Source organism: Mediterraneibacter catenae (assembly GCF_008691045.1).
Taxonomy (GTDB): Bacteria; Bacillota; Clostridia; order Lachnospirales; family Lachnospiraceae; genus Mediterraneibacter; species Mediterraneibacter ornithocaccae.
Map to the genome: position 1 here is coordinate 1 of NZ_VMSO01000020.1, position 45,689 is coordinate 45,689.

A 45,689-nucleotide genomic window follows, 5' to 3' on the forward strand; every position below is an offset into this window, starting at 1 on the left:
TGTACTATCAGCCAGTACGATAAACCGAATTTAGTCAAGCGTTGCACTTCTGCAGATTTCATCCTCTGCTTTTTCTACGCTGTTCAGCTCCGTTTTAGACTGATCCCTGAACTGGATTTCTCCGGTCTCTGCATTCATTCCGTCTACAATAGCCAGTGACTCAAGCTGGAAACCAAGATTACGTATGATCCGTCCGCCGGACTGGAATCCTTTTTCAATCGCAATCCCGATTCCCTCCACTGTAGCTCCGGAGGACTGTACGATCTGGATCAGCCCCTGAAGCGCACATCCGTTTGCAAGAAAATCATCTATGATCAGCACATGATCTTCCGGTGTCAGAAACTTCTGTGCTACAATCACATGATTAATACATTTGTGCGTAAAGGACTCAACTTCAGCCACATACATATCTCCGTCCAGATTGATACTCTGAGATTTTTTAGCAAACACTACCGGCACATTAAAATGCTGTGCCACGACACATGCAATTCCGATTCCCGAAGCTTCAATGGTAAGGATCTTATTGATCGGCTTGTCCGCAAACCTTCTCTTGAACTCCGCTCCCATCTGATCCAGTAGTTTGATATCCATCTGATGATTCAGAAAACTGTCTACCTTAAGTACATTTCCCTCTTTTACTACGCCGTCTTTTACAATTCGTTCTTCCAGAAAATTCATCTTTTACCCCTCTTCTCCTGTACTGTTATCATCTGTTCCGTTGTCATTCTTTTCAAACACTAAGAACACTCTTCTTAATATATAGGAATTGATCCATGCGATCAACGATCCCCCGATAAGGAACCAGAGCGGAAGCGTAAACATCAAAGTCGCTGTATTCCACAGCGAACCTATCACCGCCAGTACCATAACCGCTACCATCAGAAGCGTATACGGAAGCTTTCCTACTGTAAGGATCAGCGCATTGCGGAATGTAGCGCGTATGCTGTTTTCATAGCGGGCTGTCAGCGGAAAGATATAAATCGTAACTGACAGCAGGATGAATCCCAGCAAAAAAAAGATTGTTCTCATTACAAGTCCGACTGTTCCGGGCATCACGGCAGCTACTCTGTAATCGATCGTACATACAATACCCAGTAAGAGTACAATGATCCATATGATCGTGCTCTGCTTGAAATTAGATTTGAATGCCTTAAAAAATCCCCGGAAAATATATCCCTCTTCATTTTTTACCATTTTCAGCATAATCGTGTATAAAGCCGTCGTAGCGGCGCCGATCGTAACAATCGGAATACAGCAGATCAGCCACAGGACATTAAGACAGACCATATCGCATATCTTTGTCAGTGCACGGACAACAACATTGTCTGTAAGGTTAAATCTCATATTTATCTCCTAGCCTTCCTGATTGATTTCTTACAGTATAGCACAGGGGGAAAAATGATACAATCTGAAGATTTCTTGATATTGCCTCAGTCCTGACCTATAATCAAAATACAGATTCCTTTGAAATACAGATCAATCCATATGAGGTGACTTTCCATATGAAATTTTTATTTGCATCAGATTCTTTTAAAGGCACGCTTTCTTCGCACAGGACCGCAGAACTCCTCACCCGGGCAGCCGCAGAAGTCTTTCCCGGTTGTGAATGTGTCTGTGTGGAAGTCGCCGACGGCGGAGAAGGAACGACAGATGCCGTCCTGGCAGCTCTTGACGGAAAGAAGGTCACATTGCCTGTGCACGGGCCTCTGGGCGAAATAACAGAAGGTTACTACGGAGTGCTGGATGACCGGAGAGTGATTATGGAAATGGCTTCTGCCTCGGGGCTCCCCCTTGTTCCTGAATCACTGCGGGATCCGCGGCGGACTTCATCATACGGCACAGGTGAGATGATAGCAGATGCACTGGCGGGCGGCAGCCGGGAGATTACTATCGCTATCGGAGGATCAGCCACCAACGACGGGGGTATGGGCTGCATGCGCGCCCTTGGAGTCCGGTTTCTCGATGAAAATGAACAGGAACTGGACGGATGCGGGCAGGATCTTATAAAGCTGCGGAAGATCGACATTACCGGGTTGAATCCTCTGGCAAGACAGGCTTCTTTTACTGTGATGTGTGACGTGACTAATCCTCTGTGCGGGGAAAACGGCGCCACATACACATTCGGAAAGCAGAAGGGCGGCACTCCGGAAATTCTTTCGGAATTAGAAGCAGGCATGCAGAATTACAGAGATATCATCCTCAGACAGTTTGGAGTCAACATGGATGAAGTCTCCGGCGCAGGGGCTGCCGGCGGGCTGGGAGCAGCGCTTATGGTATTTTTAAACGGGAAACTTAAATCCGGTATCGAAACTGTTCTGGATCTCGTAGAATTTGACCGGAAACTGGACGGAGTCTCACTCGTGGTAACCGGTGAAGGAACGGCGGACTGGCAGTCTGCATACGGAAAAGTCATGCAGGGTGTGGGTACACGCTGCAGACGCCGCAATATCCCTGTTACAGCAATCGTCGGAAGCATGGGAAAAGGGGCAGAACATATTTATGATCATGGGATCAATTCGATCATTACTACCGTAAACGGTATTATGCCTTTGCGGGAAGCACTGGACCGTGCAGACGAATTATATCTTGGGGCGGCAAGGCGGATGTTCCGGATGCTGAAAACCGGAATGCAGTTATAAACATCGCGATGCCTCGCTCATCTCACGGCATTGCCGCTCGATGACCGTTGCCCGTCGGATGCCCGCTCGTGCAAGCACAGCGGTCGCCCTCCGGGCGTATCGCGTAAAATACCGGGAGCTCATCGAAGAGCATCCCGGTACTTATAGGTAAATCTGCAAAAAAATAGAGCGGGTGATGAGAATCGAACTCACGTATCCAGCTTGGAAGGCTGGTGTTCTACCATTGAACTACACCCGCGTCATCTCTGACACAAGCAGTATCTTATCATACCTTCCGGACAAATGCAAGCTTTTTTTAGAAAAAATTTTGTGTAACGTAACAGTTCAGCCATCTGATGTCAGGGGACGGATTTATGCCTGCATAAGGATCACGATCACCGGCTCATGGTCAAAAGCAGGTATCACTTTTTCTACGAGATCTGCGGTCCGGAACCTCAGACTCGATGTGTTGATGCACGGATGGCAGGCAAAGTATTCCTGTTGCAGTACATCCTCATCGATCAAAAGCTGCACCTTGTTATCCTTATCATTCATCAGTCCCATAACACTTACCGATCCCGGCGTGATATCCAGATATCGTTCCATATATTCCGGTTTTGCGAATGACAGACGGGATGAGCCGATCTGTGCGGACAGGTATTTTGTTTTAAACGGTTTGTCGCCCGGCATAAGCAGCAGGTAAAAGTCTGTTTCCTGCCGGTTGCACAGGAACAGATTCTTGCAGATCGCCACACCGCTATCCACTCCCTCACTTAAGGTTCGGTCAATCTCCTCACATGCCTCCATCGTCATCGCTGCTTCGTGATCAACTCTCTGATATTTCACCCCCAGTGAATCGAGGAAATCATATACACGGATCTCCTTATCCAGTCTCCCTTCTGTGCTCTCTGGTCTACCGTCAACTAACTTCATTGTACTTCTCTCCTGTCTGTCATTCTTTCACTGTACATGCAAAGATATTTTCCTGCGCTGTCCTTATCGTATCGTTATTCCCGGTTCTGCCGCTACATCTTCAGGCTCCGGTACCGGTCAAAGCAGGCAAAGATCTCCTGCCTTCTCGGCATAGCCATGCAGGAAATACTTGAGCTGTTCTCGCACAGAGCCGCAAGTGAGCCTTTCCGTATCGTCTGTTCCAGCTCGTCCACGATCCGCCGCAAGTCTTTCTTACCATCGAGCAGGTGCTTCTGTGCATACCTCATGCAGTACCCCAGCGCGGTCACCTGCTCGCTGTCCGTGATCTGCTCTACATAGCGCAGGTCGATCGTCTCTTTATTGATCATGACCGCCTCTCGGCCCATAGTCTTCATCTTGATCCGGTCATTCCCTCTGAATTCTCTTCCTGCTGCAGGACATCTTCTGAAATCCGGTCTTGCCGCAGGGTTCTCCGGCGCGCTTATCATCGGGAAGCTCTCCGCCTCTTTTTTCGCATAATCCGTAATGTCCTTCGGCACATACCGGTCCATCTGGATGATTGTATCTGCGATGTGGAAATATGATCCGGAGCTGCCTGCCACGATCACGGTGGAGATTCCGTAATCATCATACAGTTCCCGTATTCTCTCGATAAACGGCGTGATCGGCTCCATATCCCTGTGGATCACTCTCTGCATCAGTTCGTCACGGATCATAAAATTGGTCGCACTTGTGTCCTCATCGATCAGCAGAAGCGACGTGCCAGCCTCGATGCTTTCTACCACGTTCGCCGCCTGGGATGTACTTCCGCTGGCATCCTCTGTGCAGAATCCCACCGTGTCTTTTCCATTCGGCAGATCATTTATAAACATAGATATATCCGTTTTCTTAATGCTGCGCCCATCCTCGGCACGGATCTTCACAGCGGTGTTATCCGTAATGACATATTCCCGGCCATCTCCGGCAATGTGATCGTATACTCCGAGTTCAAGCGCTTTTAACAACGTAGATTTCCCGTGATATCCGCCGCCCACGATAAGTGTGATCCCTCTGCGGATTCCCATGCCGGTGATCTTACCTTTGTGCGGGAGTTCCATAGTCACTTCCAGTTCTTCCGGCGACCGGAATTGCACCCCGCCTTTCATCGGACGCGGTGAGATACCGGACTCTCTGGGAAGTATACTTCCGTTCGCCACAAAAGCACACAATCCCATCTCCGGCAGTCTCTCCCGGATATAATGCTGGTCCTCTGCCAGATCGACGATCGCTCTCAGACGCTTTGCGTCCATATTTTTATAGAAGAGCGCATGCTTCACACACTCCGGCACAAAATCAAACAGGATCTTTTCGAGCTCCCTCGCATTGATCGTCCTGCCATTCGCCGGAAAGCCGATCTCCATTCGGAGCACTGTGTCACCGCTCTTCGGATCGATACTGCACGCCGTGCGCTCCAGTACCTCCTGGGAGCAACGGCTCACAGAGATCAGCCCGCTCTTTCCCGATCCTTTTGCTTTAAATGCAAACTGTTCCGCACGCCTTCCAAACTGCCTCGTCAGCTCATCCTGCAGGGCAATGCGCTGATAGTCTTCCTTATATAATTCCTGCGGAAATCCCGCTGTACGGCCAGATACATGAACGCTCACCTTCGACGGCGATGCAAAGGGATCTCCCTGCACATGGTCAATGGACAGCACATATCCCGGAAACTGATAAGCGCCCCTTGTATCTTTGTAAGCAGGATAACCTCTGTGGTCGATCCTCTTTAATAAGCTTCTCAAATCATTAGACGGCTGCATGATGAAGTCTCCTTTCTTCCGACTTAATGTCTGAATCACATCTTAGTACATCATGCGTGTTAAATCAATATTCTTTTTCTACTTTTACTATCTTACTTCTGATATTTCGCCGTCTCCGCATAGACCGGCTTTCCTCCGGAATACAGTCCCGGCCGTCGCATCTGCCCCAACCCGGTCACTGCTTCGCGGGTTCCGTCTACAGCAATATCTGCATACTCCGCATACCACTTCTGGAGCCGGTCGAACAGTTCGCAGCGGATCTCTTCATATTCCGGACAGCCGATCAGGTTCTCCTTCTCCCCGGGATCTTCCGACAGATGGTAGAGCTCATTCGGTCCATAAGGATAACGGTGGATATACTTCCACTCCCGGTTGCGGATCATCCTGCTCGAGCCGTACTCGTCCAGGATCACAACATGGTTATCTGTATCCGCAGCTCCGGTCAGCACCGGGGCAAAACTCTTCCCCGGCAGCCCCTCCGGCAGTTCACCTTCAAGATCAAGCAGTTCCTTCAGTGTCTGGATAATATCGTAATGACTGCACATGCTCTCAGTCACCCTGCCTGCAGGGATTTTTCCCTGCCAGCGGGCAATAAACGGAACTTTTACCGCCGTGTCAAACAGGTTGAAAGGAAACGTTCCGTTGCCCTTTCCCCAGATGCCGTGATGCCCCATATTCATGCCGTTGTCCGCAGTGAAAATCACCAGGGTGTCCTCAGCGATCCCCAGCTCCTCCAGACGGTCCAGAAGCTGTCCCACTCCCGCGTCCATAGCACTGACCGCCGCGTAATACCCTCTCAGGAGACGTTTTCTCTCCTCACCGGTCCCTCCCGGCGCCGTAGGTATCCGGTTCGGATGAAGCGGCTCATCCGGCGTAGCCGTACACTGGCAGTCCCGGTACATCTCCGTAAACTCCTTCGGATGCTGATCTGCATCCCAGGGATCATGGGGCGCCGTATAGTGGACACTGACATAGAACGGCTCTTCTGACGCCGCATATTTCTCAAGATCCTCCAGCGCATGTTCCGTGATCAGATCCGTAATATAGCGGTCTTCTATCTTTAATTTTCCGTCTTCGATCACATCCGGCTGCATGTAGAGACAGCCGCCCCTTCCGATCGTGAACCAGTCCGTAAAACCGTGCTGGGGATTCATACTGTCTCCCAGATGCCACTTGCCGGAAAGCGCACAGCGGTAGCCGTTTTGTGCCAGCAGATCCGTATAGGCTGTCATGCCGTCCAGATAACGCACAGGCTTATCCTCGTTTGCAAAATACGGATGGTCTTTGAGATCCCCAAGAGCGTCCCTGTCGAGGCTTCCGCACCGGATCCAGTCATGGACTCCGTGCTGGGACGGAATACGTCCTGTCAGTATGGAAGCCCTTGCCGGACTGCATACCGGAGATGCACAGAAGAAATTATCAAATCTGGTACCCTGCTTTGCCAGCCGGTCCAGATTCGGCGTATAGATGTCGGTATTGCCTGCGCAGCGCATCGCCCAGGCGCCCTGATCATCCGTCAGGATAAATAATATATTCGGTCTTTTCATCACCAGACTCCTCTCTGATAAACTATTTTCAATATTGCTCTGCTGAAAAACCGGCATGCCGCAGGGCGGTGCCGGTTTTCATTTTTTTATGAATAATTTCCGTATTTACTTGAACTCTGAAACTATTTATTTTGATGACTGATATTCCTCAACCTGAGTTGTCACTTCATCGATCAGATCCTGTGCTCCGTTTGCTTCCAGATCTTTAAGGAATGAAGGAATGTATTCCTCAGGATCTACGGATCCGGTCTCAAGAGACGGTCCGTACTCTGCGATCACGTTAGTCAGAGCTGCAACCTGTGTCTCTACCGGTGTCATATCAAATGAGAAGCCGTTGTTCTGTGAAATAACAGCTGCATCATTATACTCCTGGAACAGTTCTTCGATGTTGTCCGGATAACTGATATCCCATTTCTGGTTGAACGGCGTACCAAACTGCCATCCATATGTATAGTCGTATCCGTTGTCAGCCGGATCAAGTGTTCCGCCCATTGTTCTGTCAACCTGGTTGTCGCCTACTTCTGTGTAGTGTTCACCTTCGATACCATGACGGATCAGTGTTCCGACATACTCGTCTGTGTTCAGAAGGTTAATGAACTCAAGAGCTTTCTCCGGATGCTCGCTTGCGGAGGAGATTGCAAGGATACCGCCGCTGAGTACGCTCGTTGTCTCAAATAACGGATCCATCAGTGATACGAAGCCTACTCCGTGTCCGCTTGAATTTGACATCATTTCAACGTTACCCGGTGCATTCTTAATGAAGTAGGAGAACAGCTTGCCATTGTTGAAGTCATTGTCGCGGTTTGCTGTATCGCTGTCATAGTTGACCGGATCGCCGCCAAGGTATCCTGCTTTGTTCCATGAATAAGCAGTCTTACAGTAGTTCATGTACTCTTCACTTGCGTACTGGTTAAATACAGTCTCTCCTGCCATATCTTTGAAATTGTCATACTCCGGTACTGCCGCAACTGCCGGGAGAGTGGAGTTTCCTGTAAGAGACTCGTACGGAGCCGCCATCGGCCATGCGTTCACAAGACCCGATACACCGATCACATCCTGTCCTGCCGCCTTTGACTTCTCGGCAACTGTCTCAAGGACTTTTGTATAATCCTCAAGTGTAGCAACCTGGCTCATATCGATTCCGTATTCCTCGGCAAGATCGCTGTTATATACGATTCCGCCCTGCCATCCCATTTCTTTATAGGAAGGAACTCCGTAAATCTGTCCGTCCACTTTCACTGTATCCCACACTTCCTGCGGAATAAAATCATAAGTTTCTTTTGCATATTCCGGAAGAAGATCCGTAATATCCATATACGCGTCCTTGCCTACGAACTGAAGATAATCGGTCGTCCAGTTTGCTGTAAAACAGATATCAAAATACTCGCCCGCATTGATCAGGTTCGGCATTTTCTCTTTGTAGTCCGGGTTGGCGATTACATTGTAATCGATCTCTACGCCAATCTTGTCACGTGTATACTCGTTGAGTTTTTCAATCACCTTATCCGTATCTGCTGCCACCGGGTTGATGGACATGTACCATTTCAGTGTAGTGATGCCGTCCTCATCGCTGCCGCCGTTGTCTGATCCGCCTTTCTTTCCGCATCCTGCCAGCAGGCCCACTGTCATAGCTGCCGCAAGTCCGATGCTGAGCAATCTTTTTGTTCTCAGTTTCATAATCTTTCCTCCTCTTAGAAATTATTTACCAAAACGCTTCTGCGTTCTGAATACGTGTTATATCAGCCTTTCACTCCGCCTACTGTAAGTCCTTTGACGAAATATTTCTGGAAGTACGGATACGCCAGAAGAATCGGAAGTACTACCAGCACGGTAAGAGCCATACGGCCGCTGTCTGTCGGTGCATTTGCTGCCATCTCTGCATATTCCAGAGCATTTGCCGAAGACTGTTTCATAAATTCCAGACTGTTCTGCATACTCCACAGCAGTGTCTGTACAGGATATTTTTCCTGATCTACGATGTAGAGCATTCCGAGGAACCAGTCGTTCCAGTATGCGATCATCGTAAACATACCGATCGTTGCGATACCCGGTTTTGAAAGCGGAAGCACGATCCTGAAAAATGTCTTAAACTCACTGGCTCCGTCCACTCTCGCAGCTTCTATCAGCTCAACCGGTATACTCTTGTAGAACGTCCTGAGCACCACAATGTAGAATGCGTTGAACGACATCGGGAAGATCAGCGCCCACACGCTGTTGCCCAGACCGAGCAGCTGTGTGTTTACCATATATGTAGCAACGATACCTCCGTTAAACAGCATGGTAAAGAGCATCAGGAGTGTAAACAGTCTGTTGTATGCATAGTCGCTGCGGCTGAGTACATATGCGAAGCTTGCGCTGATCGCCAGACTGAATACTGTTCCGACTACAGTTACAAAAATTGTGATTCCGTAAGAACGGATAAGCTGATCTCCTAGTTTAAAGAAGAACTCATATGCCGCGAGACTCCACTCGGACGGAAAAAAGCTGTACCCGTTTTCAAAGATGCTCTGCTCACTGCTGAAAGATACGATCACTACGAGCAGAAGCGGAAGCACACAGACAAGAGTCCATATGGCAAACCAGATATTCAGAGCAATATCGGCTTTTTTAGATATCCGGTTTATTGTCAGATCAGGTACTCCCTCATCCTTGTTCTTTTTCTTCTTAAATAAACTTTTCATCCATAACCCCTCCTGTCAGAATAATGCGCTGTCCGGATCCATTTTACGTACGACGAGGTTGGTTCCTACTACAAGGACAAATCCCACAACCGACTGGTAAAGGCTGGCTGCAGATGCCATGCCGACATTGCCGGTTTCTTTGAGCGCCCTGTATACATATGTATCAATAACCTGTGTCACGTCATACAGCGGTCCCGAATCTCTCGGAAGCTGGAAGAACAGACCGAAATCAGCGTAGAAAATTCTTCCGATTGCCAGGATTGTCAGGACGATCATCATCGGTTTCAGACATGGCAGCGTAATATTTTTGATCTGCTGCCATTTTGTTGCTCCGTCGATTACCGCTGCTTCGTAGTAATCGTTCGGAATACCGGTAAGAGAACTCAGGTACATGACCGTTGAATATCCTATCGTCTTCCACAATTGGAAAAATGTCAGAATAAACGGCCATTTTCCAGGATCAGAATACCAGTCTACCCCGGCGAATCCGAAGTAGTCAAGCAGATGATTGAACAGGCCGTCGTCCACGCTGAACATTGAAAACGCCATAAACGAAACAACAACCCATGACAGGAAGTAAGGCGCCATAAAGATCGTCTGGTAGATCTTCGCCCTGCGTTTCTTCAGGAGTTCGTTCAGGCCGATCGCCATAGCCACTGCCATCACAAGATCCAGCAGGATAAACAGACCATTATAAAGCAGTGTGTTTCTCGTAATGATCCAGGCGTCTGTTGTCTTGAACAGGAATTCAAAGTTTTTGAAGCCGATCCACTGACTCCCGAAAATGCCGTCCCTTACGCTGAAGCGCTTAAATGCGAGAAGCAGTCCCGACATGGGAAGGTAGCGGAACAGAATCATTACGATCAGCCCCGGCGCCGCCATAACAGTCAGTGGAAGATTTTTTTTGAATACATACCAGAAACTTTTTTTCTTTTTTTTCACGACAGCCGGGTTAGCAGTTGAAGTTTTCATAACATCCCCCTTTTCTTTCCGTGTTTTTTTCTAGATAAAGTGTATCATTCGCGCAGACATTTCAACAACGGCACAATTTTTATATGAGGTGCATCTTTTTTATGTGATGTTATCCACTAAAATCCGCGCAAAAAATATTATTTATAGGAAATAATTCACAAATCCGGCAGTCATGTGCTATAATAGCCGATGATTATTTCAGACAGTTATTAGGGAATGAGCCGCAAAAGAGGAGGAACAGACTTATGATAAAAGTACTGCTTGTAGATGACGATTATCTTGCCCTGGAAGGGTTGCGTCAGATGCTGCATTGGGACAGCTTCAACGGAGAACTGGCAGGCTGTGCTACAGACGGGCTCGAAGCAGTCTCTATGATCGAGGACAATCCTCCGGATGTAGTTGTGGCAGATATCAAGATGCCGCGCATGAACGGAATTGACCTTGCGCGTTATCTGTATCAGAATCATCGCGGTACCCATATCATACTCCTAAGCGGGCACAGCGAATTCGAATACGCCCAGAAGGCGCTGCAGTACCGCGTTACTGATTATATCTTAAAACCTGTCACAAGGCAGAAAATCAAAGAACTGGAAAACCTTCTGGTAAAGATCAGTCAGGAGCTGACGGCCAGAAAAGAGATCCGCCGTCTGACCGGAAGCGACTCATTAAGAGACCATCTGCTTTCGCTTCTCCGGCAGGGAGACGCTGACGCAGTCCGTGATCTTCTGCTGTCCGGGAGCCTCTCTGATTCCCTGCTCCACGACACAGCCGGAACTCTCGGCGCTACAATTTTGAACCATCTTTTTACCTATCAGAAGGAAATCAGGAAAAACAATCCGCAGCTTGCAGATATTAAAAAGCAGGAAATGGAGACATACTGGCACCTGCCTTCACCTGCAGCCCGCGTAGACTATCTGCTCTCACTCTGCCAGGAACTCATGGCGTATACGCAGAGCAGGAAAAATGAATATGAACAGCCGATCGTAGCTCACTGCGTCCAGATGATCCAAGAGTGTTTTTCTGATCCGGGCTTTAACATTTCACAGCTTGCAGACCGCGCAAACCTCTCCCTGCCTTATCTGAGCACAGTCTTTAAACAGGCAATGGGACAGACCATCAGCAGCTACCTCTCACAGCAGCGGCTGCTGCACGCGCAGGAACTGCTGCAGGATATTTCCATCCCGATCAAGGATGTATGCGCCAGATCCGGTTACGAAGATCCGCATTATTTTGCCAGATCTTTTAAGAAGCAGACCGGCATGACTCCGAGCGAGTACCGCAATCTCTACAGTTCCAGGGATCTGCACCCGAACCGTTCCGCGAAGGAGGAGAATATATGAGTATCACAAAACGGAGCTTTATGATTATCTGCCTGATTATCTCAGGTATTCTGCTCACACTGAATCTCGTCACCTATGGACTCTTCCGCTATTCCATTACCGACCAGATACTGACGTCCTATGATACTCTCGTCGACGCCAACAATTCTCTGTGCCGTCTTTTTACACAGGAGCTGGATCAGCTTACTTATCTGTATACAACGGACGAGGAACTCGGGAATCTGCTGTCCATGCCGGTGGGCGAGGACTCTCTTGAAGATCTTCAGACAAAATCAGCCCTTAACAGCCGCATGGCCTATGTCCTGAATTCCCAGACCGCGCTGTCTAACAAAGGGTTTTCTTCTGTCCTCTATATCAATCCGGCTCTCCCGGTAAGTACCTTATTCCAGTCCGACACCACGATCAGGCGTGTCAGCCGCCTCTTCAGCGCGGAGACTGTCCTTCATGAGGAGTGGTATCAAAACGCACACGAGCAGGTGACCAGACAATATATCTTCGTAGATGGGGAAGAGGGAAGGCTCTGTTTCGCCAAAAAACTCCAGAACAGCCACTATTCCGGTCCCCGGCTGCAGGACGGAGTCGGAGTGCTCCTGTGCAGCGTGCCCGCAAACCGCATCCCGCAGATTTTTTCATTTCACCCGCTCACTGCCAACAGCGGATTCGCCATTTTCAGCCGTGACGGCGCCCTGCTGTATCAGTCAGACACACTTCCCGATCTGTCTGACGCCGCTTCACAGTTTTTGGGCGACACTGCCCATCAGGAGCTTTCCCTGAACGGCAGTTCCTATATATACAGTTCGGCGGAGCTGGACTGGGGTCTTCATCTGCTCTTTCTCACCCCGTACAGCGATATCACCGGACAGCTTCACAGAGTGATGCTGCCTTATCTGATCTGCTCGCTCATCTTCCTGATCATCGGCGCTCTGTCCTCTCTTCTGCTCTCAAGAGGCATTACACGCCCGGTCGTACACCTCACCAGGAAGATCGAGAGCATAGAAGATACCCGCACCGTGGATCTGGCTGCATTTTCAGGACTGACGGGGCCTCCGGAAATCCGGCGTCTGAATACCAGCTTCGGAGATCTGATCCGGCGTGTCAACCGCCTCACCGGTCAGATCCAGAAGGCAGCAGAGCAGCGCCGTATAAGCGAACTTCGCGCACTGCAGGCCCAGATGAATCCGCATTTCGTGCTCAACGCCATGAATACAGTCAACTACATGGCCCTGATGCGCGGGCAGGACGACATCGCCGCCACGGTTGACTCGATTGCCAGTCTGATGCGGTACAGCATCACGGATCCGGACAAACTTGTAAGTATCCATACAGAGGTAGAAAACATACGGGAATATATCTCGATCTATACTCTGCGTTTCCGCCAGGAAATCCGCCTTGAGATCTCGGCAGACCGTCCGGATACGGAGATCTTTATCCCCAAATTCACCCTGCAGCCTCTCGTAGAGAATTCGATCCGGCATGGGATCACACGGCAGGACGCCGGCATTACCGTGTTCCTGCGGGCATGGGAAGATGAGGACAGGCTCTATGTGCAGGTGACCGATACAGGCCGGGGCGCCGATCCGGACAAGTTGAACGCCTATCTCCGCTACGAAGATGTAGATCTGAAAGTATCCCACGGGTTCGGCATACGCAATGTAAACGAGAGGATACAGCTCCATTTCGGCGGAGACAGCGGTCTGACCTTTTCCATAGACCCGGACGGCCGGCTCGCCGCCACGCTCACGATCTGCACAGATAAAAAAAGTGCACCTGATAATAAGATTTAACTCTTTCAAACATTACAGCCGGGCGGTATATTAGAATCAACCCCCGGCTGTTTTTGCCGGATACGAGAAAAGGAGCACAAAAATATGGCGAAAACACTTGTTGTCAATGGTATTCACAATTATACTGCACCGGAGGAATATATCCCCCCGAAATCAGCGGCGGTCAGAGAGCATCTGGAATGGTTCATGGACCAGAAGCTGGGACTGATGATGCACTGGGCACCCGGCTGCCAGCTCGGCACTTACGAGAGCTGGCCGTTAAGCGACGGAGACGGCTCATGGAGCCAGGAAGATATGACATGGGCCGACATCGAGACCTGCAAGCAGCAGTACTGGGATGCAAACCGGACTTTCAATCCCATAAAATTCGATCCCGCCAGATGGGCAGCGCTCGCCGCGGACTGCGGGTTTAAATACCTGCTTTTTACAACAAAGCATCATGACGGATTCTGTATGTATGACACGGATACAACAGACTATAAGATCACAGCAGAGAGCTGTCCCTTCCATACACATAAGGACGCTGACATCGTCGGCGCTCTCTTCCGGGAATTCCGCAGACAGGGCCTGGGTATCTCCGTCTACTTTTCCAAGCCGGACTGGCACAGCGAGTATTACTGGGCTCCGCAGTTCGGCGCCGCACCTGACAGAAACGTAAATTATGATGTCAGCGAACATCCGGAACTGTGGGAGAAATATGTACAGTTCGCCCATCAGCAGATCCGGGAACTGTGCACAAACTACGGCAAAGTCGATGTCCTCTGGCTGGACGGCGGCTGGGTCCGCCCCGACAATCTGGGGCAGGATATCCGCCTCGGAGAGATCGTAGAAGAGATCCGTTCCACCTCCCAGCCTCACCTGATCGTCTCCGAGCGCACCTGCGGCGGAGAGTACGAGAACTTCATCACGCCGGAGAAGACCGTGCCTGAAGACGCTCTCTCTGTACCCTGGGAGACATGTACGACTGTAGGGAAGAAATTCTCGTTCCACTATACGGATACATTTAAGAGCGGACACCAGCTCGTACTGCTCCTCCTCGATGTGGTAAGCAAGGGCGGCAATCTTGCGCTCAACATCGCACCTCAGCCTGACGGTGAGCTTCCGGCTCCCGCAGTACGTTCCCTGCGCGATCTGGGTGCATGGCTTAAAATCTTCGGAGACGGTATCTACGGCACCCGCATCTGCGCCCCGTATTTTGGGAAAAATCTGTTCTATACATGCAAGGGAGACAACACATACGCTTTCTTCGCATACGGGGATATCCCCGCCCTCCCGGAGCAGATCAGTCTCTCCTCAGAGAAGACAGTCAGAAAAGTGACAAGTATGCGTACCGGCGCTTCAGTACGTTTCCGCCAGGAAGGCAGCACAGTAACTATCTTTCCGGAGAATGTTCCTATGGGCGGTGCGTTTTATGCAGAAGGATTCTGCATCACGGCAGGCTGAACCGCCGCCTCTCAGGGACAGCGTATTATTAGATAAAAATTGCTGACTATCCTATTTTCTAAGATAGTCAGCGATTTCTTTCATCCGCGGCGCACATTTCTCAAAGAATATCCGGTATCCCTCACAGAAATAATTCCTGTAACCTCCTGTCCGGGGATCCTGTATCCGGTGTCTCCGGCAGCCGTTCCGACAGAGGGAATACCAGGGGCATGTCCTGCATTCCTCATCATTTTTCAACGATTCCCTGACAAAGTGCTTTGCCGTCTCATTTTCAAAAAAATCCTCAATACGATCCTCATTATAATTGCCGAGACAGTATCCGTCCATAACATAGAAATCACACGGGTATGCGCTGCCGTCCGCCTCTGCCACACACTGTATGCTGCATGTTCCCCGCTGCTCACAGGACTCGGGCGGGATTCCCATAAGGATACCGATATAGTTCTCGAACTGCCGGATGTACGGTGCTTTGCCCTTTCTCCAGTCCTTCTCCCACAGCCGGAAGAGCTCTGCCAGAAATGTCCCGTAAGCCACGGGAGTCAGGGAGTAATCTTTCTGCCCCGGCTCCTCTCCCACCGGATCGAGACAGGCGATATACTGCTGGTAATTCCAACCGTTTTTCTTGTACTCCCGGTAGATCTCCCCTGCCCGCTCCGCAATCTGCCGCGTCACTACAGTAAGGATATTGTACTCCACACCGTACCGGTCGAACATCTCCGTTGTCTTCTTAATGCGGGCATAAGTCGCTCCTCCCGCGGCATCATGCCGGTATCTGTCATGGACCTCTTCCGTACCGTCCACCGATACGCCGATCAGGAAGTCGTGATCTTTGAAAAAACGGCACCATTCATCGTCAATGGCAAAGCCGTTGGTCTGCAGCGTATTTATCACACGGACATTATTTCGGTTGAAACGCTGTTCAAACTCGATCACTTTTCTGAAAAAACCGATTCCCCGAAGCGTGGGCTCCCCGCCCTGAAATGCGAAGCAGATCTCCCGGTCGGCCTGGCGCATGGCCTTCCTGATCAGATTCTTCACCGTATCCTCGGACATCATCCCGCGAAACGCCTGCTCCCGTTTATCCATTTCATCACAGTAAAAGCAGTAGTCGCATCGCATATTGCACAGCCCGGAAGCGGGCTTAATCAATATAGTATGTAACGGCATCTTCCTTCCTCCCAGCATTCTTTCGATTTCTATCACAGTATAATACAAATTCGTGCAGTTTAGTGTATTTTTTACACAAAACTGCACGAATATTTTTTCACCTTATACTATATGACCGTAAATCTATACTCCTGAATATGCAGCATATCCTCCGTCGATCGGGATACATACTCCGGTGATGAATCCGGCCGCATCGTTGTTCACAAGGAACAGTACAGCGCCGACCAGCTCTTCCAGTTCTCCGAATCTTCCCATAGGTGTTCCGGCAAGGATCTTTGCCGTGCGTGCCGTCGGAGTCTCGTCATCATTAAACAAAAGTCCTCTGTTTTGATTGCCTACAAAGAATCCCGGCGCAATGGCATTGACACGGATACCGGATTTTGCAAAATAAGTGGCCAGCCACTGTGTAAAATTGACGATCGCAGCCTTAGCTCCCGAGTAAGCAGGTATCTTTGTCAAAGGCGTGTATGCATTCATAGACGCTATGTTCAGGATATTTCCGCTGCGGTCGATCATATCAGGCGCAAACACCTGAGTCGGAAGGAGTGTTCCCAGCCAGTTCAGCGCGAACACGAATTCAACGCCGCTTTTGTCCAGATCAAAAAACGTCTTGCAGTTTTCGATTTTTTTTGCTTCATAATGGAATTCATTGTCTGTAGTAGCGCGCGGGTTATTTCCTCCGGCTCCGTTGATCAGCACGTCACACGGACCGAAATCAGACACGATCTGTTCATGCACCTGATCGAGGTTCTCACGATCAAGGACATTTGCCTTGTAAGCTTTTGCGATTCCGCCTTCTGACGTTATCTTGTCCGCCACTTTCCGCGCTGCTTCCTCATTAAGATCCAGGATTGCCACTTTCCCGCCTGCTGCCGCCAGTTTCTCCGCTAACATGCCGCAGATTGCCCCGCCGGCGCCTGTTACAACGCATACTTTACCTGTCAGATCCGTGTTTAATACATTTTTTTCCATATCAGTTTTTCCTCTCTTTTTCACACGCTTCAAAAAGGCCGTTCAGATACGCTGCTCCGAGAGCCCTGTCGTACAGACCGTATCCCGGTTTTCCTGTCTCTCCCCAGATCATACGGCCGTGGTCCGGGCGTACATAGCCGTCAAATCCCGTCTCAACAAGAGCTTTCGTGATCTCATACATGTCAAGTGAGCCGCATGCGGAAAGGTGAGCGCGCTCTTCAAAAGATCCGTCTTCCATGATCTTGACATTTCTCATGTGCATGAAACCGATCCGTCCCATAGCGGAATACTTGCGCACCATCGCCGGGATGTCATTGAATTTCGCACATCCGAGAGATCCCGTACACAGGCAGAGAGTATTGGACGGAGAGTCCACGATAGACAGATACCTGTCCCATCAGTTTAAAACATATACCGGCATGCCGCTCATTCAGTTTATTATCAAGAAGCGGCTTACCGCGGCGCGCAATATGATCCGCAGCGGCATGCCTGCGATGGATGCGTGCATGCTGTGCGGATTTAATGACTATTCTAATTTTCACAAGGCATTTAAAAAAGAATTCGGAAAAAGCCCAAAAGAATTCCGGAAAATATAGCGCAGCAGTCCGGCCTTTCCAAGGTTGACCGGACTGCTGCGCTTCTCCTGTCAGTTAAGCACTATACATCCGAATGCTCCCAGTTCCAGATATCCCTCATACACCTTCCCGCTCTCGGCGTCTGTCCGCCTCCCGACGCCTTCCACGCGGACCGGCTCGTTTTTGAAGTTCATCACAAACACGAGCTTCTTCCCGTCCGTTCCGGTGCGTTCCGTCACAGTTACACCATATGGCAGCTCCACGCCGAGGGCATTGTTCAGCCCGGCTTCCCTGAATACATCTCCGTAGAATGACCGGAGAAATTCCAGATCGGATTCGGCAGCCAGGTAATATGCTTTTCCTTCGCCAAATGTATTTCTCGTAACCACAGGGCATTGCGCGTAAAAGTCCTTCTCATAAACAGACAATATTTCCGTATGTTCCTTCGCCCGGACGATCGCACACAGCCGTCTTGCCGGATACTCTGTTCCGCCATAAGCAAACTGGTTTTCAAACTCTTCTGACGGTGCATCAATCTCCTCGGGCACAATCCCCAGCACATCCTCCAGCGGGTGATGCTCCAGGAAGCACAGATCCGTCTCGTTCACTTCACCGCTGAAGCAGGTCGTCACATAAATCCCTCCGCCGGATACAAACTCTCTTACCCGTTCCGCATAGCCGTCTTTATACATATAGTTGAGGGGCGCAGACACCAGACTGTATCCGCTTAAGTCCGCATCCATATTTACAAGATCCGCCTCTATACCCGCTTCCCAGAAAGCACGGTAATGAGAGAGCACACACTCTGTATAATCAAAATCAAGCCTCGGACCCTGTGTGTCCTCTACAGCCCACCAGTTTTCCCAGTCAAAGATAATCGCCGCCTTCGGCCGGTTCACCGTATTGTCCGCCGCTGCACTCAATGCCGCCAGCCTGGCCCCTACTTGTGATACGTCACGAAATGTCCGGGTATTGCTTCCGTTCTTATGATCTAACACTGCTCCATGAAATTTTTCATAGCCGCCGCGTCCCTTTCTCCATTGGAAATACTGCACGGAATCAGATCCGTGAGCAATCGCCTGCATGGATGCGAGCATATGCATTCCCGGCCGTTTCAGCGGATTGCTGCCCCTCCAGCTTATGGAAGAAGGAGTGCTCTCCATGAGCAGGAACGGCGCTTTTTTCAGAGCGCGCATAACACTGTGGTTTGCAGCGGTGCGCACTGCTGCCGGGACTTCATCCTTCTGCTCGTGCCAGAAGGGATAACTGTCCCACGAGATGATATCAAGCCCTTTTTTCAGCCTGTTATAATCCAGCCCTTTGAAAAAGTCCATAAAATTTGTCGTCGCAGGTATATCCGACTCTTCCTTCACCGTCCGGATCTCCATTTCACAGAAGTCACTGAGCTGCTCAGTAGAGAATCTGCGCCAGTCCACGACAAGCGCTGTGCTCGTCATCTCCCCATAGGGGCCCGGACTGTGGATCTGGCTCCAGTCAGTATACGTATGACTCCAGAAATGATTCCACCATGCATTATTAAGATTGTCCAGTGTTCCGTACTTCTTCTTCAGCCATTCACGAAACGCTTCCTGACACAGTTCGCAATGGCAGGTAGAATCTCCGAAGTTGCCTCCAAGCTCATTGGAGATGTGCCACAAGATCACATTTTTTCTCTTTCCGAACCGCCTTGCAAGTTCTCTGTCTACAGCTGCAGTCTTCTTTCGCATCACCGGTGAAGTGTAGCAGAAATTATGCCGCTTGCCGGGCAGATTCCTCCTGCCGTCCGCCTGCACCTGCATCACCTCCGGGTATTTCTGTGTCAGCCAGTGGGGCATGGCGCCGGACGGGGTCGCCAGCACCACCTGGATATCTTCTTCTTCAAGACGGCTGATAATATGATCCAGCCAGTCGAGTTCGTACCTTCCTTCCTCGGGCTCAAGAGATGCCCAGGCAAAGATTCCGAGACTTACGCAGTTCACGTTCGCCTCTTTCATAAGCCTTACATCTTCCTCGAACACCTCGGGATATGTCAGCCACTGGTCCGGGTTATAATCTCCTCCGTGGAGCAGTCGTCCTCCTAGCATTTTTCGCCTCCTGTTCTCAGATTCCTCTGAAGCTGAATGTAAATTCCATCTTGTCCCGCACGTCCAGCAGATACTCCGGATGTGTAGGCGCTCCCCAGCTGTCGTCTCCGGCAATGCCCATCTGCCCGAGCGCCGCGCGGACTACCGTATAATGTACCTGCGGCAGTTCATATGGATGTTTTGCATTTTCCAGTTCGTGAGGTGTATACGGCAGAGCAGAGAACATCATCGGCCCGCTCTTTTCATCCATCTCAAAGAGCATGCCTCTTCCCCTGCGGTCTGTCACTGATGCATACCGCACATCTTCTTTGGCCCCGCACTCCTGGGGTACGATATATTTTGCCATATTATCTTTCACAAGATTCTCGTAAATTCCCAGTTTTGCACCTCTTTTTCTGTCGGAATAAGTCTCGTCCGGTCCAAGTCCGTACCATTTGACATGATCGTAATCAGCGTCAAACTTGAAGATTACTCCGAATTCCGGCATAGCTCCCAGCTCTTTCACCGGATCATATGACAAAGTCGTCTTTACCTTTCCATCTCCTGTTACTTCATACGCAAGAGTACACTCGCTTACGGGCGTTGTCGGCAGAAGATATGTATATGTTACCTTTACGCAGCTGACACCCTCTTCCACCTTCGGTTCCAGGATCGGGCTGTATGTTCCTGCCCGGAAGTCTTTGTGCGAAGGATACATGCTCGCAATCTTCCACTGTGCACAGCGTTTTGGCATCTGATTGCCCTGATCATTATCGACCGGAGCTCTCCAGAAGTTCGGCTTCGGAATTTCTTTGATCATCTCTTTACCTGCGTAGCGGTAGGATACAAGCCCTCCGTCCAGTACAGAGAACAGTACGTCAAAATTCTCACCTTTCACACCTATATTATGCTTGCTGCGGATTACGCTGACCGGTCTGACACAGGGTTTTTTCTCTTCTTTCACTGCATATACATACTGACCGAATGCCACTTCATGGCCTGCAGGAGCCCATATCGTCTCCTCTTTCAGCCGGAAAGATACGGTGATCGTATATTCGCCCGGTACAGTCTCCGGCCGTACCGGAAGATCATATGTCTTTTCACACAGCGGCTCTACATCAGTTGCCAGGTTCTCCTTCCTGATCTGCACGCCATTTCGGGCTACTGTCACTATACACGCAAACGAATCCGTATTCACGAACAGATTCTTGTTGATAACCTTCACCTGTTCTGCGGATACTTCGGCAGTAATATTCTGATAGTTGAACTTTACTTCCTGCATCTTCGGGGAAGGTTCTCTGTCCCCGCCGTACGCTATGCCGTTCGCACTGAAATTGTAGTCCGTCGGCCGCTCGTCAAAATCTCCGCCATATGCCTGGAATTCATTGCCGTACCGATCCTTCTTGCAGATAGTCTGATCGATATAATCCCAGATAAATCCGCCCTGATAAAGCGGTTCTGTATCTGTCAGGTCAGTATATTTATGCATCGCGCCGCAGGAATTTCCCATAGCATGTGTGTACTCGCAGCAGATAAACGGCTTGCTGCGGTCTTTTGCAAGGAATTCTTTGATTGATTCCACGGAAGGATACATCTGGCTTTCCATATCGCTTGTATCATTATAACTTCTGTCATGGAATACTCCTTCATAATGTACCAGACGGGTCGGGTCCTCTCCGCGGAAAAACCGGGACATCTCATAGATATCTTTTCCGCCGTAAGATTCATTGCCACAGGACCAGATCAGGACAGACGGATGATTCTTATCTCTCTGATACATGGAATTCGCGCGGTCCAGCATTGCGTCCAGCCATTCCGGTTTGTTGTTCGGCACAATATAATCGTAGTCTCCCGTCGCCTGTGCCGTATCCCAGGATCCGTGTGATTCCAGGTTAGTCTCGTCGATCATGTACAGCCCGTATTCATCACACAATCTGTAGATCAGAGATGCGTCAGGATAATGACAGGTACGTATTGCATTGATATTATTCTGCTTCATCACAGTCAGGTCTTTGCGCAGTTCCTCCTCAGAGACGCACCTGCCGTTTACAGAACTGAATTCATGGCGGTTAGCACCTTTGAACACAATCCTTTTTCCATTCAGCGTCATAATGCTGTCTTTCATCTCAAATCTGCGGAACCCGGTCTTTTCCGGAATAACTTCACACAGGCTGCCGTCATCATCGTATACCTCGATCGTCAGGTCATACAATTTCGGTTCCTCTGCACTCCATAATTCCGGTTTCTCAATCTCCCATGTCCAGGTATTTTTTCCTTCAAGTGCTTTCTCTTCCTCAAAGCAGACCTGCCCCTTATATCCGAGACGAATGCAGGCCATGCCTTTTCCCCAGGTCTCCGTGCAGATCTCGAGCGTTCCTTTTTCCAGAGACTCATCCGGAATGGCGCGGATCCTCATATCGCGGATATGTACATCAGGCACCGTATAGAGATATACATCCCGGTAGATTCCCGAAAAGCGGTAGAAATCCTGATCTTCACACCAGCTTCCGGCAGTCCACTTGAACACCTGTGCAGCCAGCTTGTTTTCTCCCTCTTTTATATAGTCGGTCAGCTCAAATTCCGATGGAGTAAATGTATCTTCACTGTAGCCCACAAACTCTCCGTTAAGCCAGACTGCAATCCCGCTCTCTGCGCCCTGGAAAGAGATGAAGAGACGTTTACCCTGCATTCTCTCCGGAACAGTGAAATATTTCACATAGCTTGCCGTAGGATTAAAGTGCTCTGGAATCTCTCCCGGCCGGATATCTTCGCGTCCTTCCCACGGGTACTGTGTATTCGCATACTGCGGTGCATCATATCCCTCCATCTGTATATGCGCCGGCACGCGGATATCATCCCAGTCCGCACAGCAGTATTCCTCTTTCTCAAACCCCGGGATTGCCGACTCATAATTCTTCGCATAATGGAATTTCCATATTCCATTCAGACTTTCCGTAAACATCGAAGATCCTTCCATCATGTCTGCCGCAGATGCGTAGTACGCATGATCGGAATGGGCGTCTTCTCTTCCGTCCCGGAAATATTGCGGATCCTTCACCTTCATATAATCAAACGTTCTCATATTTTGCTTCCTCCTTTAAACTGGTATCTCTATTATACAGTCAATAGACAAACATGTGTATGACATGTTAAAATAAAAAATATAATATTTCGAAACAGGAGAGCGTCATATGCCTATTATATTTCGCAGCACCCCCGTAACTGAACCTTTTACATTCGAATCGATCGGAAAAGACTGGGAGCAGGATCATGTCACCCGTCCGGGAGGATATCCGTTCTATCATTATCTCCAGACGGAAAAAGGCGCCGGTAAGATAGAAACATCCTCCGGATCATATATTCTCCGGAAGAACGAAGGGCTCCTGATCGCGCCTTTCATACGCCACTCATATGAGAAGTACGACAGCCTGTGGTTTACAAAGTTTGCTTCATTTACCGGCACAGCCGAAAGAAGTATCCCCCAGATCATGGGAAACCGCCAGGTTGTCCCCGTGGGGAGCGCCCGTGGAGCGCAGATTGCCGGTCTGATCGATGACTGTGTTGCAATGTACGACGCGCTCCCCTTTAACAGCCGGCAGCTGTCCGTAAACTGTTATGCCATACTCATTAACATTGCTGACAGCACAGCTATCCGCAGTCCAAGTGACGAGCCCCTGTATCAGAACTACGTCCTGCCGGTGATAAAAGAAATCGAAAGAAACTTCTCCATGCCTCTGACTGTGGAAACCCTGAGCAGAGGAGTATTTGTCACTCCCCAGTATCTGACACGTCTTTTCCGCCGTTATCTCAACTGCTCTACCTATGAGTATCTGACGTCTTTCCGCATAAGCAAGGCAAAAGAACTGCTCATCACATGTCCGCGGCTGGAGATACAGGATATCGCCCTTAGAACAGGCTTCTCCGATTCAAGCCACTTTATCGCCGTATTCAAAAAAGCTGTCGGGGCTACGCCGCTTGAATTTCGCAGACAGAACTGACACTTTCTCCTGCATGTTACGTTTATTATATAAAGAAGGCTGCCATATTCCTGGCAGCCTTCTTTCCCTCTCCCGGGCATTTATTATTCTTTTTATTTTACGGCACCTGTAATACCTTCTGCGAACTGTTTCTGCAGGATGAAGAATACAACCATCGTCGGTACAGAACAGAACAGGACGCCGACCATCAGCATACCGTAATCTGTCGTGTATCCGCCTGACATGTTCGCAATCAGCATAGGCATCGTCTGCGCCTCAGGCATGGTCATGATTACCTTCGGCCACAGGTAGGAGTTCCATGCGTTCATGAATGTGATAACGCCCGCCGCTGCGTATGTTGCCTTCATCATCGGCATATACATGCGGTAGAAGATCTGGAACTCGTTCAGTCCGTCAATACGGGCCGCCTCCATCGTGTCGACAGGGAAGTTCCTCGAGTTCTGTCGGAACAACATGATCAAAAACGGCGTTGACAGGGACGGAAGGATGAATCCCCACACACTGTTCAGGAGTTTCATGGAAGACAGCATCTTGAACAGCGGGATCATCGTTGCCACCTGCGGGATCATCATAGCAAGCAGCAGAACCGAAAACAGACGGTCTTTCCACTTGTCATGATACAGCTCGAATCCGAAGCCTGCCAGAGAACAGATCACGATCGCAAGAAGCGTCTGGACAACTGCATAGAGGAAGGAGTTCCCCATTGCACGCCAGAGATCGTAATTTGCGAGCAGGTTCTGGAAGTTTGTCAGCAGTTCCCCGCCGAATGTGATCTTTCCGTTTGCAACATCAAATGTTGTATTGGTCGCAGCGGAGATCATCCAGTAGAACGGGAAAACCGAGAAGAATGCCACGATAATCAAAAATATGTATGTAGGAATCAGACGGCGCTGGATCATACTTCTGTTCTTTTTCTCAGTCACGTGTATCACCTACTTTCATATTGATGAATGCCAGGACCGCAACGAGAACGAATACGAAGAAGCACATTGCCGTTGCATATCCAAAGTTCGAAACGCCGCCGGCGCCGAACGAGTTATTGTAAATATAGTGCGACATGGTGATCGTCGAGTTCGCCGGTCCGCCGTTCGTCAGGTTGACAGACTCGTCGAACAGCTGCAGCGTACCGTTGATGGACATGATGAATGTCATGATGATCGTCGGTTTGAGCAGTGGCACGGTGATCCGCCAGAATGTCTTCCATCCGTTTGCGCCGTCGATCTTGGCCGCCTCATATACAGAATACTCGATGTTCTGCAGTCCGGCCAGATAGAATACCATGTTGTATCCTGTCCATCTCCAGATCAGGGCGAGGATGATGACTGCTTTCGCACTTGCGGAATTTCCCAGGAAGTTGTAGTTCTCCTGAAGGATCCCGAGGTGTACAAGAACCGCGTTGACCAGTCCGTCCGTTGCGAACAGGGACTTGAAGATCAACGCATAGGATACAAGGGATGTCGCACAGGGCAGGAACACACATGTACGGAAGAATCCCTTGAATCTCAGGTGCTGGTTGTTCAAAAGCTGAGCCAGCAGGATCGCAAGGATCAGCATGATCGGCACCTGGATGATCAGGTAAAGGAATGTATTTCCGACAGAGGTCATGAACACCTTGTCGGCAAACATTCTCGTGTAGTTGTTGAAAATCGGATCATTCCACTGCATGTTGGCACTGGATCCGGTCTGCAGTGACATAATGAACGCCTGGATCATGGGCCAGAAAGCCATGATCGCGATAAGGATCGTCGCCGGGGTCAGAAATGCCCAGCCGGCGGCTGACTGCTTCCCGAGAAGCGTCATTCTTTTTTTCTGTTTCACTTGGGCCCCTCCTTCTTTTTTGCCTTACAGACGGCGCGGGGGAACGGATCACTCCGTCCCCCGCCCTATCTCACTTTCTCTCAGCGTTCTCTTTAATTTTAAGGATTAGTTGCCCATCTCGAAATTCAGCTGATCTTCAGCTTCCTGAAGAGCTTCCATCGTATCTGCGCCGTTTATGATATTTACAATCGCTGTTCCGACGTAGTTACGTGCTGAATAGTGGTAATCGCTCTGCTCAACGATCTGTACGTGTGTTCCCATCTCAACGATGTCAGCATAGATCGGCTGATTGTTGAAGTACTCAACGCCCTCGTTGTATACATCCGTCTCACCTGCCGGTGCGTATGTAGAAATAACACCGCCATCTTTCAGAGCGTTGTCATATGTAACTGTGCTGCCGCCGAATGTGTGTGCAAGGAAGTCCTTTGCAAGGTCAACATTAGAGCAGTTGGATGTGATGTACAGTGAGGAGCCACCGTTACTTGCATATCCTTCTTCACCGGAAAGTGTCGGCATTGTTGTGATCTCCCATTTACCGCTGTTAGCATCAACCTTCTCAATTGTCGGGATGATCCAGTTACCATTCATAACACCAGCAACCTGATCGCCCTGGATTGCTTTGTCTGTGTAGTCAGACCAGCTGTTCGGCATAAGAAGTGTGCCGTCTTTTGCCATCTGAACCAGTTTTTCTACGATCGTTACAAGAGTTTCATTCTCTGTGATGTACGGCTTGCCATCCTTAAACTGGGATACGCCCTCAGCCTGCATCATCATGTACGGAAGGTCATTTCCGTCACTGTTCATGCAGAGAAGAGCTTTACCTGTCTTGTCATAAACAGCTTTACCGATCTCCATGAACTCGTCCCATGTACAGCCTGTCAGGTCGTCGATCGTGTATCCTGCCTCTGCCAGAAGATCTGTACGGTATGCGCAGACAACTGTACCGTTGTCTACCGGCACTCCGTAATGCTCGCCGTCGATCGTGGAGTAGTCAAGTTTCTCAGCTGCGAAGTCATCCCAGTTGATGTCGATGTCTCCGAGCGGTGTCCATGCATCCGGATAGTCAGCCACATATCTCTGGATGTAGTGATCCTGGAACAGCACCATATCCGGAAGGTTGCTGTAGTCGCCTGCTGATGCAGCTGTCGTAACCGCTGTCTCAACATCCTGTGATGCTGCCTGCTCAAGGATTTCAAGCTCGAAATCCGGATTCACATTCTCTTTGTAGTCAGCTGCCGCTGCTTCCAGAGCCGGAATGTTGAACGCTGGGTCCCATGCAAACACTGTCAGCTTGTTTCCGCCGCCTTCTTGTTCTGCCTGGTCGCCCTCGTCAGAGCCGCCTCCGCAGGCAGCAAGTGAAAATGCCATCACGCCTGCAAGCAAAATTGAAAGTACTCTTTTTTTCATATACTTACCTCCTTTGTGTCCCGCTTATCTTGTTATGTTCAGGACCTCTTATGGAGTAATTATATCAAGACGTCCGCTTCAGATGTTTGCATATTCATACACATAATGTGCATTTTCAACTATTTTTATCTATTTTGCACTATTTTTAATCTTGCAGAGATTGTTTTTGTGGATTTTATCCATCTGCAGATAATATATTTTATGCAAAATATACTTTATCCGGGCACATTCTCTTCATCTCATGAAGCATTTCACTGTTCAGATCCAGCAAAATTTTGATTTTTCTCCCGTCCTCTACGATAATCATCGTATAATAGGGAATATCATCATTATAAGATGTATAATCATACTTTTTCAGTTTTTCCGTTCCGCCCTTCACTCTGTATTTTGCCACACTTTCATGCCAGTTCGGCGCCACGACTTCCAATTCCTGGAGATTTAGCACATGCGCTTCCCTGCGGTGCTTTCTGCCCAGTATCACATCAATCGAAAAATTGGTTCCTTCCAGCGTATACTCATATTCCTTCTGACTGAAAACATCATAAACAAAATAAAGTCCCACAAGAAGAAATCCCGGCAGCATAAACCCTCTGGAAAACACGATTCCCATAAGTACGAACAGAACACCGAATATAATCATCACCGCTTTGAGCAGTCCCGTTCCTGACTTTTTTTCCCTTACAACCTGTGCCGTTAATTTTGAACTGTACATATTTCTACCATCCTTCCTCCGAGTGTATCTGAAATCTCAGTATCTGCTGTTCATAATTCTCAGGACGTTTCCGCCATTCAGCCGGAGAGACCCCCGTAATATGCCGGAAATTCCGGTTAAAAGTAGAGCTGACAGTAAACCCGCACTTTGCTGCTATCATCGCCACAGGCTCGTCTGTCTTCTTCAGATACTCGCAGGCTGCCTGTATCCTGACCACATTGATATACTCCAGAGGACTCATATTCATATACGAGGAAAACATTCTCCTGAACTGAGTCTCACTGATATGCGCCCACTTTGCAATGTCGCTTATTTTGAGCGCTTCTCCGTAGTGTTCGCTGATATAATCTATAATACGGAGAAAAAGGTTATCGGATTTTAGTTTCATCCCTGTTCTGGTATTCTGACTGTATGTCTCGCTGTTCTCTCCGTTTCGCCGCGCCACCTCGGTGAGAAAGGCCAGCATAAGCCCTTCCGCTTCCTGCTGACAGTACATCTCACCGCTGCGGATAATATTCATAATCGCTTTGATAAGATCTGCCAGATGCGGATACTTGCTGCTTTCCGCAAAGATAGCCCGACTGTTGATCCTGCGCGCCATCTGCTCCGCACATCCCGGTATTCCCGCAACCATTTTCTCCAGTAACTTCTCCACATCCACAAACAGATATTCCCAGCTGCTGAGCTTTCCCGGCATACTGTTCGTCGTATGCAGGTAATTTTTCGGAATTACAGTAAACATTCCCCCATGATAGCTGATTTCCTTCTCCCCAAGAGTCATATAACCGCTGCCTTCATAACAGTAACCGATCTCAAGATAATTATGAAAATGAAGATAATCAATATCCCGCCCATACTGCTGTCTCCATTTTTCTCCCAGCAGAGCGAACAGCACACGGTTTTCCGGCATCTGATAATAGCGGAATTCCGCCACCTGTTTCTTCTTCCTGGCCATATCGTTCCTCCTTCCACAGTCTGCTGTACATCCTCCACCCTCTGTCATTTATCATATGTGAAAACCTCTCCCCAGTCAATCGCAAAAAAATCCCGGCGGGGAAAGAGAGAGAGGTGTATCTTTCCCTGCCGGGAGACAGGTATCTGTATTAAACTGTGTTTTCAGGCCGTTTCACTGCCCATTTCTTCATTTCTTCTATCGATCTATACTTCAAAGATCAGGTCGCCGTAGGACGGCATCGGCCATGCTTCTTTGTCTACGATCATCTCCAGCTTATCAACCGGCGCACGCAGCGCTTCCATAGCCGGGAACACATCCGAATGATAGAAGTTCGCCTGCACGGCGCCTTCTTCTTTTGCAGCAGCCTCATCCGTGACTTTGACCAGTGCATCGAGAGCTTTCTTGGTTTCTCCCATAAGAGCAGTTACTTCATTAAGCACTTCATTCTGTACAGACGCATCTGCTCCTGCTGCCGTCACTGCATTGACAGTGTCGGCAAGTGTCTTTGTATATTTGATGAACGCCGGCATAAACTGTTTGCTTGCCATGTCGATCATCGTGCGTGCCTCGATATTGATCGCTTTCGCATATGTCTCGTACTGGATCTCCGCACGGGATTCCAGCTCGGCTTTTGTGAACACGCCGAATCTCTCGAAGAGATCTACCGCTGTATCTGTCACCATAGCCGGAATTGCCTCTACCATGGAGCGGATGTTCGGCAGGCCTCTTTTCTCAGCCTCCTCTACCCACGCTTCAGAATAACCGTCGCCATTGAAGACGATTCTCTGGTTCTCTGTTGCATATTTCTTGATCAGATCATGTACCGCCAGATCAAAATCATCTGCTTTCTCAAGTACATCGCATGCATCCGCGAACGCCTCTGCAACGATCGTATTGAGCACAATGTTCGGAGAAGCAATGGAATCACGGGATCCGACCATACGGAACTCGAATTTGTTTCCTGTAAACGCGAACGGTGATGTACGGTTTCTGTCTGTTGCATCTTTGGACAGTTCCGGAAGTGTGCGGACTCCGGTTTCGAGTTTGCCGCCCTTCAGGCTGTGAGTAGCTTCTCCTGTGCTGATAAGCTGGTCAAGCACATCCTCAAGCTGTTCGCCAAGGAAAACGGAAATGATAGCCGGCGGTGCCTCGTTGGCTCCCAGTCTGTGGTCATTTCCCGGATCTGCCGCAGATTCCCTCAGGAGATCTGCATGCATGTTCACTGCTCTTAAGATACATGTCAGCACGAGCAGGAACTGTGTATTCTCATGAGGCGTCTTGCCCGGATCGAGCATATTGATGCCGTCATCCGTTGTGATAGACCAGTTGTTGTGCTTTCCGGAACCATTGACGCCCGCGAACGGTTTCTCATGGAGAAGGCATTTGAGTCCGTGCTGGCATGCAACCCTCTTCAAGGTCTGCATTACAATCTGGTTGTGGTCTACCGCAATGTTCGCCTCTGCGTAGATCGGAGCCAGCTCGTGCTGTGCAGGAGCCACTTCATTGTGCTGTGTCTTTGCCGTAACTCCGACTTTCCACAGCTCTTCATTTACATCTTTCATAAATGCGGCGATCCTCTGGCGGATCGTTCCAAAGTAGTGATCGTCAAGCTCCTGGCCTTTCGGCGGCATTGCTCCGAAGAGTGTACGTCCTGTATAAATCAGGTCTTTCCTCTGCTCGAACTTCTCTGCATCTACAAGGAAATACTCCTGCTCCGGACCTACGGACGGAGTCACTTTCCTGGATGTTGTATTGCCAAACAGTCTTAACAGACGCAGCGCCTGTTTGTTGATCGCTTCCATAGAACGAAGGAGCGGTGTCTTCTGATCCAGTGCTTCTCCTGTGTAGGAGCAGAATGCTGTCGGGATGCAGAGTGTCGCTCCCGCCGCGTCCTGTCTCACAAACGCCGGTGATGTACAATCCCATGCTGTATAACCTCTCGCCTCAAATGTGGCTCTCAAGCCTCCTGACGGAAATGAAGAAGCATCCGGCTCGCCTTTGATCAGCTCTTTACCGGAGAAACTCATCAGCACCTTTCCGCTCGGCAGCGGCGCAGAGATAAAGGAGTCATGTTTCTCTGCCGTAACACCCGTCAGCGGCAGGAACCAGTGTGTATAGTGTGTCGCGCCTTTCTCGATTGCCCACTCTTTCATCTCATGCGCGATAACGTCGGCAGTCTCGAGATCCAGCTCTTTTCCTTCTTCAATCGTCTTTTTCAGATTCTTGTATACCTTTTTCGGAAGACGCTCCTGCATCACAGTATCGTTGAAAACATTTTCTCCGAAGATTTCAGCTACATTGATCTTTTCTGTGCTCATATTTGATCCCTTCCTTTTTGTTGTAACAGTTCAGCTTTGCGAATGGCGCTGCCTGAACTGTCCTCTTATAGTGTTCCGCAGGTTCCGAAGTGAGGTTCCTACGAAAAAAGGGCACTCCAAGCTATCTTGGAACGCCCTTGTTCTTGTCTACGTGTGACAGTATAACTCAATCACTCCAAAAAGGCAAGTGAAATTTGTCAAAAAATTCTTCTGGTTTAACTGAAAAATTTTCAGGCTTTTCCTACAGAGCCGAATAACTCCATTTTCTCTTTCACTTTAGCCATGATTGCTTCTGCACCCGGTTTCAGGAGTTTACGCGGATCAAATCCTTTGCCCTGTTTGTCTTTTCCAGCCTCGATGTACTCGCGTGTTGCTTCAGCAAATACGATCTGGCACTCTGTATTAACGTTGATCTTAGCTACACCAAGATCGATCGCTTTCTTGATCATATCATCCGGGATACCTGTACCGCCGTGAAGTACGAGCGGCATATCGCCTGTCTTCTGCTGGATCGCATCCAGAGTCTCAAAGCTTAATCCTTCCCAGTTGTCCGGATATACGCCGTGGATGTTTCCGATACCTGCTGCCAGGAAATCGATGCCGAGATCTGCGATCATCTTGCACTCGTCCGGATCAGCGCACTCGCCCTTGCCGACAACGCCGTCTTCCTCGCCGCCGATTGCTCCGACCTCTGCCTCGAGAGACATGCCGTGCTCGTGTGCGATCTTAACAAGCTCTGTTGTCTTAGCTACGTTCTCATCGATCGGATAGTGTGATCCGTCGAACATGATAGAGGAGAATCCTGCCTCTACACATTTCAGGCATCCGTCATAGCTGCCGTGATCCAGGTGCAGTGCAACCGGAACAGTGATGTTCAGCTCTTCGAGCATTCCGTTTACCATACCTACAACTGTCTTGTAGCCTGCCATATATTTTCCTGCGCCCTCAGATACACCGAGGATAACCGGTGAATTGCACTCCTGCGCTGTTAAAAGGATCGCTTTTGTCCACTCAAGATTGTTGATGTTGAACTGGCCTACTGCGTAGTGACCTGCTTTTGCTTTCTGAAGCATTTCTGTTGCTGATACTAACATTTTTCTTCTCCTCCAATTCTAACTCCCTGCAGCGCCGGTAATGTGGCGGCCGCCGGGATTTGTCTGGTTTTATAAATCCTTTTCTATTATAGCGTAACAGAGTGAAAAATACAATCACCTTTTCACTCCGTACAGGATATCGACAGGTGTTTTACTTTAACATCCGGAACTGTTTCATCTGTTCACGTTCCATGTACTTGAGTCGTTCTTTTACTGCATTATTTTCGGCATTCAACATTTGTATAGGCCTGCGCTGCCGTTATCACCCGTTCTTCGGTAATACAGCTTCTAAGAACCGTCAATGCGGCTTCATGCTCTTCTTCCCCTGATGTGGAACCGCAGAGATCCTCTATCACCGCGCAGTCAACGAGATCATTATAGCAGTCAAGGACGCTGTTCAGGACACAGCATCCTGTATTCACACCGGCAAAATATATCTTCTCAATCTCATTCTCCCGCACAAATGCTTTCATCTCTTCGTTCCAGCAGCTGTACTTATCTTTGTCAAATACTTTTGCCATGCATCCGCGGAGTGCAGGCACGACCTCTGCTTCCTTCGTTCCCGCCATACAACTTTTCCAACCCTCGAACATATAGCATGCCGTATGCTCATGATTTACATAGCGCGTTCCCGCTGTAAGCACGGAATCCCCGATTTTAGCTTGAAAATCGAGGATTTTGGGGATAAGGTCTTCTGTGAAATTGTTAATAAATCCATTCTGCATGTCTATGATCAAGAAAAGTATATTAGCCATGTTACAGCCTCCAAAAAAGTTATGATATGGAAACAGTATTTCCTGCAAATGATGTCTTTACCCGCCGGCCGATCAATTTATACTTTCCTTCTTTTTGACCTTCCGCAAATACACCGTGATCACACTTCCGAAAACACCTCCCGCAGCAATCCCTGCTGCCAGTTCTGTCTTCCAGCCATTGATCAGAGGCTTCTCCGGCAGTTCCGGATCTTCTAAAAGTATAAGATCACCTATGGGTATGATCTCCGCCAGTTCATTGTCGATCACTGTCAGTAATGCTTTTGTACACTCATAGGATGATTCCGCACTGTCCATCCTATATTGATAACAACTGCTCGATTGCTCTACTAAAAATGCCACTGTATTACCTGACAGCACATCTATTCTAAAACTTTTACAAATGGATTCCTTTATATGAATACCATTTTAAACCGGATAAACGAAAAAAACAAGTATCATACTTTCATTTCACACCACCGATTCTGAACATTCCGTCTTCTTTTTCATCTTTTTATCTCTGATTTCAGGAAATTCATCGTAATACCATCTCTGGAAATCCCCAAATATCTTCTCTTCTGCCTCAGCTCTGGCTTCTGCCGCATCCTCAATCCGGTCATATCCTCCAAGATAATAGCATTTCTGCTGGAACATGATCTGAGCAATCCATTTATCCCTTTTTTTGCTGTAATAAACGCCTTTGACTCCACTGGTGTTTGTCTTATACACTACGTCGCTGCGCAGCATTTCCAGGCAGGTCCCATTGGCATAATGCAGATTTTTCTGCGGATCCCGCTGACAGCCGCAACTTCTCGTCCATCCGTTCTGCAGATTGGACTGCCGCACATCCACTTCATTTCCACAGTCACAGCGGCAGTGCCAGACATGGAAACCTTTTTCTTTCTTTACATAAGACAAAACCGTCAGTTTCCCGAATCGTTTCCCTATCCAGTCTTTTAATGGCGGTGTTTTTCCACAGCCGCAGCTGCTGGTATTTCCCGTAATCAGACGCCTTTTTGTCGTCTCTATGGTATTTCCACACTCACATTGGCAGAGCCATAAAGGATTCCCGTCCTTTGTTTTATTGCCGGATCTACCTTTTACCGTCAGCTTGCCAAATTGCAGCCCGGTCAAATCCTTAATGCCATCATAGGGATTCTTTTCACAGCCGCAGCTGTAGATTACTCCCGGCTTCAACCGTCTGCTTTCTACCAGGATTTCATTTCCGCAGTCGCAGCGGCATCTCCACACAACAGCACTGCGGACTCGCTCTTCAGTTGGTTCCAATACAGTCAGTTTCCCTATCCGCAATCCGGTCAGATCCTTATACTTCATAACAAGTCCCACCTCCCGGAAATATCTTCTGGAAATAACACAGTTTCCAGACACCGTACGGCATTCTCCGAAATATTGCATGTAAGCTGCCACACGGGCACATGTACTACAAGGTCTTCAATCAGTTCCGCTGTTCTCTGAACAAAATCCCTGTTCCATTGATTGACTGTAATCTGACTGTAAAGCTGTGTGAACGCCTGTACAGGAGAGAATCGTTCCACCTGGTTCTCTTTCCCCTGCCGCAACATGACAACTGCATGGATTGGAGTATCTTTCAAATGACAAATTTCAGAAGTTCCACAGACCGGCCATCCGCAGGCAGTCCAGCGTCCGTCTATTTTCCTGAGCAGCGCCCGATCCCCGTTGACCGTCTCACTTCCCCGGTATCTTTCCCACAGTCCGGCCTGCGTAGACTTTCCGGTCTCTGATGGAGCAGAAAACAGGATTGCTTTCCCATGATATTTTATATAAGCACAGTGCAGGATCATACTGTCCCTTCGTATCATCTGCCTTTCCAAAGCAAACAGGGAGGTAAATACCGGATCAAAGCGCAGGTCATCCACCGCTTCAGCCGCAAGATGGACTTCTGCCTCCTGACCGGATAATTCACGGTAAAGAGCATACGGCTTAGATTGCCCTTTAATGCCGATAAGGCGGGCTTCTCCGGTATCTGTCCCGTATACGGTCAGATCCGGTCTTCTGGCGAGTATTGTTCCCTCCACAGAAGGAAAATAATCTGCTATTGTCATATGGTAAGTAAATTCTGAAGAATTATGGCTGGAACTTTCAAACAAAGAGAAATTGTGTGGAATGTCAATTTCTCTTTCACAGACAAGCCGGAAGCGGAACGATCCGACGCAGAAATGTTTATCCATCTATGCCCGCCTCCTGTTTTTCTTTCAGTGCTTCTCTTAAAAGTCTCAGTGTCTCCTTGGTATATCGGCACATATATTCCGGCGTTCCGTCAAAGCTGCCAGTCTCCAGCACTGCACAGGCGGCGCAGGTCTGACATACATCCCGCATTGTACAGGCGCTGCACTCTGCACTGAGCCGTACTTTCCCGAATCTCTCGGTTATCCTTTCCCACGCTTTCGCAAATCCAATGTCAAACACCGGCTCTTCCGGATCAGAAAGCATGACACAGGGACGCATCATCCCTTGCCAGTTGACCATAAAAGAGCTTCTTCCGGCACGGCACTTTACTTCACCGGCTGTATACTCTCCAGGCTCCGCTTCACCCTGCTCTAAAAAATGCTGCACAAACTCCGAAAACTTTTCCTTTCCCTGCCGTTTTTCCATCAGTTTTACCCTGGCAGCTGCAGCCTCTTCCGGCGTCATCCTGGACTTTTCTTCAAACAGATGATTTCGCTCACGGGAAGCGGGATACATATAGGTGTCAAACTTCCACACTGCATCCATTTGATCAACAATCGAAAACAGTTCCTCTATGTCCCCTGCGTTTTCCGGAGTGATACTGCCGTTTACTTTTACATCCACCTTCCGCTCCTGTAGAAGCTGTATTGCCCGCAGTGCTTTGCCGAATCCTTCCGGATAGTGGCATAACTTCTGATAAGTATGCTCGTCCTTTCCGTATAAAGTGAGATTGATCCTGCGTGGCGGATATTCAGCAAAGAAATCTGCCCACTGTTCGTCGATCATCGTCCCGTTGGTATTGACTGTGAGGATCATTCCCATTCGCTTATAAGCAACATAGATTTTCTTAAACTCCGGATGCAGCAATGGCTCTCCGCCGGTAAACAGCACAAACAAAGTCCCCGCTTCTTTCATTTCTCTGCCAAGCCCGATCCATTCTTCTGCGCTCCTCAAACGGCCTTTCTGCTTCATCTCTTCTGCGCTCAGCCGGACAAAGCACATATCACAATTCATGTTGCACAGCGGCGTCAGTTCCAGAATGGCATTGATCGGCACATGATTGACAGTGGCCTTTTCACACAGAAACTGTTCAATCGTCCCCTGATATTCTATCGGTTCCATAATATTCTCCTGTTACTGCAAAGCGGATGACCATCGCTGATCATCCGCCTGTAATCTTTGTAATATGTACTGTTTAAAAAAATCATGAAGCGTTTGGATTTTCTTCCCATTCTGCATCTTCAACTTTTGTAAAATGAATATCCTGATCTCCCCAAGCAGCTCTCTGATACCAATAATAAACCGGGTAATAATCTCCTCTACCACCCCAGCCACCAGATTCCTGCCACATAGCATTTGCTACTGGGCCGTCGTCAGGTACTCCAGGTACTCCATAATGAACAATTCCACAGCCGTATCCAGATGCTAAATATTGATCTCCTCTTTGTCCCCAACCACCTTCCTGATAACCTGGTGTTCCATTTGTTTCAATATATCCTATACCACTTGGAACATTGCATTTAATGTTATAGCAAGCTGCCACATACTCATTCGGGATAAACTTCTGAACCTCAACTCTTGGCTCTTCCCACCTCATTTTCATTTCACACTACCTCCTCTAACACTTTAAACTCTAAAGATTGTTTGACAAAATTGCTGATTGATTTATAAATTTGTTCTTCTGTCACATCGTATTTCTGCATTGCTTCTACTACAACATCCTGTATCGTACTCGGCTGCTGAAATGCTTCCCAAAGAAAAACAGCGGTTTCGTTTGGAGCCATTACCGCATTGGAAAATACATTGTTGCCGCCTATCGGAATAATCGTGTATTCTCCTGCTATTTCCCGGAGAATAAAATCCGGATTAATCCGATACTTTTTCTTTTCCTGTAAAATACTGTCCTGCCTGAGATATTCTGCGAGTTCGTCATCTGACAGTTTTGCCAATTCCTTTCCGCTCAGTCCGCCGGAATTACGAACAAAGTGGTATTCCGTGTTTACATATTTCTCCACATAACACCTTCTTCTCACACCTTATGAATATCTCTGCATAAACAGAAATAATGTCAAATAGTGTACATTCTGATAGCTAATCTACGCAGTATATTGTAAGGCATCTCTTTTGATAAAGCAAGAAGTTTTTAGCATTTAACAGTAATTTCCTTATCTTTCAATTTAGAAACATTAAAATTTCTTTACGAAACAGCCAAAAAATGGATTAAAAATGAAATGTCAGAAGGTACACCATCTGACAGCTGATTTTTTTATGCCCTTTTTTCGGCCCGGTACTCCCTCAGTCTCCGATAAAACGTAGATTCGCTTACCCCACATCTTCGGACGGCTTCTTCCACAGTTATCTCTTTTCTTTCCCAGGATCGGACTGTTTTCCCAAAGTATTCCGGCATGATGATCTGCGGTCTTCCGAAACGGACGCCCCTGGCTTTTGCCGCTGCAATCCCCTCCGCCTGCCGCTGTCTGATATTCGTCCTCTCATTTTCCGCTGCAAATGATAAGACCTGCAGTACAATATCACTTAGAAATGTTCCCATCAGATCCTTTCCTCTCCGTGTGTCCAGAAGGGGCATATCCAGCACGACAATATCAGCCCCCTTTTCCTTCGTAAAGTAACGCCATTGTTCCTGAATCTCCGTGTAATTACGCCCCAGCCGGTCTATGCTTTTAATGCAGATCAGATCCTCTCGCCTTACCTTCCGAACCAGTCTTTTATACTGGGGGCGTTCAAAATCCTTTCCCGACTGTTTGTCGATAAAAATATTCCGTTCCTCAATCTCCATTCCTCTCAGAGCATCCAGCTGTCTGTCTTCATTCTGATCCCGGCTGCTGACACGCACATACCCATATGTACTCATAATCTTCCTCTCCTTTTCCGGCGGAAGCATGATACGGGCAGATTCTTCTTCCGGCCTTTCTTATTCTTCCTTCGCCCTGCTCATTGTTGCACCAGATAAAAAAGAAAAAAACCTTACTGACGGTCAAGGATATTTCTCCCGAACCTCAGTAAGGTTTTCCACTTTCCTGTCAAAACTCCACATTATGATAGTTGTGTTCCTGCTCACAGCGCTCCCTGCAGGAGATACAGCAGATCCTTCACCGCCTGCAGATACGCAAGACGCCCATAGTCTGCACCCTGGTCATTGTTCTCTGTCAAAGCCTGTTCCACCAGACGGGCTTGCTGTGGTGTAAATCCTCCTTCGTCAAGTGCTTTCAACGCCTTTTGATAGTTCTTTCTGCTTTCCCGATAAAGGGAATCATCCCGAAGTGTCTGTTCCAGCCCTGTGTCCATCCGTTCGTCTATCATCTCCCGCAGAACTGTCTTGGTGAAGTCTCTTTTCTTCTGGCCATTGCTCTTTTTCAGCAGGCGCTCCATCCCCTCTTTTCCCGACTGATATTCCTCCAACAGACGCCGGGACATTTCCGCTCCTGTAAAGAGTCCGATTTCAAAGTAAATATCATCATGGACAGAGGCAAAGTTTTTGACAGCCTCCTCCGGCCATATTCCGGAGATTTCTTCCTCTTTTCTATCTTTTCCGTAAAATCGATCCAAGGCGTTGTGAATTTCAAGATAGGATGAATCCAGGCGTTACTCTTCTTCCTGAAGGATATGTTCCAGCGACTCCGTTCCATAAAACAGATACGACATCAGGTTTTCAATATGGATCTTTTTTATACTTTCAGCAAATAAAGACATATGCGTTCCCCTCTCTTGGCGTTTACCGTTTTATCTAATTATATTTTACCATTAGTTTAAACGTCAATAAGGTTATACGGCTTTTGCCTTCCCGGTTTTGCAGTTAATACGGCCTTCTTCCCACTTTTGTTCACAGTGAACAAAAGTGAAATGGAAAGTTTTTTCGTACAGCCGGGCTTCCATCGATTTGAATTACAAGGCATTACTTTGCCAATTTCAAAAACAGGAGTGATGATATCTATGCACCGAACATGTTACTCTCTCCCCCGCAGCCGGATGTGTCCTTTCCGGGAAGGGATCCGCAAAAAACCTGCGCCGTCCCTCTCTGTGATCGTCGCACTGGACCGGGATCTCATGGATAGGCTTCTCTGTTCCTACGGCAATGAAGAAAAAACCCAGGATACAGGCCGGAGCTTTTCCCGCCTCTCAAACACTGTGGAAACAATGGACGCCCTGTCCGCAGAATACTGTTCCCTGGAAATTCTCGGCAGCCCGGCAGTATACACCAGAAGCCGGATCATGGAAGATACCGTTCCCAAAGCATTTCACCAATATGAATTATCCGGCGGTTTTGACAGCGGGGAGATTTATTTTGAACTATCCGCAAATGCCGACATCGGCTTTATGGGAACAATCCTCTGCGGAGAACCGCTGTCCCTCAACGAAGAAGGAAAGCTTCTCCTGATGGACGCAGATCTGGACTGGGACGGACGAAGCATTACACTGACAGAGTTTTTCCGCTACGGAATGTGAGGAACCTATGGCAAACAAAGTAAAAAACATACGGGCGCTTTCTGCCGAAACTGCCCGGGAGATCACGCAGACTCCGGAAAATTGGATGCGGTTTCTGGATACTGCCAGCCGGGTCTATAAATATCCTTTCCACGAGCAGATGCTTATCTATGCACAGCGTCCGGACGCCATTGCCTGTGCGTCTATTGAAGTCTGGAACAAAAATCTCCGCCGGTGGGTCAACCGTGGCTCCAAAGGTATCGCCCTGCTGGATGATTCCGGCAGCTATCTCAAACTGAAATATGTCTTTGACTTTACCGATACTCACCCCGGATATCAGGGATTGGTTCCGTTTATCTGGAAGATGGAAACAGCCTTCCATGAACCGATCCTGTCCCATCTGGAAGATACTTATAGCTTTGAAACCTCACCTTCCAACCTTCCGGACGCACTTCTTGAAATAGGGAAGAACGCAGCGGCAGAAAACTATCCGGATTATCTGGAGGACTTCCGCCGTTCTGTCTCCGGCAGTTTTCTCTCCGACCTCGACGACCTGAACCTGGAACTCCTTTTCCGCCGGACACTCACTGCCAGCGTCCAGTATACCTTGCTGAAACGATGTGGCTTTGACCCGGAAGATTATCTGAGCCGGGAGGATTTTGCCGACATCCACAGTTTTAATACAGTAGATACGTTATCTCAGGTAGGTTTCGCCGTAAACGAAACAGCCAAGCCCGTCCTTATAGATATCGGGCGTGAAATTCGTTCCATAATTCTCGAAAAACTGCGGGACTACCCTCTTGCAGATCCTCAGAGGATGCCTTACAATGAATTTATCACGTTAATTCGTGAAAGCATAGTAAAAGGAGGACTAGCATATGAGCAATCTGTCATACAGGACAGCCGGAGATTACCTGATTCCGGAACTGACCATAGAGAAGCCGCCGACAGTGCTACTGGGCAAATACGGGATGATGCGCAGGACTTATCTGAAGCAGCACCGGGGCGGCACATACCAGAGCCTGCTTCTGAGCGGCCAGCTGAACGAACATCTGCAAGAGATCGAGCAGACCGCCCAGGAGCGGATCGAGTTGCTGATGAGCCAGCTGCTGGAGAACGAACCGGCCCCGGAGAAGAAGAAAGATCCGATCGGCTGGGCAGCACACATGAACATGCTCCATCAGATGGCGGAAGAGACCGTCTTGAGCGAATTGATCTACAGTTAGAAGAGACAGGCACCTCCCCGGATTCCACTACAGAAGAGGCGTCTCTTCCTTCTTTTCCATCTGCCGATGACCAGATCCGGGAACTGGGTACTTCCGATCTTCCGGTGATGTTCACGGAACGTATCCCCAGGGAACTATTGGATGAAGTCCTGATCTTTGGAAGCAATGAAAAAGAGAGTTCCCTGCGGATTGCCGCTCTTTTCATGGAAGAGATCCCGCCGGAAAAGCGCATGGCGCTTCTGGCGCAGGAATACGGCACGGGTACAGTCGGGATCCGTATCAATAATACCCCCTTTGTCGCTGCTTATGACCCATACGGCATACATCTTTATGCAGGGGACAATCTCTATACTTCCCAGGAAACGTTCAGCATCTCCTGGGAAAACGCCCATGACCGGATTCGGGAGTTGCTGTCTCTCGGTCAGTATCTTCCCCAGGAACTGCTGGATCAGGTTTTTCCCAACGAATGTCAGGAAGCAGCGCTCTCACTGCTCTATCTTTATCACGATTTTGATTACAGCGGGCATGATTTTCCTTATTTCGACCCTTCGGAAATCACGGGGAACTATCCAAAAGATGTCGAAGTCTTTACCGGAAAACTTGCTTCCCCGGGAGGCCTGTCAGAACAGATTTCCATATTGGAAAGGCTCTATCGGGATTATCAGGAGGATGCTTCCATTCTCCGTTTTCACTACCACAAAATACCCAAACTCTTAGACCGTCTCCAGCGGCTTTCCCTGCCCCGTATCCAGTATCCGGCGCAGGAAGACTATATTCTCCACCCTCTTACCAAATATATCCCCAAAAGCGATATCGAAGACCTTTTATCAAGACACAGTGAAGATGGGAAACTCTCCATCTATTCCTTCTTTCTCCAGCATCCGGATTCCAAAGAAAGAGCAGAGTTTTTAAAGAACTCCTACGGAACCGGCGGACGTTATCCGGCAGGGAAAAATAACTTTCTCGATATGGATTATGAGCCACGCCGTATCCGTTTTATGCTCCATACGCCGGATGGCTCTGATGATCAGGTGTCCCTGAATTGGAATCAGGCCAGTAAGATCATTGATGAAATGATCCGGGAAAACCGATTTTTAGAAGAGAACACGATTCAGCACATCCCGGTATTTCAGGTGAAGTATCTTGCCAGGGAATTAGACCATTTCTTACATACTCTTCCAGACGATCTCCGAAAACAGATGCCCTTCCCTGCCAAAAGTGAGGATACAGAACAGGCAATCGCCTCTTATATGGAATCCATAAACTGCACCGGGAAGGTGTTGAAGATACTTCCGCTGTAGAAGCCGGCTTTGACGTTTATTATGACAGTGGCGGCGCAGACTATCTGAAGCCCTCTAAAAGTCAGCAGGAAAGGTATGAACTGATTGATTTTTCTTCCTGGGATAACCCTTACTTTCAATTGCCAGAAAGCATCCAACCGGTCGAGTTTACGCCTGAACAGCAATTTGCACAGGATCTTGCACAATTCTGCAGGGCTTATGACCCGTATTCCTTTCCTGCGCCGGAAGGAAAGAACGATCCTCTGCCGGAAGATATTTTAAAGGACTTATCCTCCGGCACTAACCTGGGAATCCGTCAATGGCTCCAGCAAGTCATTGACGCCGATGATGAAGACAGTATAAAGGCACAGCCGCTCATGGAACGATTAGAGAAGCATTTTCCCTTGGAAAATGTACCCGAAACCATACCTGCTGAGCCTTCCATCTCCTTTTACGCTGCAGAGTGTATGGAATTTTCCAACGTAGGAGAATACCAGAATAATCTACCGCTTGAGGAAGCACTTGCAGTCTATGATTCCATACCTCCGGAACGTTTGAACGGCATTCCCTGTGTCGGCTTTCATCTGAAAGACGGAAGTATTTATGAAGGAGATTATCCGCTGATGTACGGCGGGAAGATCGACCGGGATGGGATCAACCTTGTGGAACACTATAAGGAAAGTCCTCTTGTCCAGAAAGCCATATCCGATCTGCAGGCGATTTTAGACCACCGTACCGCCATGCAGCAGCGTTCTGCAGAAAGAGACGCTGACCCTGATGAAGTATGTTATAAAGTCAGTTCCATGTATCTCCACATCCAGGAGGCATCAGACGGATGCTGGGACTACACACTGTACGACAATCAGTTAAGGGAAATTGACGGCGGGCAGCTCGGAGATCCCGATACACCGCTTTCAGAAGTCCGGGACGACCTTATCTCTGATATTCTCCATGGCGATAAGAAGCCTGTCACGGAAATTCCTATGGAACAGTTCGAACAGATGATGGATGAAAAAGAACACAACTTGAAATGCCCTATCTTCCCCAAATCTCTGCCTGAAGTTTACGGCACTCCGGAGATGGATACCTGGAGTATCTGTCATCAGGCAAACTACGCCTGCAAAATACAATTTGATAAAGAGTACGGTCCTGCCTACCATGACCGCCGGGTTCCGGAATTCCTGCGGGAAATGACGGAACGTTACGGGATTGACCGCTGCAAGCTGGTGCTTGCCAGCACGATCCAGCTTGCCGATCATGACGGCCGTTACTATCCCGACATCAAAGAAGCGGCAGCCAAGGTTCATATTCCCGGCGCTACTAATGATCATCACGATGTAAGGAGAACCTATCAGGTCACCTGCCATCCTGTTATGGTCAATGTAGCCTTCCGTGATCTGCTGGCTATGGAGAAGGAACAGACACACGCAAAAGATGCAGAACACAACGAAGAAAGAACTGTAAGAACAGGCAGAGAAGAGACCGGACAGAGACCATCTGTTCTTCAGAAACTAAAAGCAAAACAGAATGCGATTGCCGCTTCTGACAAGAAACCTCCCGCCATCACCCATGATAAAAAACAGTTGGAATAAATAAATTATCTCAAGAAAGGAAGGAAACTGCCATGAGCAAAACAATGAATTATACTGTTGAAGAAATCAATCTGATGTGTATTTACCATACCAGTGACCGCTATATTCTGATCAAGGAGATGGAAACTGCGCTCCCCTTTGTCAGAGATGGAAAGATGCGTTCTCTGATGACAAATACGCTGAACAAACTGTATGGCACCAGTGACGCTGATTTTGATGCTCTTCCGCTCTCCCCTACCTGGGAAGGTTATGACGATGATGAAGAGATCCCACTCCCGGAGACATCATAAAATCCACTTTTTAACATGCGGCAGAAATAGACCTTGCCACAATCAATCAAAGGAAGGAGACTTTAGTTATGATCAACTATGATATTTACCAGTTAAAAGAAGATCCCACACTTCACTCGATCCGCTTTGCAAACACCAAGTTTATGAATACCCACAATATTCCCATTGATGCCGGAAATTATGATAAGGTTTACTCCGGCGCTGTTGACAATGAGAGTTCTGCAGGTAAGAAGCCTACTGATGAAGTATTAGAAAGCCTGTATGAAAAATTCAACATGCGCCACCCGGCAGATTTCCGTGGACATTCCCTCTCGGTAAGTGATGTTGTCGTACTGCATGACAATGGCGTAGTGACTGCCCATTTTTGCGATTCTTATGGATTTGCGCAGATCCCGGAATTTATCCAGCCTGATGCTTTCATCAATCTGGATTCTTCCGGTATAGCCGTTTCCGGCCATTATGGGACGTGGCACACTCTTGAAAGCCACAATATCCAGGGCAGGGAATTCTATCTGATGGAAAGTGATGAATTTGGAAGAGACGCCGCCAACGTTATTGTAGACGGCACAGGAAAACTCGTTGCCGAAGATGTGCTGACCGGCTTCACACCGGAAATCGTCCAGATGATCACCGAAGAACAACAGCTGGCTCCACACCTAACAAATCTTTTGCAGGATGAGGAAACGCACCGCCGTCAGACTTCCGAACTTACTGCCCAAAATCCAGCTGCAGAGCCGGGAAATCAGCTGGAAACACCGGCTGAAAAGAACTACCTCAAGGCTGCAGAAGAATATCAGGAAGAAAACTATAACTGCATTGATGGTAATATGTTCACTCAGAATAAGCTGACTCCAGGAGACGACACTCTTGTTGTTGATTTCTTAAAATAGCATATTTATGATCTACTTGCCTGTCAGCGGATTGCTCTGTATACTGTCATAAGACTACAGAAAGAAAAAGTCTCAGAGCACCCTCCCTGGAAAGTCGTGTACTCTGAGACCCAGTTATAAAAACCATGGTTATTATATCAGAATACACACTGACCTACAAGGCGGACTCCAGTGTTTTTTGTTATGAGCAGTGATGACACCCTTGTCTGCCCCGTCTGCGGCGGTACTTTGAAGTATCGCGATACCAGACCACGTATCCGGAAGAAGGAAGGTGGCGTGAAAGAGTATCTTATGATCCGCAGGCTCCGCTGCACGGAATGCCACCGACATCACAACGAGCTTCCTGATTGTCTTGTACCTCACAAGCATTATGAAGCCGAGGTAATCTCCGGCGTGATCGACGGGATCGTAACATCTGAGGATGCTGATTCGGAAGACGCGCCTTCCTTGCTGGCCATGTTACGATGGCTTCAGTGGTTCCAGATGAACCTCGCAAATATTGAAGGATCCCTGCGCAATGCCGGATACCGGATACTTGGATTGGGAGAAGAACTTCTTTTCTCTCATGCATCACTGCTCGATACCATACGCCAAACACATCAGGACTGGCTGGAGCGTATCCTCCGTATCATCTACAACAGCGGCGGTTTTTTACCTGCTGTACCATGGTGATGCTATTGCACCTGTTTTGATTCGTCTGTCACCGGGCCAGTAGGTATAGTGGTCTCAGAAGGAGGTCACTATATATGAATACCAATACAAACAGAATCAAACAATGGCAGGAACAGGAAGCCCTTTCCCGGTTCCAGCTGATT

The 45,689-nt window shown here is 48.6% G+C and carries 40 protein-coding genes, 1 tRNA gene and 1 pseudogene; 12 read left to right on the plus strand and 30 right to left on the minus strand.

All coding sequences use genetic code 11. The annotated features are described in order from the left end of the window. Positions 1 to 30: 30 nt before the first annotated feature. The gene (locus FNY66_RS12365; RefSeq protein WP_150311344.1) at positions 31 to 678 is read right to left on the minus strand and encodes a xanthine phosphoribosyltransferase; all 648 of its coding nucleotides are present in this window, start codon (positions 676 to 678) and stop codon (positions 31 to 33) included. A 3-nt stretch (positions 679 to 681) separates the two neighbouring features. Then, on the minus strand, positions 682 to 1,344 hold the full coding sequence (locus FNY66_RS12370; protein ID WP_150311345.1) for a YesL family protein: 663 nt from the start codon (positions 1,342 to 1,344) through the stop codon (positions 682 to 684). 158 nt (positions 1,345 to 1,502) lie between these two features. Between FNY66_RS12370 and FNY66_RS12375 the strand changes: the two genes are divergently transcribed. Further along, positions 1,503 to 2,639 (plus strand): glycerate kinase family protein, encoded by a 1,137-nt coding sequence (locus FNY66_RS12375; RefSeq protein WP_150311346.1) that lies wholly within the window; start codon positions 1,503 to 1,505, stop codon positions 2,637 to 2,639. A gap of 167 nt (positions 2,640 to 2,806) precedes the next feature. On the opposite strand, the gene FNY66_RS12380 is transcribed toward FNY66_RS12375, so the two are convergent. The 7 genes from FNY66_RS12380 to FNY66_RS12410 form a co-directional block, all read right to left on the minus strand. Next, a tRNA-Gly gene (locus FNY66_RS12380) sits at positions 2,807 to 2,877 on the minus strand. A 113-nt stretch (positions 2,878 to 2,990) separates the two neighbouring features. Beyond that, positions 2,991 to 3,551: a prolyl-tRNA synthetase associated domain-containing protein gene (locus FNY66_RS12385; RefSeq protein WP_150311347.1), complete on the minus strand. Its 561-nt coding sequence runs from the start codon at positions 3,549 to 3,551 to the stop codon at positions 2,991 to 2,993. Between the two features lie 92 nt (positions 3,552 to 3,643). Beyond that, a complete protein-coding gene (locus FNY66_RS12390; RefSeq protein ID WP_150311348.1) occupies positions 3,644 to 5,347 on the minus strand; it encodes an ABC-ATPase domain-containing protein in 1,704 nt (567 codons plus the stop codon). 92 nt (positions 5,348 to 5,439) lie between these two features. Next, a complete protein-coding gene (locus FNY66_RS12395; RefSeq protein WP_150311349.1) occupies positions 5,440 to 6,894 on the minus strand; it encodes a sulfatase-like hydrolase/transferase in 1,455 nt (484 codons plus the stop codon). 126 nt (positions 6,895 to 7,020) lie between these two features. Beyond that, positions 7,021 to 8,571, minus strand: coding sequence for an ABC transporter substrate-binding protein (locus tag FNY66_RS12400; protein ID WP_229409515.1), 1,551 nt, complete (start codon positions 8,569 to 8,571; stop codon positions 7,021 to 7,023). 62 nt (positions 8,572 to 8,633) lie between these two features. Further along, positions 8,634 to 9,575 carry a carbohydrate ABC transporter permease gene (locus FNY66_RS12405; protein ID WP_087151347.1) on the minus strand — a complete coding sequence of 314 codons (942 nt, stop codon included), beginning with the start codon at positions 9,573 to 9,575 and terminating at the stop codon, positions 8,634 to 8,636. 15 nt (positions 9,576 to 9,590) lie between these two features. Beyond that, positions 9,591 to 10,547, minus strand: a complete 957-nt coding sequence (locus tag FNY66_RS12410) for an ABC transporter permease (protein ID WP_229409516.1) — start codon at positions 10,545 to 10,547, stop codon at positions 9,591 to 9,593. A gap of 245 nt (positions 10,548 to 10,792) precedes the next feature. On the opposite strand from FNY66_RS12410, the gene FNY66_RS12415 reads away from it, so the two are divergent. From FNY66_RS12415 to FNY66_RS12425, 3 genes are all read left to right on the plus strand, one after another. After that, complete coding sequence (locus FNY66_RS12415; protein ID WP_087151346.1) at positions 10,793 to 11,887, plus strand: response regulator transcription factor; 1,095 nt, start codon at positions 10,793 to 10,795, stop codon at positions 11,885 to 11,887. After that, a complete protein-coding gene (locus tag FNY66_RS12420) occupies positions 11,884 to 13,671 on the plus strand; it encodes a sensor histidine kinase (RefSeq protein WP_150311350.1) in 1,788 nt (595 codons plus the stop codon). Before FNY66_RS12415 ends, FNY66_RS12420 begins: the two co-directional genes overlap by 4 nt. 84 nt (positions 13,672 to 13,755) lie before the next feature. Beyond that, positions 13,756 to 15,114, plus strand: coding sequence for an alpha-L-fucosidase (locus FNY66_RS12425; RefSeq protein ID WP_150311351.1), 1,359 nt, complete (start codon positions 13,756 to 13,758; stop codon positions 15,112 to 15,114). Positions 15,115 to 15,165: 51 nt separating this feature from the next. Here the strand turns inward: FNY66_RS12425 and FNY66_RS12430 are convergent, their stop codons facing one another. The 3 genes and pseudogenes from FNY66_RS12430 to FNY66_RS12440 form a co-directional block, all read right to left on the minus strand. Then, a complete protein-coding gene (locus tag FNY66_RS12430; protein ID WP_150311352.1) occupies positions 15,166 to 16,281 on the minus strand; it encodes an anaerobic sulfatase maturase in 1,116 nt (371 codons plus the stop codon). A gap of 123 nt (positions 16,282 to 16,404) precedes the next feature. Further along, positions 16,405 to 17,253, minus strand: coding sequence for an SDR family oxidoreductase (locus FNY66_RS12435; RefSeq protein WP_150311353.1), 849 nt, complete (start codon positions 17,251 to 17,253; stop codon positions 16,405 to 16,407). A gap of 1 nt (position 17,254) precedes the next feature. After that, a pseudogene (locus tag FNY66_RS12440) lies at positions 17,255 to 17,647 on the minus strand (mannonate dehydratase); the annotation flags it as partial. Between the two features lie 25 nt (positions 17,648 to 17,672). Here FNY66_RS12440 and FNY66_RS16200 point away from each other — a divergent pair. Beyond that, on the plus strand, positions 17,673 to 17,849 hold the full coding sequence (locus FNY66_RS16200) for a helix-turn-helix domain-containing protein (RefSeq protein WP_229409518.1): 177 nt from the start codon (positions 17,673 to 17,675) through the stop codon (positions 17,847 to 17,849). Positions 17,850 to 17,899: 50 nt separating this feature from the next. Here FNY66_RS16200 and FNY66_RS12450 read toward each other — a convergent pair whose 3' ends face one another. Then, positions 17,900 to 19,912 carry a beta-galactosidase gene (locus tag FNY66_RS12450; protein WP_150311354.1) on the minus strand — a complete coding sequence of 671 codons (2,013 nt, stop codon included), beginning with the start codon at positions 19,910 to 19,912 and terminating at the stop codon, positions 17,900 to 17,902. Positions 19,913 to 19,928: 16 nt separating this feature from the next. Beyond that, complete coding sequence (locus FNY66_RS12455) at positions 19,929 to 22,973, minus strand: glycoside hydrolase family 2 TIM barrel-domain containing protein (RefSeq protein ID WP_150311355.1); 3,045 nt, start codon at positions 22,971 to 22,973, stop codon at positions 19,929 to 19,931. 109 nt (positions 22,974 to 23,082) lie between these two features. Here FNY66_RS12455 and FNY66_RS12460 point away from each other — a divergent pair, with 109 nt between their 5' ends. Then, entirely contained in the window at positions 23,083 to 23,889 is an 807-nt protein-coding gene (locus FNY66_RS12460) for an AraC family transcriptional regulator (RefSeq protein ID WP_087151339.1), read from the plus strand. 92 nt (positions 23,890 to 23,981) lie between these two features. Here FNY66_RS12460 and FNY66_RS12465 read toward each other — a convergent pair whose 3' ends face one another. The 16 genes from FNY66_RS12465 to FNY66_RS12540 form a co-directional block, all read right to left on the minus strand. Continuing rightward, the gene (locus FNY66_RS12465; protein ID WP_150311376.1) at positions 23,982 to 24,788 is read right to left on the minus strand and encodes a carbohydrate ABC transporter permease; all 807 of its coding nucleotides are present in this window, start codon (positions 24,786 to 24,788) and stop codon (positions 23,982 to 23,984) included. 16 nt (positions 24,789 to 24,804) lie between these two features. Next, on the minus strand, positions 24,805 to 25,689 hold the full coding sequence (locus FNY66_RS12470; RefSeq protein WP_087151356.1) for a carbohydrate ABC transporter permease: 885 nt from the start codon (positions 25,687 to 25,689) through the stop codon (positions 24,805 to 24,807). A 123-nt stretch (positions 25,690 to 25,812) separates the two neighbouring features. After that, entirely contained in the window at positions 25,813 to 27,114 is a 1,302-nt protein-coding gene (locus tag FNY66_RS12475) for an ABC transporter substrate-binding protein (RefSeq protein WP_150311356.1), read from the minus strand. A gap of 199 nt (positions 27,115 to 27,313) precedes the next feature. Further along, positions 27,314 to 27,826 (minus strand): hypothetical protein, encoded by a 513-nt coding sequence (locus FNY66_RS12480; RefSeq protein WP_150311357.1) that lies wholly within the window; start codon positions 27,824 to 27,826, stop codon positions 27,314 to 27,316. A gap of 4 nt (positions 27,827 to 27,830) precedes the next feature. After that, positions 27,831 to 28,781 carry an AraC family transcriptional regulator gene (locus tag FNY66_RS12485; protein ID WP_150311358.1) on the minus strand — a complete coding sequence of 317 codons (951 nt, stop codon included), beginning with the start codon at positions 28,779 to 28,781 and terminating at the stop codon, positions 27,831 to 27,833. Positions 28,782 to 28,984: 203 nt separating this feature from the next. Continuing rightward, complete coding sequence (locus tag FNY66_RS12490; protein ID WP_150311359.1) at positions 28,985 to 31,099, minus strand: glutamine synthetase III family protein; 2,115 nt, start codon at positions 31,097 to 31,099, stop codon at positions 28,985 to 28,987. Positions 31,100 to 31,329: 230 nt separating this feature from the next. Then, positions 31,330 to 32,193, minus strand: coding sequence for a class II fructose-1,6-bisphosphate aldolase (fba, locus tag FNY66_RS12495; protein ID WP_087151334.1), 864 nt, complete (start codon positions 32,191 to 32,193; stop codon positions 31,330 to 31,332). Between the two features lie 218 nt (positions 32,194 to 32,411). Then, positions 32,412 to 32,948 carry a cysteine hydrolase family protein gene (locus FNY66_RS12500; RefSeq protein ID WP_150311360.1) on the minus strand — a complete coding sequence of 179 codons (537 nt, stop codon included), beginning with the start codon at positions 32,946 to 32,948 and terminating at the stop codon, positions 32,412 to 32,414. A gap of 72 nt (positions 32,949 to 33,020) precedes the next feature. After that, a complete protein-coding gene (locus FNY66_RS12505; protein WP_150311361.1) occupies positions 33,021 to 33,308 on the minus strand; it encodes a hypothetical protein in 288 nt (95 codons plus the stop codon). A 108-nt stretch (positions 33,309 to 33,416) separates the two neighbouring features. Next, entirely contained in the window at positions 33,417 to 34,280 is an 864-nt protein-coding gene (locus FNY66_RS12510) for an AP2 domain-containing protein (RefSeq protein ID WP_190324839.1), read from the minus strand. After that, entirely contained in the window at positions 34,277 to 35,155 is an 879-nt protein-coding gene (locus FNY66_RS12515; RefSeq protein ID WP_150311363.1) for a hypothetical protein, read from the minus strand. The genes FNY66_RS12510 and FNY66_RS12515 overlap by 4 nt, the downstream gene beginning before the upstream one ends. Further along, on the minus strand, positions 35,148 to 36,275 hold the full coding sequence (locus FNY66_RS12520; protein WP_150311364.1) for a radical SAM protein: 1,128 nt from the start codon (positions 36,273 to 36,275) through the stop codon (positions 35,148 to 35,150). Before FNY66_RS12520 ends, FNY66_RS12515 begins: the two co-directional genes overlap by 8 nt. Positions 36,276 to 36,357: 82 nt before the next feature. Further along, the gene (locus tag FNY66_RS12525; protein WP_150311365.1) at positions 36,358 to 36,756 is read right to left on the minus strand and encodes a hypothetical protein; all 399 of its coding nucleotides are present in this window, start codon (positions 36,754 to 36,756) and stop codon (positions 36,358 to 36,360) included. A 1-nt stretch (position 36,757) separates the two neighbouring features. After that, positions 36,758 to 37,168 (minus strand): PqqD family protein, encoded by a 411-nt coding sequence (locus FNY66_RS12530; protein WP_190324840.1) that lies wholly within the window; start codon positions 37,166 to 37,168, stop codon positions 36,758 to 36,760. 251 nt (positions 37,169 to 37,419) lie between these two features. After that, on the minus strand, positions 37,420 to 38,025 hold the full coding sequence (locus FNY66_RS12535) for a recombinase family protein (RefSeq protein WP_330581343.1): 606 nt from the start codon (positions 38,023 to 38,025) through the stop codon (positions 37,420 to 37,422). A 203-nt stretch (positions 38,026 to 38,228) separates the two neighbouring features. Then, complete coding sequence (locus FNY66_RS12540; protein WP_150311367.1) at positions 38,229 to 38,720, minus strand: hypothetical protein; 492 nt, start codon at positions 38,718 to 38,720, stop codon at positions 38,229 to 38,231. 384 nt (positions 38,721 to 39,104) lie between these two features. Between FNY66_RS12540 and FNY66_RS12545 the strand changes: the two genes are divergently transcribed. The 6 genes from FNY66_RS12545 to FNY66_RS12575 all read left to right on the plus strand — a co-directional run bounded on the left by FNY66_RS12545 (position 39,105) and on the right by FNY66_RS12575 (position 45,546). Continuing rightward, complete coding sequence (locus tag FNY66_RS12545; RefSeq protein WP_150311368.1) at positions 39,105 to 39,617, plus strand: LPD28 domain-containing protein; 513 nt, start codon at positions 39,105 to 39,107, stop codon at positions 39,615 to 39,617. Positions 39,618 to 39,624: 7 nt separating this feature from the next. After that, positions 39,625 to 42,123, plus strand: coding sequence for a hypothetical protein (locus FNY66_RS16285; protein WP_456299298.1), 2,499 nt, complete (start codon positions 39,625 to 39,627; stop codon positions 42,121 to 42,123). A gap of 119 nt (positions 42,124 to 42,242) precedes the next feature. Continuing rightward, entirely contained in the window at positions 42,243 to 43,694 is a 1,452-nt protein-coding gene (locus tag FNY66_RS12560) for an LPD16 domain-containing protein (RefSeq protein WP_150311371.1), read from the plus strand. 32 nt (positions 43,695 to 43,726) lie between these two features. Continuing rightward, positions 43,727 to 43,984, plus strand: a complete 258-nt coding sequence (locus FNY66_RS12565) for a transposon-transfer assisting family protein (protein ID WP_229409517.1) — start codon at positions 43,727 to 43,729, stop codon at positions 43,982 to 43,984. 68 nt (positions 43,985 to 44,052) lie between these two features. Further along, positions 44,053 to 44,874, plus strand: a complete 822-nt coding sequence (locus FNY66_RS12570) for a YodL domain-containing protein (RefSeq protein ID WP_150311372.1) — start codon at positions 44,053 to 44,055, stop codon at positions 44,872 to 44,874. 171 nt (positions 44,875 to 45,045) lie between these two features. Further along, positions 45,046 to 45,546, plus strand: a complete 501-nt coding sequence (locus FNY66_RS12575; RefSeq protein WP_150311373.1) for a DUF6431 domain-containing protein — start codon at positions 45,046 to 45,048, stop codon at positions 45,544 to 45,546. Positions 45,547 to 45,689: the final 143 nt, after the last annotated feature.

Excerpts from the sequence above, each read along its gene's own strand:
- FNY66_RS12365 (WP_150311344.1), bottom strand. The coding sequence starts at position 678 with ATGAATTTTCTGGAAGAACGAATTGTAAAAGACGGCGTAGTAAAAGAG.
- FNY66_RS12370 (WP_150311345.1), bottom strand. The coding sequence starts at position 1,344 with ATGAGATTTAACCTTACAGACAATGTTGTTGTCCGTGCACTGACAAAG.
- FNY66_RS12375 (WP_150311346.1), top strand. The coding sequence starts at position 1,503 with ATGAAATTTTTATTTGCATCAGATTCTTTTAAAGGCACGCTTTCTTCG.
- FNY66_RS12385 (WP_150311347.1), bottom strand. The coding sequence starts at position 3,551 with ATGAAGTTAGTTGACGGTAGACCAGAGAGCACAGAAGGGAGACTGGAT.
- FNY66_RS12390 (WP_150311348.1), bottom strand. The coding sequence starts at position 5,347 with ATGCAGCCGTCTAATGATTTGAGAAGCTTATTAAAGAGGATCGACCAC.
- FNY66_RS12395 (WP_150311349.1), bottom strand. The coding sequence starts at position 6,894 with ATGAAAAGACCGAATATATTATTTATCCTGACGGATGATCAGGGCGCC.
- FNY66_RS12400 (WP_229409515.1), bottom strand. The coding sequence starts at position 8,571 with ATGAAACTGAGAACAAAAAGATTGCTCAGCATCGGACTTGCGGCAGCT.
- FNY66_RS12405 (WP_087151347.1), bottom strand. The coding sequence starts at position 9,575 with ATGAAAAGTTTATTTAAGAAGAAAAAGAACAAGGATGAGGGAGTACCT.
- FNY66_RS12410 (WP_229409516.1), bottom strand. The coding sequence starts at position 10,547 with ATGAAAACTTCAACTGCTAACCCGGCTGTCGTGAAAAAAAAGAAAAAA.
- FNY66_RS12415 (WP_087151346.1), top strand. The coding sequence starts at position 10,793 with ATGATAAAAGTACTGCTTGTAGATGACGATTATCTTGCCCTGGAAGGG.
- FNY66_RS12420 (WP_150311350.1), top strand. The coding sequence starts at position 11,884 with ATGAGTATCACAAAACGGAGCTTTATGATTATCTGCCTGATTATCTCA.
- FNY66_RS12425 (WP_150311351.1), top strand. The coding sequence starts at position 13,756 with ATGGCGAAAACACTTGTTGTCAATGGTATTCACAATTATACTGCACCG.
- FNY66_RS12430 (WP_150311352.1), bottom strand. The coding sequence starts at position 16,281 with ATGCCGTTACATACTATATTGATTAAGCCCGCTTCCGGGCTGTGCAAT.
- FNY66_RS12435 (WP_150311353.1), bottom strand. The coding sequence starts at position 17,253 with ATGGAAAAAAATGTATTAAACACGGATCTGACAGGTAAAGTATGCGTT.
- FNY66_RS16200 (WP_229409518.1), top strand. The coding sequence starts at position 17,673 with ATGCCGCTCATTCAGTTTATTATCAAGAAGCGGCTTACCGCGGCGCGC.
- FNY66_RS12450 (WP_150311354.1), bottom strand. The coding sequence starts at position 19,912 with ATGCTAGGAGGACGACTGCTCCACGGAGGAGATTATAACCCGGACCAG.
- FNY66_RS12455 (WP_150311355.1), bottom strand. The coding sequence starts at position 22,973 with ATGAGAACGTTTGATTATATGAAGGTGAAGGATCCGCAATATTTCCGG.
- FNY66_RS12460 (WP_087151339.1), top strand. The coding sequence starts at position 23,083 with ATGCCTATTATATTTCGCAGCACCCCCGTAACTGAACCTTTTACATTC.
- FNY66_RS12465 (WP_150311376.1), bottom strand. The coding sequence starts at position 24,788 with ATGATCCAGCGCCGTCTGATTCCTACATACATATTTTTGATTATCGTG.
- FNY66_RS12470 (WP_087151356.1), bottom strand. The coding sequence starts at position 25,689 with ATGACGCTTCTCGGGAAGCAGTCAGCCGCCGGCTGGGCATTTCTGACC.
- FNY66_RS12475 (WP_150311356.1), bottom strand. The coding sequence starts at position 27,114 with ATGAAAAAAAGAGTACTTTCAATTTTGCTTGCAGGCGTGATGGCATTT.
- FNY66_RS12480 (WP_150311357.1), bottom strand. The coding sequence starts at position 27,826 with ATGTACAGTTCAAAATTAACGGCACAGGTTGTAAGGGAAAAAAAGTCA.
- FNY66_RS12485 (WP_150311358.1), bottom strand. The coding sequence starts at position 28,781 with ATGGCCAGGAAGAAGAAACAGGTGGCGGAATTCCGCTATTATCAGATG.
- FNY66_RS12490 (WP_150311359.1), bottom strand. The coding sequence starts at position 31,099 with ATGAGCACAGAAAAGATCAATGTAGCTGAAATCTTCGGAGAAAATGTT.
- fba (WP_087151334.1), bottom strand. The coding sequence starts at position 32,193 with ATGTTAGTATCAGCAACAGAAATGCTTCAGAAAGCAAAAGCAGGTCAC.
- FNY66_RS12500 (WP_150311360.1), bottom strand. The coding sequence starts at position 32,948 with ATGGCTAATATACTTTTCTTGATCATAGACATGCAGAATGGATTTATT.
- FNY66_RS12510 (WP_190324839.1), bottom strand. The coding sequence starts at position 34,280 with ATGAAGTATAAGGATCTGACCGGATTGCGGATAGGGAAACTGACTGTA.
- FNY66_RS12515 (WP_150311363.1), bottom strand. The coding sequence starts at position 35,155 with ATGGATAAACATTTCTGCGTCGGATCGTTCCGCTTCCGGCTTGTCTGT.
- FNY66_RS12520 (WP_150311364.1), bottom strand. The coding sequence starts at position 36,275 with ATGGAACCGATAGAATATCAGGGGACGATTGAACAGTTTCTGTGTGAA.
- FNY66_RS12525 (WP_150311365.1), bottom strand. The coding sequence starts at position 36,756 with ATGAAAATGAGGTGGGAAGAGCCAAGAGTTGAGGTTCAGAAGTTTATC.
- FNY66_RS12535 (WP_330581343.1), bottom strand. The coding sequence starts at position 38,025 with ATGAGTACATATGGGTATGTGCGTGTCAGCAGCCGGGATCAGAATGAA.
- FNY66_RS12545 (WP_150311368.1), top strand. The coding sequence starts at position 39,105 with ATGCACCGAACATGTTACTCTCTCCCCCGCAGCCGGATGTGTCCTTTC.
- FNY66_RS16285 (WP_456299298.1), top strand. The coding sequence starts at position 39,625 with ATGGCAAACAAAGTAAAAAACATACGGGCGCTTTCTGCCGAAACTGCC.
- FNY66_RS12565 (WP_229409517.1), top strand. The coding sequence starts at position 43,727 with ATGAGCAAAACAATGAATTATACTGTTGAAGAAATCAATCTGATGTGT.
- FNY66_RS12570 (WP_150311372.1), top strand. The coding sequence starts at position 44,053 with ATGATCAACTATGATATTTACCAGTTAAAAGAAGATCCCACACTTCAC.